Raw genomic sequence first — 57,671 nt, 5'->3', positions numbered from 1 at the left:
CTTTCTCCCGGGCCACGTCCAGCACGAACTGCGCATTGCGCGGCACGCTCTTGAGCTTGCCCAGGTGGCGGATCAGTCGCGCGTCCTGCATCAGCCGCTCCAGATGCTCGGCGCCCATCAGCACCACTTTCTCCGGGTCGAAGCCGAAGAACACCTCTTCGAAAGCCGGCCACTTGGCGTCCACCAGGCTGTGCTTGAGGCCCGCTCGAAACACCCGCAAGGCCATCAGCGACAGATAACGGTCGTCACTCAGCGCACGCAGTTCGCCTTCGCTGCTCGGTTGCGGCAGACGTGCTTCCAGGGCCTCGGCGGAGCCGAAGCGGTTCAGGCAGTACTCGTGGAGCCAACGGTAGTCGCGCATGCGGTGTCCTTTCGATGCGGAAACGATTCCCTGTAGGAGCCAGCTTGCTGGCGAGCCTTCGCGAGCAAGCTCGCGCCTACAAGGGCAAGTCAGATATTGACCACGTCGAGGGTACGCGGCGCCGCAGTTTCGTCGATGCGCAGGTTGGCGAAGTCGAACAGGTTGCGGTCGGCCAATTGCGAGGGCACCACGTTCTGCAGGGCGCGGAACATGATCTCGGTACGGCCCGGGGACTTGCGCTCCCAGTCGTTGAGCATTTCCTTGACCACCTGGCGCTGAAGGTTTTCCTGGGAGCCGCAGAGGTTGCACGGGATGATCGGGAACTCCTTGAGGATGGAGTACGCCTCGATGTCGGCCTCGTTGCAGTAGGCCAGCGGACGGATCACCACATTGCGGCCATCGTCGGCACGCAGCTTCGGTGGCATGGCCTTGAGGGTGCCACCGTAGAACATGTTGAGGAAGAAGGTTTCCAGGATGTCGTCGCGGTGATGGCCCAGAGCCATCTTGGTCGCACCAATTTCGTCGGCGAAGGTATAGAGGGTGCCGCGACGCAGGCGCGAGCAGAGCGAGCAGGTGGTCTTGCCTTCCGGGATTTTCTCCTTCACCACCGAGTAGGTGTCCTTCTCGATGATGTGGTACGGAACGCCAATGGATTCCAGGTAGGCCGGCAGGACGTGTTCCGGGAAGCCGGGCTGCTTCTGGTCCATGTTCACTGCGACGATCTCGAATTTGATCGGCGCAACCTTCTGCAGGTACAGCAGCACGTCCAGCATGGTGTAGCTGTCCTTGCCTTATACCCCAAGGTATCCACCGAAGAAAGCACATCCATAATAATAACCTATTGATTATAAAGGATTTACGTAGCACTAATGGTTTACAGAAAAAGTCGAAAATGTAAATTTATCGCCTTCCTGAGCCCCAAAACCCTCACAACCTCCTAAAAAAACCTTTTGAACCTTTACAAAATCCGAACGACATCAATCCGGCCTTCCACGCTGGATGATGAAACCTCGGCTGCTTCGAATTCGTATGGCGGCCGGGCATCCGACCTGTCAATGGATAGATCTACAAAATCGAATAGACCGCGATCAGCCAACTGGGAAGGGCTTACGTTTTGTAGACTGTGGAAGATATTTTCCACGCAACCAGGATTTACCGAGTCCCACTCCGCAATCATCGACTTGATTTTTTTCCTTTGTAGATTCTCTTGCGAGCCGCAGAGATTACACGGAATGATCGGATATGCGCTATCGGCAGCAACTTTTGCTATGTCTTTCTCGCGGCAGTATGCGAGCGGCCGGATCACTATATTCCTCTTGTCGTCGCTTAGAAGCTTAGGAGGCATACCCTTCATCTGCGCTTGGAAGAACATGTTCAGAAACAAAGTTTCAACCATATCATCCATATGATGACCGAGCGCCAATTTAGTAGCTCCAATTTCCTCGGCAAAACTATACAGCGTGCCCCTTCTGAGCCTCGAGCAAAGAGAACAAGTTGTTTTACCTTCCGGAATCTTGCTCTTGACAACAGAGTAAGTATCCTTATCAATTATGTAGTAATCAATCCCTCTACTCTCAAAGTAATCTGGTAATACATGATCCGGAAAACCAGGTTGCTTCTGGTCAAGATTCACTGCCACAACACTGAATTTTATTTGCGCAACTCGCTGCAGATGCAGCAAGGCATCAAGCATTACAAATGAATCCTTGCCACCACTTACACATGCCATAACTTTGTCGCCATCTTCGATCATCGCGTAATCGACAACAGCCTTACCCACATTGCCGCGCAGCTTTTTACGACGAAGCTCCGCAGCCTTGTTCATCTGTGATGCTTGTTCGCCCATCATCATGAAATCTAGTTTCCGGTTAGTAGCTTTACAAAGCCCATTCACTATAAATATTTGACCCACTTTGGAACACCCCACGCTACATGCGAAGACTTGAGACAGCTGAACACTATCAAAATCGGACGCTAAAAAAAACTGCAGCAAAGTGTAATGTTGAGGCCAAGCACTTAAAATCCGATAGACACCCTAAAATTAATCTTTACAGCAACATCACCTGCCGAGATTTGGCCTAGCTATATCATAACAAGATCGTGCCTGCGTTTTATAGAAGACTCTGACCAACGATTACGTTCCGCCTGACCGAGGCGCCACAGCGGAAGACGACAGCACGGACTTGGGCTAGCTAGGGGGTCCGCAGATGCCCCAGAGACGCCGATGGCGACAGGCCCGCATCAGCCATTTGGTAAGGCTCCAGTCCGTGGAGATCAAGCCTTCAGCGCAGCCTCGATCTCGGTAAGGTCGTTCATCGTCATACCCATCAGGACTTCGAACGCACTCTTTACTGCTGCTCGATCAGGGCTGGCTATAGCGGCAGCTAGGATGCGTGAGGTGGACTGGATGCGGTTGAGTTGTAGATGTAGATGTAGATGTAGATGTAGATCTTCAGCAGGACGGCAGGATGGTAAGCAAGCCGACCGGTTTCTGTGGGGACGCCCCGTCATAACCGAGTCGGCCGAGGTCGAGTTCATCGACGAATACATCGACCACGCGCACCGGATTGGTGTCCGCGACGTAGTCATCCAGGCTCTCGGGCAGCAGCGTGCTTTGGCCTCGATGTTCTCCCTGGATGAAACGCTTCATGGCTAGCCCTGCTGAGTTTGACTCCCTCAAATCTCAGCGAGGTCGATGCCAATGTTTTTTACACGGACTGGGCCAAAAGCAGCCTGTAGCCCCCGACTAGCACTAAAAATGGCTTCACAAACGAGACTACTGGGTCGCCATACATAGCAAAGGGGCTTGGTTTTTTAGGTGGCCTGATTGCGAACTGAATAATAGAAGCCCAGCGCTGTCTCGATGAGTGTTCCGGAAAACACCAGAACCTCACTAAAATATGGGCTTTGAAAAAATTTGCTTACAAATACGCCACGCATCAAGAGAAAAACGACCGTAAATCCTAATATGGCCGGCATCCGCTTATTAATGCGCTCAGTCCGTGGTTCTGCTTGTCCGATGCCGCCGCAGACGTGCGCCTGTAAAACGCAGAAGCCCAACCAAAAGTCAGGTTTCTGTGTTAATCGGAGGCAATTGTCGAATCGAGCAATCGTGTATAGCTATTGTTAGTCTGCGCTCGCTCGCGGTTTCCCTGAGCGCTACTCGGCGATGGATCGCCTTATCTTGGGAGCCCCATTTCGTTAGCAAATCTCTGCAAACCGATTTCCAGGCGTGACAGCAGCTCCTGAGTTTCGCTAGCCGAGATGACAAGGGGCGGGGCAAGGAGAGCCGCGTTGTTGAACGGCGCTATGCCGGCCGGGTAAGCAATGAGACCAGCATCGAAGCAGTGCTGCGTGAAGCGCAGGTTCGATTGCCGAGCCGCGTCAATCGGCTCCTTCGTAGTGGCGTCTTTGACGAACTCGAAGCCCCAAAGAAGGCCGCGCCCGCGCACGTCGGCCATCCAAGGATAACGAACCGAAAGACCCTTCAGTCCAGATTCAAGCTGGACCGACCGCGCTGCGACATTGTCAAGGATCGCGTGCTCCTTCATGTAGCGGATCACAGCCAGGCAAGTCGCGGCACTCAGCGGGTTGGCACTGAAAGTGTGGCCGAACAGCTTTACCCTCTCGCCCAGCACGTCCATGATGCCGTCGCGAATGATCACACCGCCCATTGGCGTGTAGCCGGAGCTCATACCCTTCCCGGTAGCGATGATGTCAGGAACAATCCCATCGTGCTCACACCCAAACCACTTGCCTGTGCGCCCCATACCTGTGATCACTTCGTCGGAGATGAGCAGGATACTGTGCCGATCGCAAATTTCACGTAGCGCTTTGAGGTATCCAATCGGTGGCGTCAATGCGCCCCCAGCCGCACCTACGATGGGCTCTACGATCACAGCTGCAATGGTGTCCGCACCTTGCTCCTGAATGATTCTCTCCCAGACCGACGCACCGAACGTGCCATCATCTGGCACTTCGTAGCGATAGGCATAGGGCGGCGGCGCAACGGCAAATTGATGGAGCAGGTTGGAGTAGTCCCCGCGGCGCGCAGCGTGTCCCGACATTGATAATGAGCCCATCGTCATGCCGTGATAGCTGATGGCTCGGCCCAGGATTTTCGTCTTTGTAGGTTGGCCCCGCTCCCGCCAGTATTGAATGGCAGTTCGCATGGAGAGCTCAGTGGCTTCGGATCCGCTATTAACAAAGAAGACCTTGTTCAAATCACCAGGCGCTAGCTCGACTATTTCTGCCGCCAGCTCTTCTGCAGCTACGCTCGTAAAATGTGTCCGATAGGTGAAACAAACTTGCTGCGCCTGGCGATTCATGGCTGTCAGAACTTCCGGCACACCATGGCCAATCGAAACTGTCATTGCCCCGCCTGATCCATCTATGTAGCCTTTGCCGGAGTTGTCATAGATGAAGACGCCGCGAGCGTGGTGGACGACCGGGAGTGTATGATTGGAGGAGGAGATCAGTGCTGTCATAGTTTATTGAGTACGCAATGAGATTGAACGACCATACTGACGATCAGCTGACGATCAGCTGACGATCAGCTGACGACATGCTGGAGCTGTTCACTCTTAGCGGCCTGTCATGCTATGGAAAACTGGCATAAGCTGATCGCCGCTCCGATCCAGACTGACTCCTACCTCAACCGCCTGACGCCCCCTACCCAATCAGCTTAATGGCTAATCGATGAGTAAGCACGCTCGGAAAATTGAAGCCATCAGATCCTTCCTAGTTCCAGTTCGTGCGTAGGGGCAGTCCCAACTACGTCAAGAGCCAGTCGCGTTATGCACTAAGCAGATTTAAAAACGATCAATGATCGCCACCCCTCGTTCCTGAAAGCTATCCATCTTGGGTAAAACGGTTGTGGCCTCTTCTAGAGTAATGGTCCGCCCAATCAATTTTTCCGGCTTCAACTTACCAGCCTCGATCATGGCCAGCATGTCACCGTATTTGTGTGGCTGCAGCCCATAGCTGCCCAGGAGCTGGAGCTCTTTGAGCACGACGCGTCCCATGGGAATGGCCGGCAGAGCCTGATCGCCGGCCAACAGACCGACCTGAAGATGTTTCCCCCTCTTCGCGAGGCTTTCAATAGAGTTTCTGCAAGTCACAACGCTACCCAGCGCATCGACCGAGACATGTGCGCCGCCGCCGGTCAAGTCAGCTATCGCACCTGGTACATTGTCGACCTGCCTGGCGTTGATTGTCCTGGCGGCGCCGAGAGCTCGAGCCAGCTCCAGCTTGTCATCCGCAATGTCGATAGCAATGGTATTGGCACCAAGCGCCTCTGCAATCATGATCGCAGATAGGCCAACACCGCCGCAGCCGTGCACGGCGACCCACTGGCCGGGCTCGATCCGTGCTTGGAAGGCTATGGCGCGGAAGGAAGTGGCGAAGCGGCAGCCTAGCCCCGCGGCAGTAGTGAAAGTGACTGCCTCCGGCAGCGCAACGAGATTTTGATCGGCCTTATCGATAGCAACATATTGCGCAAACGAGCCCCAGTGTTTAAAGCCAGGCTGGAACTGGTGATCGCACATTTGCTCGTTACCCGACGAGCATTCTCCGCATGATCCACATACGCCCATGAAGGGCATGGTGACGCGATCACCCACTTTCCACTTCGTTACGCCGCGCCCAACGGCAGCGACAATTCCCGCGAACTCATGGCCGGGAACATGCGGAAGTACGATGTCAGTGTCGTGCCCGACCCAACCGTGCCAATCGCTTCGGCAGACGCCGCTCGCCTTGACCTCAATGACGGCACCGAATTCATACACTTCCGGATCCGGCACGGTTTGAACGGTAATTTTGCCCTGGAATGTTTCATAGACGGCGGCGCGCATTGTTCTTATTCCTGATGCATGTCGGTTAGTTTGAGCTCAAGCTGGGTGTCGCTTTGGCGATTGGGACGCTCTATCCGCGCGACAGCAAAAGCGTTAGGTGGCTTTTGCTTTCTGATAGCTACGCACTGCATCTCCGAACGCTTCGAGCAGCTTCTGCGAGGAGCTGTCGGTTTCTGCCCAATATTCGGGATGCCACTGGACGCCCAAGGCAAAACCACGTGCGCCTTTGACTGAAACGGCCTCTATCGTGCCATCTTCGGCTCTAGCCTCGACAACAAGGCCAGGAGCCAGGTGCTCAATTGCCTGCCTATGCAGCGAATTGACCATGGCTTTATTGGCGCCTAGCACCCCGGCGATGCAACTGCCTTCCTCGATGGCAATTGAGTGGCGAATGGCGAATCGCTCATCGCGAGAACCTTCCGGCGACCTATGATCGAAAATGCCGCAATTTTCGTGGATGTCTCGGCCGAGCGTCCCGCCTAGTGCGACGTTCAGTTCCTGAATTCCCCGGCAGATCGCAAGCAGTGGGATCCCGCGTTCGATGGCAGTGCGAATAAGAGGGATGCTGGTTGCATCGCGTGCCTGATCAAATGGCCCATCGTTCTCTTCTGCTGCTTTGCCATAGAGCGACGGATGAACATTTGTTGCTGACCCGCTCACGATGAGTCCGTCGACGCGGTCGAGTAGGGCATCGGCATCATTGCCCTCGACGAGCGCGGGAACGATGAGCGTCATGAGGTTGGCGACCTTGGTTACTGCGCGAACATATTGAGTTTGCGCGCAGTGCCAAACCGTATTTTCCAACTCACGAGTACATGCGGGCATGGCAACAACAGGCCTTGGCATTTGGGGGGGCGCTCCCGTTTGTCGTTTGTATTTTTCGGCGTTCTGGCGGTCAGACCTAGCCGGAGAGGCAGGTTGATCGAACCCCATGCCTCGTTTCCATTTAATGCTCAGATTTCCATAATGGCAACAGGTTTTCCCAAAAGAAAACAGTCTTGGACCGGAACGTAACGGCATCCCGGAAGGCACGATGGTCAGAGTCTCCGCCGCTAGCGGAACCAACATGAATCGGCCTTCAGTGGCGATCGGAATGAGCCCCCGCTCCGCGCCTCGCGCAAACCCGTACGCGCGGAACGTTCGCATACCGCTCACCGGAGACCGTGCGATGGCTGGTGCCTGACGCGGGGTCGAGGCGTTTCGCCATGACATCTCTCGCAGGGACTGTCACCCTTCATCAACTGCCAGCTTGGCTGACGTACTAATCGCTCGATCGAAACCGCCCAGATCACCAGGCCATCACGCTCGTGCAGCGGCATAAACGTTTCACCCAGGAAATTCGTCCAGATCAGCGAACGATCAGTTCATCCGCTCCCGGACCCCAGAGAGATTGAGCATTTCGGAGTCCGCCTCCTTGGAGACGGCCTTACGCACCAGAAACGCCGGAAGGACTGAATCTCCCTCTATCACAAGGGCACGCAGAGACCGCGTTGCTACTAGCCCTGCATCTCGGCTGCTTGCGGGCATCGACTGCGACCGCTTATCGGAACCATTCAAGGAAATCTCACGGAAGCTAATCGTGTTGACATGAGATATTTTGCACACTATAAATGCACATGTTTCCTTTTTGGATACAAATTGCCTAAAGAGACAGCACGCACTACTTCAGGCGGACGAGTTCAAAACAACAAGCAAGCGGGAGTACACATGATCAAATATGACTTCACTGGTCGCGTAGCCGTCATCACCGGCGCCGGCGGCGGAATGGGCCTGGCGCTTTCCCTGAAAATGCTCGAAGCCGGTGCGTCCGTGCTAGCGATCGACGTGAAGGGAAAGCCGGCAGAACTGGAAGCAAGCGACAAGCTTATCTATGCACAGGGCGACCTGACTGACGTGCGCTTCGTGAACGAAGCGGTAGGTGCCGCCTTTAATAAGTTCGGCCGTATCGACTACCTGGCCAACATCGCCGGTGTACTCTGGTTCGGTAAGGACGTATCGTTGCTCGACATCGACCTTGACGTTTGGGATAAGGTCATGGATATCGACCTGAAGTCCCTGGTCCACACCATTCGCGCAGCAGTCCCCTACATGCGGAAATCGGGTGGCGGTTCGATGGTGCACTTCTCCACCGTCCAGTGCCTGCGAGGTGATACCGCTCCACAGGACGCCTATGCGGCATCGAAAGCTGGCATCCCCGCGATCTCCAAGTCGATCGCCATGCAACTTGCCGCTGAAGGCATCCGCTCCAACACCATTTATCCCGGTATCACCCAAACCCCCATGCAGGCGCGTTGGGATACCGCGGATAAGGTCAAGAATGCCGGTAACTACGTTCCGCTGGGGCGCGTAGGCGCTGCTGACGATATGGCAAACGCCGCCATGTTCCTGCTCTCCGATGCAGCCTCCTACATCACCGGTACCGACCTCATTGTCGACGGCGGTCTGATGCTCAAATATTGAGCAATCAAAAACCCCGGCGCTGCCCGCCGGGGTTTTCCCCTCAAAAAAATCGAGACTCACCAGCCTAGAGTTGCGGCACGCAACCGTTGATCGCCGAAAAAGCAACACATTGACGCCCTAGCTCATCTGCTGTGCGAAGCGCTGCAGCAAACCGCCTGAGTGAAACCGCCGCTGAACTCAAATCAGGCATCTTTGCAGCCTAGGAGCCACTCACTCTAGCTCTAGGCGAACGTCCTTCCCAACGTTCAGCATTGGAGCCAAAACGGAAAAAACGTCAACAATAGACAACAAGGTGTTCAGAATAGACACACTGTGCTATAAAGCCATACATAAGGGTACTCTTGCCTTTCGCTTTACACATCAAAAGGAAACACCTCAACGTGTCTATTCAGAACGAAATCAGAACTCAGCGCACCTTGAAGGGGATTAGCCTCAGGTCGCTTGCCCGTGATCTTGGCGTTTCAGCTTCACAGCTGTCCAAGGTTGAAACCGGAAAAGCCAAGCTCACTGTTTCGGTCGCCCTCAAGATCGCAGATATCTTGCAGGTACCAGCATCTACATTTCTTTCCACAGGAAGACCCCAAGCAACGGGGCGACGAACCATTACCCGGAAGCACTCCGGCGCCGCTCAGAATACGCCAGGCATGCACCTTGAGAGCCTGTGTTCAGACTTCAAAGAAGATCATAATTTGTACTGGAACGTGACAGTCACGGCATCGAGCCTCGACGAAGTTGGGGGATTGAGGCAGCACCCAGGACAAGAGTTCATCTTTGTAGTTTCGGGCAAGCTACAGCTGATTAGCGCTTATTACGACCCCGTAACGCTCGGTGCAGGCGACAGCATTTTGTTCGATTCAGAGCAGCCACATGCCTACGTAGCAGTAGACGGCCCAGTGAACGTCCTCATGGTTAACACAGTTATCTAGCAACCACAGGGTGTTCCCTCCCTTTGAGCTGAGGACGAGCATGCCTTCCTCAGGCCCTGTGCCCCTCAGAGGCGCAGCTTGCTGCTCACACACGTCCTGCACGTCTTGCCCCTACCCGCTCTGGCTGCGGATTCCACGCCATCCGGCCACCCAATCCACACTCATCCGGCCGGGCAGTCGAAGCACAGCGACGCAGGACTGGCATTGTTAATCTGATTGCTCAGGTGCCATCAATTCCCGGGTTCGATTACGCATCGATTCGCTCTTGAGCTGGATCCGATGACTGTGTTGGGTTCGTCCAGCGAAAAGAGTTGCCGGTGGCGCAGCGCCGCCAGAAACCAGCGCCCCACCACCTGGACACCAATCTCAACCTTGGCCTTGTCCCATGGCTTACGGGCTCTGGCTGGCACTATCGCCACCGCATGATGCTCGGCCAGATCACGATAGCTGGGGTTGATGTCTGGCTCATAGCGATGCGTATTGCTCACTGCAGTGCACTACGCTGCACAGGTTGTCCGGCACCACGATCTCCGACGCCTCACTGAAAAAAGCAAAGCAGCGGGCATGGGGACCGAGCCAGTCCAACAACGGCTGTGACCAGGTGGCCTCGGCAAAGGTGTAGCTGGAGAAGCCGAGCACTCCGACAAAGATCTGCGCCTGACGGATCTCGCCGGTACGCCGGTCGATGATCGGCACCGTCTGCCCGGTATAGTCGACAAACAAATTCTCGACGACCCGGTGCTCTTGGCGCACCACCACATCCACCTTGCCCTGCCAGGCGCGGTAGTGATCACAGAATAAGCTGAACTGGATCCCCCGTGGCTGGCTCAGTCGATATTCCTGCCAGAGCAGCGCCAGGGTGACCCCGGCATGACGCAGTTCGGCCTATACCCAAGTCCAATCAAGGATCGGGCATTGCTCACTGGAGACGGAGGGTGACGGCAGAAAAAGATGCCGTTCCAACTCGGTGTCGGTCAGGGCAAAGGGCCAGGTCAGTCCGCAGGCAGCAGAGCAATTGAGATAGTCACCGATGGTGGCGCGGCCAACTTGCAGGCTGACCGCGATCTGGTATGCAGATAGACCAACGTCAAATTTGAGACGTCGTACTTCGCGGATCTAACGCATTGATAGACGCTCCACGGCAACCTCTATGCTCCGAAAAAGAGGCCGATGGTAGTAAAGAAATCCTGCGTAGCTGCCGCCTGAGGGTGGCCGGTTCAGCTAGGAATCAGTAGCTAGATGTTCGTGGAATAGGTGGCCGGATGACTGCGGAATCCGCAACGATTTGAACCATAGGTGTTCGGCCCAAGCTAACCACAGATCGCGCAGGCCGCGGATCGCTCATCCCTACAACTTGATCCAGGTGGTCTTCAATTCGGTGTATTCATCAAGGGCATAAAGGGACTTATCCCTCCCATTACCCGATTGCTTGACTCCCCCGAAAGGAGTGGTGATGTCGCAGTCGTTGTAACAATTGACATACACAACACCCGCACGCAGTTCGCGGGAAATCTTATGCGCATCGGATAAACGGTCTGTCCATACACCCGCCCCGAGCCCATAAGGGCTGTCGTTGGCAACTGCAACCGCTTCGTCCACGTTGGCGACAGGAATCACCGACAGCACGGGACCGAAAACTTCGTCGCGAGCAATCTCCATCCCGTTGGAGACGTTGTCAAAGACCGTTGGCACAACATAGGAACCACCGGTTTCAGTCAGCGCACGCGCCCCGCCCGCTACGAGCGTCGCACCGTCCGCTTTTGCCCGTCCGATGAATCCCATCACACGATCAGCATGATTGGCATCCACCAGCGCCCCCATACGCGTGGCCGGATCAAGTGGGTCCGCAGGCTGACGCCGCTTTGCAACTTCGGCAACAATCTCTACAACCTGTTTATGGATTGAGCGTTCAACTATCAAGCGAGATGGAGCGATGCATACCTCGCCTTGGTTGTTAAACATGCTCTCGGCCGCGGTCACAGCCGCTTTTTCAATGTCGCCGTAGGAGGCGAGAATAATGTTTGGACTCTTACCCCCGAGCTCCAGACAAACCCGCTTGAGGTTACTCTTCGCGGCGTACTCAGTGAGAAGTCGTCCTGTCGCCGTGGATCCAGTGAAAAAAACACCATCAACATCCATGTGGCAGGCAAGCGCCTTACCGGCAGATCCGCCAAACCCGGGCACAACATTGAGTACCCCTTCGGGAATGCCCGCCTCCAGCGCCAGCTGGGCTAGACGAATGGCTGTCAGAGGTGATTGCTCAGCTGGTTTGAGGACCACAGAGTTTCCAGTTGCCAGTGCCGGCGCCGTCTTCCAGGCCGCAGTAAGCATAGGAAAATTCCACGGCACGATAGCGCCAACTACTCCTAATGGCTCACGGGTGATAAGCGCTAAATCAGTCTCCGCGGTTGGGGCAATCTGCTCATAAAGCTTATCGATGGTTTCTGCATACCATTCGAAACAACTCGCTACTGCCTCGACATCAACGCTCCGCGATGCAGCAATGGGCTTGCCCATGTCGAGCGTTTCCAAGAGCGCCAGTTCGTCTCGATGAAGGCGAATTAGCGCTGCGAACGCCTGGAGAGTACGTTTGCGGGAGACTGGAGATTGCCCCGACCAACGCCGATCGCGAAATGCAGAGCGCGCTGCAGCTACGGCGCTATTGACGTCTGCCTCGCCGCCTGCAGATACCTTTGTAAGCACACGCCCGTCTACCGGCGACACGCAATCAAAAGTATGCCCTGAGTACGCTTCAACCAGTTTTCCATCGATTAGGCATCGACCTTCGAACTGGATTTGCTCAGCACGACCACGCCAGTAGGCGGCTCCAACCAAGTTTGTTGTCGCTTGATCCATATCATCACCGGATATTTTCGATTCAGGCTAACGCCCAGAGCGGAAAATAATGGGCTGACCTGCCTCCCCGTTTAAAAGCAGGCCAGCAATCCTGTCAAAGTTTTAATTCATATGATTAAGAATGGCAGCAAAGCGCCGTGGTGCTTTAATTCTCATGATTACGGCGCCTCCGCTCCCTACCAAAAAAGCGGCGATGAGTAGAGCGACTATAGTTATATTTACCTTATTGTATCCTTCACTTCCGGTAAGTGCAGACAGATTATTGAACGCGATATAGAGGAAACCAATTAGACCAATCAACGCTAATGCAGGCGCGATTTTTGTTCTCCACGCATGCGCCAACTCTGGACGCCGGACAAAAAAGCAGATGATTGAGAGGCATGCCAGAGCAACGATAATCATGTAACCCAAGGTGCCAGCGGCGGCTCCCCACGCATATATTTCCGTAACAGGATCGAAACCCATAATGGCAGCCGCAAGCAGGAGACTTACCGAAACAAAAGTCTGAACTGCCGACGCAACATAAGGCGATGAATGGTCCGCATGCACCTTGGCGAGCTGGGCCATAAGAACCCCGCAACTACCAAGGACATACTTATAGCGAGCAACAATGTTGTGAATGGAAATCACGACGGCAAAAAGACTGGTGATTAGTAGCACTTGAGCTAGGTCGTGCATCACGTGCCCGAGGTAGCTCGTCACCAGAGATAAGTACATACCCTCAGCGTTTTCCGTCGAAACACGGACAGCATCATCTACACCTATCCCGACCACCACGCACCAAAAGGAAACGAAGTAGAGAAGCGTGATGAATATTACGGCAATGTATGTCGCGAGGGGGATCGAGCGCTCGGGATTACGCGCCTCTTCGCGATAGACCACAGTTGATTCAAATCCGATGAAACCGAAAATCGCAAAAAGAATACCTAAGCCGGGCGAACCTGACAGGAACTCGGATATCTCGAAGGGCTTAGTATCCATGCCCGCCGCCCCAACAGCCCCAATAATCGATATATTGAGAATTAGAATTACACCAATTTCCAATATAAGCGCAACACCAAGAACCTTGGCACTGACCTCAACGTTCCGATAGCCCAGAACGCCTACGAACGCAACAATACCGATAGTGTACAGCCACCAGGGAAGCGAAATACCCAACAGAGAAGATAACGCGTCACTCAACACGACCCCGATATAGGCTTCAAGCGCAATCAAGATCAGCGTATACGACATTACGGCGAGCGATGCAGCCCCTAAGCCCACTACGCGTCCCATACCCTTGAGTATGTATGCGTAAAACGCACCAGCATTCTCGATATATTTAGACATCGAGACAAAACCAATGGAAAAGAGAAGCATTACAACACCCACAGATACTGCATCCATGGGAGCCGCGACACCATTACCGAGACCGATGATCAGCGGACTTACACCAACCATCACAGTCAACGGTGCTGCGGTAGCAACCACCATCAAGGCTATCCCAATCGGCCCAAGGTTTCCCTTGAGTTGTGTTGATACAGGCGACGTCATGATTTTTATTCTCCCCTGCGGACAGTTAACACAACTTATTATAGAAGTGTTGTCTATTACTGATTCTGGCTCCACCCTCCACCCCAACCAAACTTCTTCTGGGCGATTGGGATAACGAGATAATTTAGCCAATTTAAGATTTCGAGTGGTCTAAACTCGAAAGAGCTCATGTCAATTTCTTCAAAATGAATCAGATCCTCCTCTGCAACTTCGGCACCAGCCTCAAATCTCGACATCGCTTGAGCTGCGTGCTCGACATGACTAAGAGACTTGTAACTACCATCCTCCACGAGTGATATTGCGCTCTCTCTAAGGAATCCTGCTTGATCCAATCCCGACAACTCTGGATGGTATTGCACCCCCCAGAACGTGGATTTTCCATGCTTAATCTCAACCGCCTGAATAAAACGTTGATTTCGAGCGGTCACAATTGCCCCAACAGGGAGTCGAGTTACCTCATCCGAATGAAAGGAAAAGACATCAAAACCAGTCGTCCTTGAACTGTGCATCGGGTGGTAACTTCCGTACTGGGTCAATTCAACTCCCGAAGCAAACGGGGTCTCACACGAACAATCGGCAGCACGGCTGGGAAGAACTTCCCCACCTGCCGCAACAATTGCCAACTGCAATCCCCAGCAGACACCAAACATAGGAGTCCCGGAAGCAAATGCTGCCTTGGCAAACTCAATCTGCCGTAAATTCCCTGGCTCTCGTTCATATATGTGAGAATTGGAGCCCGTAAAGAGGATTCCGTCATAAGCTCCTAAAGGAAGAATCCGAAGGGGGTCGGGATCCGCAGGAAATGCAATGTCGGTCTGTATTTGTGGATTGTAATGCTTCAGCAGACGCTCGAAATGCTTGCTCGGAGCGCACCCGAGAAACTTCTTGAAAGAAGCACGATCGGCCTCAGTATTACCATCACAAATAAGAATTCTTAGCTTTTCCATGGATCCTCCCCCTTGCGTTTAGATCATGAAATCTTGATTGCCAGTTCAGGGCAATTGGCACATGCTTTCTTCACGCTTTCCTGGAGTTCAACCGGAACAGTTTCGTAGCCGGCCTTCACTCTGGAATAACCTTCGTCATCGATTTCAAAGACTTCAGGAGCGAAATAGACACAACGTGCATGACCTTGGCAGCGGTCGTTATCAACAGTTACTTTCATGCTTCTTCTCCCGTTATCAAAAAGCGAGCTTCAAGGGCCCGACACCGTGCCATTTCTCGGACGGATCTGCGGGTTTGAACTGGGGAACAGCACGCAGGAACTCTTCAATTCCTACAACGAGTTCGCGACGCCCAAGGTTCGAGCCAAGGCACCGGTGAATACCACCACCAAATGCCAGGTGCCGGTTCTCTTGGCGCTCAATATCAATCTTGTCTGGATTCGGAAAAATTTCCTCGTCTCGGTTACCAGCACCGAAAACGAGCATTACTCGTTCACCTGACTTGATCTCCTGACCGCGAATAACGGTATCTTTCAGGCAAGTGCGCGCCATTACCTGAACAGGAGATAGAGTCCTCAGAAACTCTTCGCAAGCCAGCGGGATTAGTTCAGGGTTATCGCGTAGCTTCTGCTGATCTTCTGGATTATTTGCGAGATACCAAAGGCCTGCCCTGATAGACCAAGCAGTAGTATCCAGACCAGCAAGGAAGAGGAGATAGCAATAGCGCAGCAACTCATCTCTGGTAAGCGGGCGACCATTAATCTTGGCGCGACAGAGATAATCCATCAAATTTGCCGATTCGCCATCATCCTTCCAGTTATCAAGCAAGTCCGCAAAATAGCTAAACACATCGTCGCTGGCTTGTTTCGCGACTTCTGGCTTTTCTACTCGCTCATAAATGATGTCGTCGACCCATTTATCGAATTTCGGCCAATCCTTTTCAGGGTACCCCGCAAGGCGGCTAAAAATGATCGTTGGGAGAGGCCGAGAATAATGATAGGACGCATCGGCGCCGGAGCCTTCCTTTGCGAAATCCTCAGCCAACTTCCGCGCCGTATCGCGAATAGGCTGCTCGAGTTTCTTCAGTTCTTGCGGCGTGAACAGCGGCAGTAGGATACGACGGTAAGCGGTGTGCTCCGGCGGGTCGATATCAATCGGAGGAAGCTGAACTCCCTCCGAAACCGACGGAACCATCATAGAGGGATATACTGAGAAGGCCTCCGGATCTTGTTCCGCTGCGAAAATATCGTCGCTCTTAGTTAGGAACCAGAAACCACCGTAGTTATCACTGCGCCCCACCGGGCATCCGTTACGAAGCGTTGAATAAGTGTCGAAAATCTCATCAAGCGCCTCGCCATGGAAATCGAAATTCCTGGCCACTTCATTTACGTCTTTCATCTGTATATCCTTTTCTTTAATCTTTCACTAATCGCCTTCTATTTTTTGAAGGACAGGTACCTGGGCGCCCTATCAGATAATGTCTAGATAACGCGCCAATTCCCAATTATTCACGAATCCATTGGCCTGCTTGACCTCCCAAACTTTCATCTGGGCATAATGCTCGACGAATTCTTTAGGAAAGACCACCCGCGCCATTTCGCTCTCGCGGAAGATCTTGGTCGCCTCTTCCAATGAGGTAGCAAGCGGACGTGCGAGTTCCGGCGATACTTTGTATGCATTACCGAGGATGGGATCTTTAGGCTTGAGTTTGTTCTCGATGCCATAGAGACCCGACAATAGGCTTGCCGCAACAACCAGATAAGGGTTGGTATCGGCACCCGGTATACGATTTTCTACCCGGGCGGCCGCGCCGGCTGATGTGATCGCACGGTGCGACACAGTGCGGTTGTCGAATCCCCAGGACGAATTACCGCCCGCCCAAGATGCTCCAGCTGTCCGCTTGTAGGAGTTGATATTCGGCAAATAGATCGCCGACATTTCTCGGGCAAGAGCAACCATGCCAGCAAGGAAATTGTACCCAACCTCCGACAACGCAGACGGATTCTCGGGGTTAGCGAATACCGGAACACCTGCTAGATCCGTCAGGCTCATATGGACATGGCCGGAAGAACCGGACCACTCAGCATTAGGCTTCGCCATGAAGGTCGCTGTCATTCCATGCTTTGCAGCAATTTCCTTGATGCCGTTTTTGACAAAAATTGCATCATCCGCTGCTTTTAGCGCATCGTCATACTTGATGTTTATCTCGTACTGGCCCGGGCCGTGCTCACTGTTCGTCGCCTCTAGTACGATCCCCGCATCACGCATGTACTTGCGAACTTCACCCATGATGTCCGAAGAACTAGAGTGATGAATCATGCTGTAGCAGTGACCACTCTTCTCCACCGGATTAATGCTGCGCCACTGGTCTCCCGCAATACTTGAGATAGGGCCGTTCAGCAGGTAAAACTCAAACTCGTACGCTGCGTAGCACTTGTAACCAAGCTGCTCTGCTTTCTCGGTTGCTTTGCGTAGAAGATTCCTGGGCGAAAGGTTTAGAGGCTCGCCACTGAGATGCTGAATATCGCAAAGGACGGATGCAGTTTTTTCCTGCCAAGGGACTAGCGAGAGAGTCGAAAGATCAGGGATTAAGGCGATATCCGGATAACCAGAATCCCAGCCAGTAAATGCCAAGCCATCGACCAACTGATCAGCGACATCCCATCCAAACAAAATATTCGAGATATTGGTACCATCGATGGCTGCTTTGTTCAGGAAGTAATCCGCACCAACTTGCTTTCCTCGCCAAACCCCATCTGTATCGACCGCACCCAGCCTAATCGTGTCGATGTCGTGTTTCTCAATGAATTCTCGGACTTTCAGGATCTGCTTCTTGTTTTCTTCGTTCATTTTTATCACCTGTTACTGTCAAGGCTTCGCGTCATCTTCGGCTGGGCAAGAACTAACTAGATCTAATCCAGTCCTTTAATTACTTGTAGAATTCTTGGGTGATCGCTTTTGATCTGGCCAATTTTTTGAGCACCTCTGGGACTACCAATCGGGCCGTCGCATCCAGGCAACACTGTGCTAAAGAACTCGCGTGCTTCTCGCAAGTCCTGGTCATCACTTTCTGCGTCGACATAGCAAATGGCTGTTACCGGACAGACCGACTCGCATGCACCACACTCAGTACATTCATCGGGCTGAATCCATAGACGCCCTTCAGCTTCATAAATGCAGTCCACTGGGCAAACATCTACACATGCCTGGTCTCTGCTTTGTATGCACGGGTCAGATATGACGTAAGGCATTATTTCACCTCATTTGTACTATGACTGGGCAGCACCGAGAGTTCGGGCGAAATTACGGCAGCAGCGTGATTGACTGCGATTGCCGCCTCGCCAAAACCGACCGCAATCAGACGCACTTTTCCTGGATACTCGCTCACATCGCCGATGGCGAAAACGCGAGACATATTGGTTTCCATATTAGGCTTAACCGGAATTCTGAAGCCTTCGATTCCGAGCCCCCAACTCTCCATCGGTCCCAAATCAGAGTGAAAACCCAGCGCCATGACAAAACTGTCAAAGTTCAGGATTTCTTTTTTATCCCCACTCCAAAGCTCAAGAAACTCCTGCCCATTTTCTTCGTGGTACGCGACAACCTCGCCTGGAGCGACAACACGCACACCACTTTCATACATTTCGTTCACACTTGCTTCGTGGGCTCGAAAACGTGCACGACGGTGAATGACAGTGACCGATTTAGCGCGGGGCGCCGCGGCTATTGCCCAGTCGACGGCACTGTCGCCACCACCAGCAATGACGACATCGTTGCCATCGAGCACCGACAGATCAGGTACGAAATGCATGATGTTGGGAGAGTCAACTTCTTCCAGAGCAGGAAGTGAACGAGGTGTGCACTTCCCCAGACCAGCAGCGATAACCACAGCCTTTGCGGTGTAATTGTTTCCACGGTCGGTCGTGATGCTGAAGGTGTCGTCCGAGAGGATTTCCAGACCGACAATCAGCTCAGAGAGATAGAGGTCGTAATCCTGGCGCTGCGACTGCTCCAGGAGGTTTTTTACGAAGTCGCCTCCCTTGATGCCGGGAAACCCCGCAACATCGTGGATCAGCTTCTCCGGATACATCGTCGCCACCTGCCCGCCGACTTGCGGCAACCCGTCAAACAGGGCCGTTTTGAGCCCCCTAAAACCAGCGTAGTAGGCCGCGTACAGACCGATCGGGCCCGCACCCACAATTACCAAGTCATATTCTTTGGTGTTGCTCATGTCCAGCCACCTTTGTTGTTGCTTTGGTGTATCCTAAAACGAAACATGTTGCTCATCAAGAACTTTTGGAGACATTCGTAAACATAGGAAGCTATTGCTTTAAAATCAATGAGTTAAGCCAGGAAATGCGGGGTATTTTCGGGGTTCGGCGGCGAAGAGAAGCCCGTTCTAACCATGTGAAACACCTGGAAGGGAGGCTCCAATGACCAAGAAATTTGGTCCTAATAGCTGTGAACCTCCGCCGCTTGCGCTCAGCTCAATGGGGACATCAAGGTGCGGATTGGGATGAAGCGCTCGGCATCAGCCCACCGGCCGGCACCTCCCTTGAGCAAGAAGCAGCGGCCTGCCTCTCTCGGGTAGAGGTCCCGTATATGCTCATCCGGTGATTAGGTATCTGAGGAGAGGAAGAGATAGGTCACCGGCTAATCAATCCGTCCAGCACAGTGGGCCTGCAGCTGCCGGAAGATCTGCAGCGATTTGCAAGTCACCGGAGCGTGCTGGGGCCCACATAGGCCAGGCACCACTACGCCAATGCCGCTTGGCAGTCATTCGCGGGCTTGGTTTCCGCGAAGCAGGAGATGGGGCGACCGCATACTGCGGCATCTTCTGAATCCTGTGCTCCGGCGCAAGCCTGGCGCCACCTGCCGGAGCGCGTCGGAGCTTTGTCGACAGTCTATCGGCGTTTCCGTGGCTGGCGAGACGAGAGCACCTTTGACCAAGCACTCAAGCGTTTGCATGCTCGGCCAAATCAGGAAGGGCTGATTGAAGTGAACTCCTAGATGATCAAATCCATGGCGGTGCCCGTAACTCGTGCTTCGTATGGCGCCGGAATAAAGGAGGCAGTAAGTACCGCTAGACCAAGCATGTGGACGAAACCAAAGCAGCCTGACCACCAAGATTCAAAGGGGCCGCGATGCCCACTGCGTACCTCTGCGCCGTCCGTTGCTGCCGAAACAAGCCAGCGACGTTGCTTAGGCTCAACCTCTGCTGGAGCAAGGTCACATTCCCTGCAGGCCGAAACGCACCATGAAGCATTTGCCAGAGCCGGAGTTACCACGGCTGTTTGATCATCGGAAGTAACGGCAGCAGAGCGTCATCAAGTGGATGCTTGGCCAACTGATGGACAACCAGGGATTCGACACCCGCTACGAGCAGTTAGCCAGAAGCTTCGCTGCGATGGTCACGCTGACTTACACACCGCGATGCCTATGGCAGAACTTTTCGTACAGAGCTTAGGCATCAGAATCCGGGAGGACCTCGCGATATCGCTGGCATGTTGCGGTGCAGTGGACCATCAAGGAAATCGAAGCCTCTCCCCTGATCCGACTAGAAAAGCATGCGTCATAGGAGCGATTTCGATCTCTGAGGCTAGGCAAAATCAGTGATACGGAACACTCAGCTCATGTACTGCATCAACGAATATCTTGACGACCTCCGGGTCGGCATATTGGTGTATGCCATGTCCCAGATTGAACACATGCCCGCTGCCGCTGCCGAAGCGGGCGAGAGTATCGGCCACCTCCGCTCGGATCCGCGTCGCCGGAGCATAAAGGACACTGGGGTCCAGGTTCCCTTGCAGTGCCACCCGATCACCAATACGACGACGCGCATCAGCAATGTCGGAGGTCCAGTCTAGCCCCAGCGCATCAGCCCCGGCTTCCACCATAGCCTCCAGCCATTGGCCACCGTTCTTGGTGAATAGGATCACTGGCACCCGCCGCCCTTCCCTTTCACGAATCAGACCATCGACGATCTGCTTCATGTACCGTAGCGAGAACTCCAGATACAGCGGGCCACTAAGGACGCCGCCCCAGGTATCAAAGATTTGCACAGCCTGAGCTCCGCTACGGATTTGCTCATTCAGATAGCCGATTACGGCCTGCGCAAGCTTATCCAAAAGCGCATGCATTACCTCCGGCGTGGCATACATCATTTTTTTGATATGCCGGAAATCTCTGCTGGAGCCCCCCTCAACCATGTAGGTCGCCAGGGTCCACGGACTGCCGGAAAAACCAATTAGCGGCACTCTACCTGCTAGAGCACTGCGGATCTCCTTCACCGCCGCCAAAACATAGTCAAGATCAGTGGTCGCATCCGGCACCGCGAGCTCAGCCACGTCCGCTTCTGTCCGGATAGTTTTCTTGAACCGCGGCCCCTCCCCCTCTTCGAAGTAGAGACCAAGGCCCATTGCATCCGGGATGGTCAAGATATCGGAAAAAAGGATCGCCGCATCAAGGTCGTAGCGCTCCAGCGGCTGGAGCGTTACCTCACACGCCAGCTCTCGATTTTTGCACAAGCTTAGAAAGTCACCAGCTTTTGCCCGCGTATCACGGTACTCCGGCAAATAGCGGCCCGCCTGGCGCATCATCCACACCGGCGTCACATCCACCGGCTCACGCAGCAGCGCCCGAAGCAAGCGGTCGTTCTTCAGCTCAGCCATTGCAATTTCTCCGCTCAATTAGTTGCACATTGCCACCCTATCCACCATCAGGCTTCAGGTTCCCAAATCAGCGGGCTTACCCGCCGTCTATTTTTCATTATAGAAACATGTTGCGCATTTGGAAACGCTCATGCTACGGTTCATCCAGCCTGGGATGACTTCTGCCATTCCCCGCACAGACAAGGATCAGGGTAGGAATGCGCCTGGCCGCTCATGAGTAGCTCAGAGGGTATTCGCGCTGCGATGTATTACGGATAGCGGTAATTGCCACAACGCTCAGTGCAGCGGGTCCAGACGTCCAAGGATCCAGAATTTTTGGACCAGTCCATTAACGGACCCAAAAACGATTAGTGCCAGCTGAAGGTATTAACTGCTTGGTGAGGCAACGTTATGAAACAGAGACAAGAGTGCAGCGACAAGCAAGCTCATCGTCTTCGCCAGCTCTGGCTAGTGCTTACGTGGATCAGTATCGCTTTAGCCGTGCTGGGTGCCCTCTTGCCAGGGTTGCCCACCACTGTATTTGTTCTGACCGCGGCATGGAGTGCTTCCCTTTGTTCGCCCCGGCTACGCCACTGGCTGGTGCAGCACCCGCAGTTCGGTGAGCGCTTACGTAACTGGGAACAGGGTGGAGTGATCGACCGCAACTCAAAGTGGACGGCCAGCGTTGGCATGCTGTCGTCTATGGCGATTGTGTTGCTTAGTGTTCATCAGCCGCTCCTATTGGCGACAATCATTGCAACTATTATTACGGGCGCGGTTGTAGTTTGGTCACGGCCCGAGCGCTTACCGGCGAGCAACTGTCCATTAATAAAGAGGCTTGGCAATGAAACAAGCCACCGCGCCAACTAGAAATTACCTCAATTAATCGTGCTCCTTCATCGGGCCAGCACAGACCAGCCGACCCAATCATTCGAGAGCATCTGAATTAATCACAAACTCCATCTGAAACCCAAACAAGACCAAGCAAAGGAGATTAGAAATGCACAACATAATTGGAAGTTTTGAAATAGGGGTTATGATTGATGATAGAATTCTACCACAGAAGCAGGAAACTCCAACCCCTCACACTTCCATCCTAGATTATCTAATCCAGATTTTCGCCGACTTTAGCATTAACTACTAACCCCACGCAATACAAAAAAACTAATTCTGTTGAGGAAGGAATATGCTTTTTAGCAGAAAAGTCAAAAAACTTTCTGACGAGATTACAAGCCATCTATGCACACTACTTAGTGGGCAGCCACGCCACGTTAATGCAAACAGCTTAATTAACAAATACCCAAACCTCATTGAAAGCCTGGAGAAGCTCCAAACAAAACTGATCGACATCCAATCAAGTAGTGCATTGAGCGTGCCGGAGTCCACGAGCGACAATTTGATCGCCGACCTCAAGAACTGCTTGCTTAACGCCCAAACTGAAATCTCTGATCTCCGTCATGATCTATCATCAGCCAAGTCACTAGCTGATGAAATCGGCCATGAGCTTGAGATTTATAAAGTAGAAGAGAGAATCTGGGACCTCACAAAGCAAACACTTACCGAAGGGTGCTGGGAGCTTATCGTAACAGATGGAGACCTAGATAACCCAGCCAACGAGCTGCGATTTTCCAAACAATTCAGAGAGCTTATTGGCTATTCGATAAACGATTTTTTTGACGGCTGGGACAGCTACGTTTCGATCGTTCATCCAGAGGACCTTCGAAGAGTCATAAAAGCTCTAGAGGACTACGCCAAAATTGGAGACTTTGAGTCATCCTACGTAGTTGAGTACCGGATGCGGCACAAAGTAAAAGGTGACACTTGGTATCGCGAAACAGGTCGAGGAGTTAAAGATCTAGATGGTCATCTTTGGCGCATCATTGGAGCACTGCGAGACATCTCAGATGAGAAGCTCGCCGAAGCTATGCACGCAAGAGAGCTAGAGAACATTCAGGCGACCTATGGGCAGATCTCAAATGTCGTAGGAGTAATCAAAGGCATTGCAGACCAGACCAATATGTTGGCACTGAATGCAGCAATTGAAGCGGCTCGTGCTGGTGATGTGGGGCGAGGCTTTTCGGTCGTAGCGGATGAAGTGAAGAAGCTGGCCGGGCGCACTCGAGAAGCCACCCAGAAGATCCAGGAAATGCTGTCAGACTCTAAGCCTTCGTAGCAGCAGCCCCTCAACGAGGCCAGTTTTTAACATACCCCAAGCACTTTTAAGTCATACGACTTTTACGGCTTTGCCTAAGCCGGGCTCAGTGGAAGCTAAGCTTCCACTCCTGAAAATCACCTCCACGTATAGGCTTGCTGATCCAATATCCTTGGACCTCCTCACACCCCCACTCTGCAAGCATCCCCATCGCAACCTCCGATTCAACCCCCTCAGCCACGACCTCAAATCCTAGATTATGAGCAAGCTCGATCGTTGATCGAACAATTGCGGCAGAGTCATCATCATTACCTAGACTCATCACAAACGATTGATCAATCTTCACATAGTCGACAGGCAACTTTCTAAGGTACGAAAGAGAAGAATAACCCGTGCCAAAATCATCAATAAAAAGTTTAAAACCTAGATCACGAAGCCTTTTAAGAACCAATTGCGAGTATTCTATATCCTCCATGAGGCAGCTCTCGGTTAATTCGAACTGTATCCAATCAGGGTGTGCTCCCCACGTCTCCAACGACTCCGAAATGTGCGACATCAGGTTAGGATCACGGAGGTCATGCGATGACAGATTAACTGCGATCGGAACAGCCTCTCCTGAACCATGCCACACATAGCCCTCACGCAAAGCCGCCCCTATAGCCCAGTAGGTCAGTTGCGTTATAAGACCTGATCTCTCCGCGAAATAAATAAATTGACCAGGGCTCATTATCCCATGAGCGGGATGTTTCCATCGAGTCAGAGCCTCTGCGCCACAAATTCTCCGCGTCCCCATTTCCATCTTTGGCTGAAATACCAGGAACAGCTCGTCGAAATTGATCGCACGCCGTAGTTCTGTCATCAATGTGAGACGATGGGCGTTATCACTATCAACCGACCCTGCGTATATTGATGTTTTGCTGCCTGCTTGGCGTGCCCCGTAATGCGCGACATTGGCTCGCCTAAGCAGTGTATCAGGGTCACTTCCATGACCAGGAAACAAGGCAATCCCGATGCTGCAGTCAACTTCTAAAAGCAGATCGGAGAGTTCTATGGGCTCGCCTAGTACCTGAAGAATATTGCGTGCAACTTTCGTAGCTCGACCGGCATCCGCCTTAGTCAATAAGACAGAAAACGATGACTCCGCAATATGGGCAACCAACTGCCCTTCCCCAAGCCCCCCTGTCAATCTGGTAGCGACATCCTGCAGCAATCGGTCGCCTTCTCGATACCCTAATGTTTCAGTAATCTCTCGAAAATTATCGACCTCAATGTGCAACAAAGCGACAGGATCATGTTCCTTGCTTGCGATGGCGATCGCTGATCCTAATGCTTCCCTAAGAGACAGACGGTTTGGCAAGCTAGTTAGACCATCAAAGTACGCCATTCGGCGAATGCGCTCCTCTGCTTGCTTATGCTCAGTGATGTCGGTTATGAACCCCTCCAAGGCGAGCACCTTCCCTTCTTCCGAATACACCCCACACCCCTGCTCCCAGACCCATTTGATGCCACCTCCAGCCATGTTGAGCCGGTAGATGAATTGATAAGGGGTTTTCCTACGCAGCGCTCCTGGAACCTGACGCTTTTGAACAGGAACATCATCGGGGTGGATGATGTCCACCATGCGAACCTTACCTTCAATAAATTCGGAGGCTGAATACCCTGTGAGCTCTAAACATCCCTCACTAATTAGCTCAACGCTCCAGCCTGCATCATTTCGACATCGGTATACCACGCCCGGTAAATTTCCGATCAATGTCTCCAATGCACGCCGACTCTCGCGCAACCCCTCATTCGCCAAATACTCAGAGGAAATTGCCTCCTTCAACTTGTTAAGGCGCAAGCGAAGGGTCAATAAACTCTCAACTTGATGGACCAACATTCGCAGTGCTTCAACCTGGGAATCACTTAAGTCCCGCATCTCGGTGTCAGCCACTGAAAGCACACCAATAACGTGGCCTCCATCAGCGGAAATTGGCAGACCCGCATAAAAATCAATATATGGGGGGGTGGAGACGAGAGCACACTGACTGAGGAGGGGATCGGCACAGACCCTCTGGATTGTTACCAACTCATTCCTTGACACGACGATGTTGCCCAATGATTGGCTGCGGGGAACTTCTCCTGTTTCAAATCCTAGCTTTGATTTGAACCACTCTCGATCAGAATCGAAAAAGCTAAGCATGGCGATCGGTGTTTGGCAGACAATTGCTGCAAGCCTTGTTAACTCGTCAAACGCAAGCTCAGGTGGGTGATCAAATACCCCGCAAACGTGAAGCGCCTGGACGAGATCTACCGCTCCGTCAAGCGGCAGCAATGATTCCGTCGTCATCAGAAGGCACCTCCATCGCATTACCCTTGAGGAGAGGGCTGGAAGGCTTACTCAGACTGCCTTGGTGGCTGTCCCTGCTACCTTAGAGGGGCGGTCGCTACAGCACTAAGTGTAGCCACTTAGGCCAGAAGCCCCTGCGTTGGCCAAGCCATGCGTTCAGGCAGACAGGCTTCGAAAAACGTCGCTCGTTCCGGGGCACGCACTGTTGCGAAGGGCATTCCACGGGATGTCAGTGTCCACCCGCATAGGACGAGCCGACCATGGGAAATCATGTCTCGCCATCCCAGTGTATGGATGCCGCCGCGATAGCCAAAAATAATAATGGCGGACGCACGTCCGGCCAAGTCATGTCTTATCGAATTGGCCAGACCAAAGCCATGGCCAGCGTCGACCATAGCCTCACCATTGCGCGCTTACTCCTGCGCTGCCTCTACAGCATCCGTCCAGGTTCGCGAATACCTGAAACAGTGAGAACAGACACTTAGGGTGAAGAAATTACTTGGCCGAATGGCCCGCGTGCACAATGCTGTGCTGTTTATTAGGAAGTCCAGATGATTCATTGGGTGGACTGTGGGGTTAGAAATCGAACTGCATCGCTTCCTATCCAGCTCGGATTTCTAACCCCATAGTTCCAACCTACAACTGCTCCGTCAGACACCTAGACAAGCCCGCTCAATCGCCCTCGCCAGCACATCCGACATTTTGTCGATCAATGCATCACTCTGGAGGAGATTATTTCTCACCTCAATGTAAGCGTTGGGGACTCCGACCGAAATGCCATGGCGGTCTAAAGTGAACCAGTCGTTTTCCTTGAAGCTATAAGGCTCATTATCATCCACACGGAACACATCCTGCTGCCCTATGGCGTTAATGAGCCGGAGCGGCAACCCGTCATCCCCTCTCCACATCACACCGATCTCGCAACTGCGGAACGTGTTGTCCCACAGTGGCGAAAACGAATGAATGGAGATGATTGCCTTGGCCCTTGAAAGCTCGCCTTCAACCCAGTCAGCGACGGCCTTTTCCACCGGATGCCTGGCGACTCTTTCCCGAGTGCCACGTTCAGCTTCACTCAAATTGATATTTCCGGGGATCGGAATACCCCCCATATCCATCCGAATACAGCCAGGATCGTGCTTTTTCCGGTTGTAATCGAGAAAAAGCCGCGAGTAATTAGAGACTATCGCAGTTGCGCCGAGCTTTCTTGCAACCGACAACGTCAATTCCCTGGATCCGAGATCCTGACAAAAATGGGTCTCGAGAAAGGCATCCGGCAGCCCAAGGTTGTTCCAGGCTTCCGGTATACGCCCCCCACCATGCTCGCACAGCAGAACGATATCCGCGTTCTCGCCGCCCGGCGTGACCGAGACCGCGTCACCTGCGTAGCGCGCGATCTCATCCGCTTCTATCGTCACAGACGGATTCATTAAAGAGTTCTCAGGTGGAACGACTTAACGTCCATAACCCCCAGAAGCCCCTCCTTACCGTTGCCGCGGCCTAGGCCAGAGAGTTTCTGCCCTCCCCAAGGCAGGTAAAGGTCCGCATGGTCACAACGATTCACGAACACCGTGCCCGCATCAAGCTGATCGACCAAACCGAGTCCAGCGTCCAGATCGCTCGTCCAGACGCTTGCAGTCAGGCCAAACTTGCTGTCGTTCATCAAACGAATGGCTTCTGAATCGTCTCGCACCGTTTGAACGCAGGCGACCGGACCAAAAGTCTCCTCCTGCATGATGTGCATGTCAGCAGTCACGCCAGTCAAAAGAGTCGGAGCCAAATAGCAGGAGGCGTTCTCCACCGAGAACTCCAGCGCGGGTTCAATATACGCCTGAGCCCCCATGGCAATGGCACCTCGGATTTGGTTGCGGATGAACTCTGCAGCCGAAGCCTTGACGACGGGGCCCACTGTGGTTGCTGGGTCCATCGGGTGCCCCAACTTGTACTTCAGCATCTCATTGCGGAAGCATTCCAGGAACGGATCCCGAATCGATTCGTGCAGATAAATACGCTCGACCGAACAGCAGGATTGACCGGCATTTGAGAAGCAACCGTCGGCGATCTCGGCTGCTGCCGTTGCAATATCCGCATCGGGTCGGACATAGGCCGGATCCTTGCCCCCAAGCTCCAGATGGACATGAGTCAAAGTGCCTGCTGCCGCTGCGTGGACGGCAAGACCACCACCGACAGATCCGATGAAATTCACCCCTTTGACAAAGCCGGACTTGATAGCGCTTGTAACCTGGTCATGACCAAGCTCAAGGACTTGGAGCACCCCGGCAGGCCCCCCGATTGCCTCATACGCCTCTTTGACAATCCGCCCAATGAGGGTCGTCTGAGCCGCGTGCTTCAAGATCACTGTGTTACCCCCAAGGATCGGGGTGACAATCAGCCAGGGCAGCAGACCAACCGGGTAGTTCCAAGGTGCGATCGAAAGATGTACGCCTTGGCCGCTCCGACGCACAAAACGCGTTACCTGCGCATCCGACGGATATCGTTCGTCACCAAGCTCTTCGAGCGCCTCGATCTGCGCCAGGGTTACGGCCTTGAACCGCTGAGCCTCATTTGCCTGCGCAGCAGGCCGCCCAATCGACAGAGAAACTGCCCGGGACAAATCATCAGCACGCTTCAGCAGTTCATCCGCAAGAGCTTCAACCAACTGAGCGCGCTCTAGTTTGGACGACAGCTTCCAGGTTTTGAATGCAGTCTCAGCAGCATTAAGCGCAGCGGCCACTTCTGCATCGCTGGAAGTGTTTCCCACCAGCAATTTTTGACCATCGATCGGGGAAATGACATTAAAAGTGGTCACGTTTGTCTCCTTGCGGATTGTTTTTATAACGAGAATTAACTTTCTTGGATTGTGTGCCGTAACCCAAGAAGACACTGAGCTGGGGTATGGCCATCCCTGGCCAGCTTGGTCGTGCCCCTCGTCGACGACGCGTACCCTCCGGCGTGCTCACCGTACGCGCCATCTCATAGCGGCTTTTGAAACGTCGCCAAGGACAGTCCCTCAGTAGCAGGGCTGCATGACCAAGATCCCGCTCCTTAGGCCAGCCCTGGCCGCATCTCCCCCTGACTCCCCAAAGAGACTATCAGACGATTTTCTCATCATGCAACATGTTTCGTTATCAGACACACTAAATCCAATTCAGAAATGAGCAAACAGAAAGACAACGAACGCAGCCTTGGCGTAGACAGGCAGTACCTGCTGCGATAAGGCTCTGACGATCGAGCTAGCGCCTGCCGGAGATCCCGCGATAGGTGTGCGGCGCCCGGATGTTGAGGATTTCGTCCAGGGAGATCGTGCGCTCCAGGTGGTCCTGCGCCGGTGATGAAGAGCCGGCGGGCACCCGAAAGGAGAAAAATGGCAGCTGGCGACCGTAAGTCACCAGGCGTGCAACCACATCAGGAATCATGGGAAACACCTGCAAATAACTGTATATAAATACAGCAATAGACGATGAACGCTTCCTACAATGGGAACGTTGACGAGTGGGAGAAGCAGCGATGTACGGACGTTACGTCACCCCATCCGATCGGGCGATAGAAGACTATTGGCATATCAGGGCGCGAAACTCCGGAGGCTGGGTGCAGAGCTTCAACGGTGCCCCTACCACCCAGGTGCCCATCCTGCGGCTGGACCAGCAGGGCGAGTTGCAACTGATGGCTATGTCCCTGTTAGCTGTTGCTAGGGAGTCCCGGTCAGGCCTCGGGGCCTTGTAGGGTGGGCTTTAGCCCACCCTGACATCCGGTGGTGGGCTGAAGCCCACCCTACGGGCCTTTGCGCCACATCCCAACACTTAACGCAGACATAGCCCAACTGATCGCTGCGCGCATTTAAGCTGAAGGTCGGTAGTTATCTCGTGCGCTTTGATCACCAAGGAGGCCGCCCCTTCGGTCGCCTTCGTGCACCACCGAATGCAGGTGATTCTGGCTCCGCAGCAGTTCGACCTGTGGCTGACACCTGACGCTCAGAGCGAACAAATCCAGAGGTGCCATGCTGTTCAGGCAAGAGGATTTCGTCGCCCACCCGGTCTCGACCGACGTCGGCAACAACCGTAACGATTACCCCGAACTGCTGGAGCCGGTGGAAGTGATGTCAGCTGACTAGGACCGACCGCCGTCCGTCCAAGCGAATTGGGGGGCGGTGACCCAGGCATGGCCATCGTGGTCTTCCGGGAGAGGGCGGCCGAGGGCAGCAGCGCAAGGGTAAGGCAGGAATCAGGGACCTTCAATGGCCCAAAGGGCTGTCAGATATACACCCCGTACTCTAGTCGTAGGAGGAACTCCTCCAAAAGCCTGACGCCCTCCGCACTGGCGAGCATGTCGACCGGCCGCGCACCGTCGAGTCCCAGGGCGGGCTTGTAAATCCACCGTTCAGCTGACTGTCGACTCCCCAGCAGGCTCTCTACACGCTTTAGCAGTCCCTCGTAACTCGCATCGAAACTTTCACTCATCGCGACCTCCGCCATCGAATGGCTGCTGTGCTGAGAGGGTGAGAAACGCTGCTTCGAAGCCCCCCTGTCCATAGGTGCTAGGACCGCAGATGCTGCGACGCCGAGAAGATCACCTCGGTCGTTTCAAGATCTCGCGTCCCGAAGCGAGCTCCTGATTCAGTCAAGCACGTCTACCGCCACCTGAGCGTTGATCTCCTTAGCTTGCTAGCCAATGAAGCAGTCGATCCTGTCCGCTTTCGAACGCGGACACGGCTCCCATTGAGCCATGGCAGCGCAGAATTAAAAGCAAGCTAGCAACTGCTGCCTGTAATGCTGGGAAAAACTCACCTGATAACTGGGATCGGTTGTAACGCCCCCAAGCGAAATCATACTGGTAGCGACTGCTGCAATCGTCTGATCCGTGTTACTTCCAGGATTGAAATCCAGCCCATTGAGATTGCCGACAGGATCAACCAAACCAGGCCTCGCATCTGGAGTGAAGGCTGATGCCTGTATCGCGTTTAGCACCGCCAGATCATTCGGCAGGTCATCCGCAATGCGCTCGGCAAAACCCTGTAAGGTCAGTTCCGCCAGCATAAACAACCATGCCTGCTCATCGGATTCGCCGGTGCGCCGAAGCACTCGTCCCAGCACTTGCCGGTAATGCAACTCAGTGCGGATGCGGCTGAGATAGCAGCACACTTGCAGCCGGGGGATGTCCGTACCTTCGCTGATCATTCCGACCGCCACAATCCACCGGCAGGTGCCCTGTCTGAACGTATTGATCATCTGCTGCGCATCCGGGGTTTTGTTGGTCACAATGCGACAACTTTCCCCCTTGGCGCCCAGGGCGTGAGCAATCTGCTGGGCGTGCTCAATGTCGGTGGCAACCACCAAACCTGCGGCATCAGGTTTGATCTGGCGAAGCTCATCCAGTTTGCTGCAGCCGAGGTCGAGCAGTTGCTCGATCACCTCGTCATGCCGCAGCAATTCTTCGTAGGTGACGGGTGATTCCCCCAACAGCTTCGCGATGCTGGGAAACATCGTCACTGTGCTATCAGTGCCCAGCTCCTCGGTGAGTTTCACCTTCTGATTGTCGAGCAGGACAATGCGAGGAGAACGGCACACGCCGTCGGTGATGGCTTCTTTCAGGCTGTAGCGGTAGTCGCAGATGAGGTACCCCTCGGGCGTCGAATAACGTGCCAGAGCAATAGCCCTGTCGTCCGAACGCCAAGGTGTGCCGGAGAGAGCCAAGGTGAAGGCAGCACGGTTTTGTATCCGGTGCAGTATCTGTTGACCCCAGGCGTTGCTGAGCAGTGGGTCATGACCAGCACAGTGGTGAATCTCATCGAAGACCACGAGCACTCGATAGTCATCAAGAAGCTGCCAAAACCCCTCATCTCGGTATTCCATGGCCTGGTAGGTGAACGCCGCACCCACCGCGCCAATCTGGCCATCAAGACGCCTGCCGAGCACCGCCGCAAAGGTAGAGCGAAAGCCCTCAACAACCTGGCAGGATGGTGCAAAACACAACACCAGATCGATCTTGCCCTGCTCAAGCAGTCTGCTGGCCAGCTCTGCCGCCATACGCGTCTTGCCGGCACCCGGCGTTGCCTGACAGAAGAAGTGCGGCGTGACGGCAAAGTGCTCCAGCGCCTTTTTGATGCAGCTGAATTGCCAGTCTCGTAGCGTTCTAGTCATCGTGAGCGGCTAGCGTTTTGAGTGTCTTCTCGATAGCGCGGAGATGTCCCAGCAGGCGTGAACTGCGGTCTCTAGCCTCCAGATACTCGGCTTCGACTTTGTCACGCAGATGCGGCAGATCATCCAGGAGCAGCTTGTATCGCTCCGCCTCGCCCATTGACGACAGGAAGTCCAACCGGACCTCGTTATGGAGCGCTTCCAAGTGCTGCTCCGCATCGGATGAAGGTTCAAGCGGTACAGCCGCATCATCCAGCACTGAAGGCTCCCGCTTTGGCTCCGATGCAATTTTGAAACTGTTCTCGAACCCGTTATCGATGAGCTCCAGCTGCAGATGGGCCGGCGTGGGTTGCAGGCGGTAGACCTGTCCCCGCGAACGTCGCTCGTCATCGAGTACAACCCACCCCATGCGCACCATTCGGCGAATCTGGTCATACACGTAGCGACGCACATCGCCGATACGGAAAGTCATGCCTTCCAGGCGCTTGGCATAGGCATCACGCAGTTCACGAGTCGTGAACCGTGCGCGCCCTTCCTCCTGAAGCAGCTCATACAGACGCCTGTCGAAGATAAACGAGGCCGATTTCATTGCGGCACCAGAAGAGTTAACGCGGAAGAAATGCGGATTATAATCCGTGGCCCGTGCGTCCGCAAACGCACGATAGTGCCGCCTCAAGTGAAATTGAGACGGTCATGGATAACTTGGCGAAGGCGTTAGGGGAACGCATCCGGGCGCAGAGGAAGGCCTGCCGGATTTCTCAAGATGCTCTAGCGCTGGCCTGCAGTATCGACCGCAGCTATATGGGGCGGATCGAGCGTGGTGAAGTAAACATCACCGTCGAGAAGCTATATCGGATCGCAAGCGAACTCGCCTGCGAACCGTCCTGTCTTCTGCCTCTGATGTCAGAGCTGTAGCCCAGCATCTGATCGACAGCGGCGCTCAAGAAGGCCTGCTTTGTGAATAGCTCACCCCCCTTTTTCATGGCTCCCTTTATCTGCTAGACAGATTGAAGGCAAAATGCCACTCGTAAGGTGTATTAATTGGTGTGCGTAGGACTACGCCAGGGAGGAGGCAGGTGACGATTATTCAGGAAATCTACGCGTGGTCTAAGGGGCTTCCTGCCTGGCAGCAAGACGCGGTTGCTCGACTCTACCAAGACCGTAGGCTCAGTGCCGCTGATCTGGACGACCTCTATGCATTGGCCAAAGTTGAGGTGGGGATCTTGGATCCTGATGGCCGGAAGCCGAAGAGGCTTGAGGATGCGCAGATTGCTCCGCCCGCCGATCCAGCCCGGATTGTTCAGTTAGCTGCGATCAAGGAACTTGCGAATGTCAATGCCTTGGCGAACGGTGGAAGCGTCCCGATCGCATTGGCGGGCCTGACCGTCATCTACGGAGAGAACGGGGCTGGGAAGTCGGGTTACTCAAGGGTATTCAAGCATGCGTGCCGCGCGCGAGATCGGCGCGAGCCCATACTTCCCAACGCCAACCTGGATCCCAAGACTGCCGGTGTCGCCCAAGCTGTGTTCGAGGCTGTAATCGACGGCGTGGCTACCGACCTGCCCTGGCAATACGGTGTGGCTGCACCTGAGCCGCTTTCGGACATCTCCATCTTCGATACCCATTGCGCCCGTGCCTACATCGACAACCATGGTGACTTCGCTTACGCCCCATACGGGCTGGATATCTTGGAGGGATTGGCCGGCGCCTGTAACAAGCTCAAGGCGCGTGCCACACAAGAGAAGGCGGCGGATGCTCCGAGTGACGCAGCGTATGCCGCACTTGCGAAAGAGCGAACAGCAGTCGCCACAACACTCCTCGGCATCCCGACCGAGACCAAACCTGAGCACATTGAGGCTTTGGCCACGCTCAGCCAGATCGAGCAGGATCGACTTACCCTGTTGACCAGAACCCTCACCGAAGCTGATCCGAAGCAAAAAGCCCAGGCAATTCGCCAGAAGGCGACGCGCCTATCGGGGTTGAAGGATCGCATTGCGGCGGCGATTGCGCTGATCGACGATGAAAAGGTCAATCAGCTCAAATTGCTCATTGATAAGTCGAAAGCGGCCAAAGCTGCAGCAGAGCTGGCTGCTACCGAGTTCAAACAGACTCCGGGACAACTTACTGGCACCGGAAGTGAAGAATGGAAGGTGCTGTTTGAAGCGGCCCGTGCTTTCGCCCAGGTGAGCCACCCTGACCATGAGTTCCCGAAGCTTCCTGAAGACGCTGCCTGCCCCCTCTGCCAGAACAGACTTGGCGAGGAAGGCGGTGCACGTCTGATTCGGTTTGACACCTTCATCAAGCACGCTGCCGAGAAGGCTGCGAAGGAAGCACGCGAAACTGCAGCCGCGGCCTACAGGACAGTTAAAAAGGCCGCCTTGGATGTAATGTTCCGCGATGGCCTGGTGGAAGAGTTGACGGAGATTGATCCGGTTCTCGCGGCCGAATGTTCGACGATGCAGGAGTGCCTGAACACCCGTCAGACTTCGGTGTTGCAGGCAGCTGCGGCCGAACTCCAGTGGGAGGGACTAGTGGCGTTGCCGGCCGACCCACGGCCGGATTTGGTACGCATCATTGAAGGTCTACAGGTTCAGGCCACGGCGTTGGAGGCAACGGCCGATGAGAAAGTCCGCTCTGAAATGACGGCGGAGAAGCGAGAGCTTGATGCGCGGATACGTCTGGGCGAGGCCAAGGCCGCTGTCTTGGAGGCAATTGCCAAGCATGAGGTCTGTCGCAAGCTTCAGGCATGCATTGATGGTTTGGACACCCGAGCCATTTCCAAAAAATCCACCGAGCTTTCGCGGACGATGGCCAGCCAGGAACTGGCGGACGCTCTCAACGAAGAACTCAAACGCCTCAAGGTGCACCAGCTTCAGGTGGTGATGAAACCAGAGTCTCCAGGGGGCAAGACCCAATTCAAGCTGGTCTTGCAACTGCCTGGTGGCGGAGTACCTGCAGCCATCCTCAGTGAGGGGGAGCAGCGAGCAATCTCCATTGCATCCTTCCTTGCGGAGATCAAGCTTGGCAGGGGGCGTGGCGGGATTGTGTTGGACGACCCAGTTTCATCGCTCGATCACCGGCGCCGTTGGGAAGTGGCCGAGCGTTTGGCTCATGAGTCGCTCACCCGACAGGTGATTGTCTTCACCCACGACATTTACTTCCTTTGCATCCTAGAGCAGAAAGTCGAGGAGTTTGGAGCCACGCTGACCAAGAACTACATCCGCAGAACTGCGCAGGGGTATGGTGTGCACTCGCAGGATCTGCCATTCGACGTTGTGGGCACCAAGGACCGTCTGGCCAGGCTCCGACAAGAACTAGTAGAGGTTCGCAGAGCACAAAAGGACGGGGATGATGACGAGCATCGTCGCCTAACTGCTGCTTGCTACGGTCGGCTACGCCTAGCTTGGGAGCGGTGTGTCGAGGAGGTGCTGTTGAACGGAGCGGTCCAGCGGTTCGGCGAGGGGGTGTCGACACAGCGACTCAAGTCCGTCGTTGTGACCGACGACGACTACCGGGAAGTCGAGACCGGCATGTCCAAGAGTTCCAAGTTCGAGCATGACGCGGCGACGGCCGTTGGAAGGCTCCCCATGCCAGAACCTGACGAACTGGAGCAGGACATCGAGAAACTGTCGGCATGGAGGATTGCTTTGGACAAGCGCTTGAAAGAAACAGCCAAAGCCAGGGGCTGAGTTCCGCACGCAATCGACGCGGCTCGGCCTACAGATCTTCTTCTTCCTGCCACTATTCGTGGGGCGTGCTATAGGGCTTGGTCCAAGTATACAGGTTGCTCGCCGACATGCCCAACCGAGATGCCACCTCGGCAACGGGGAGGCCGCGTTCGGTCACTTGCTTGGCCGGTTCTATCTTAAATTCGTCGGGGTTACGCAGGTTGCTAGTGGTACCTGCTATTGGGCCTCATTATGAGGCTTTGAGGTGTCTACGAAGCCAGAGGCGATTCATTGTATCTCTTCAGGTCTTTTTTTAACCAAGGCATAACAGTGCAAGGCGAATACACGCAGTGACTCCTACAATCGACGGGGCCGCAGCGGCCCCAGAGACCTCTATGGCGACAGCTAGCCACCTGCCATTTTGGACCAGTGGAGATCATGCTTTCAGCACACCTTGATCTCAGCAGTGTCGATCCTCGTCATGCCCCATAGCGACCACGAACGCACGATTAGCTGCTGCTCGAACAGGGCTGGCTACGGCAGCCGTCAGGATGTGGGGGCGATCTGCCCCGAAACTCCCCGCCTGTTCTTGCCTCGGCCACACGCGCACACCGGCGCGATTGACGATAATCGCGCTACACCAGCGGTCTGTCTCAGTCTGATTATCAGGCGCAACCTGGAACGAGAACGCCTTGTTGCGCTTGAACACCGGGCCGCCGTTCAGGCCGACGCAGGGGATGTCCGTTACCCTGAAATTCGATCATCAGTAGATCGACGCACTTGTCGGTGAGGTAGTCGCCGGGGGCGAAATGAACGACCACCCCGCACTTTCCGGGAATGCCTCTGCATTGAAGGGCGCAGACTCCAACGTGGCGTTGTCATACCAGAGGTAGATCGTGTTCTTGCGGGCCTTATTGCGCCTCCACGATCGTGCTGACCTCGGGAGTCTCGCCAGGCATCGGTTGGAGCGGAGGCAGAGTACCGCTTGATGCCGGCGTCCGCCCCAAACCAGTTGGTCGCGAAAAGCAACAACCAATCCAAAGCTGCCTGTCACCACCGCCCGCTTGCGCCGCCACTATCGGTGGGCGGCCCTTGAACCTATCGTTGCGCTAACTCTGCATGGGGCAATCCTGCCACTGGCATCCGAACCGCCCAAGGGAAGCGTTTGGGATCGCTCTGCTCATACTGGCTAACTTCCACACGAGGAAGATTACGCTTGTCGTAGAGCGTACCCAGCCGCATCGTGAGACTCGCGGGTGCCGCCAGAAAGAGGGAGATTTCGGTGACACCTTGTCGAGCCAGGGACATCACAGCATCGAGAAACTGCTGCGCGAGCTGCTGCTGCTTCGTCTCGGACCAGTGCGAACTGGTACTGCGCCCTTCCAGTTCCATTTTGATGATCGGAACACCAGCTTCGACAATGCGTACATCGGCCTCAAGGACATCGTACGAAGCAGACACGCAGAGCGCCACGCGCTTTATATCCGCGTTGACAGCGTCCAACCCTGTAACCATGAAACGCTTGCCGTCATCTTCCTCAGCAAGCTCGCGCCACGCATGCTTCTTCCTTTCCCAGTCCATGATGAGCGTTCGGGACTCATCGTCGACAATCACGCCGAGTAGGAAAAGAAATGGTACCGGAGCGAGCCCGCCGAGCACGAAGGAGATATCCGACCTGTCCAGCCCATCACATCGTCGAGCAATATCGTCGGGCAGGCTAGCAAGGCGGCGTAGTGCCGCATCAGGACTGACGATTTGACCGTCTACGACCCCTTGCCTTAGATCAACGATCACCTGCTCGGGCCGCCCCGGTATTGAGGAAGGAACTGCCGATGCCAATGGCTGCCCCTGCCAATCTCGCAAACCTCTCGCCTCAATGACGATGACTTTCTTGCGACTCTCCTGAAGGATGTCGCGGATGATCATGAATGCCCCCAACAAGACGATGAAACTCGCGATGATGAAGACCGCCCAACTTATCGCGCCGGTACTGCCAGACGAGTCCCAACTGAAAAAATAGGGCCCCTGGGTTGTGGGGATCGTTACACCAACTGTGAGCCCTACGAGAACAACAGCAAGGAGCGGCGCCCCAATTTTTACCAGTGTCACACCCACCGATCGTCGCCTGAAGATCCAGTCGATGAATGACCGCACGAAGTACTTGATCAACGTTCTTTCTCCAAAATATCGACTGACGAAGGCTTAGCGTTTCGGCAAAACAAAGTGCAGGAGCAGGAAATCCTGCGCCACCAGTGCAACCTGACGATCAGCAATACAGCGAACTCGATTCCCCGCTCCCCCTCAACCAAATCGAGCATTGAGGCAACATCCTGAGTGCTCGGCATTACCGAAAACCGAGGATGGGAGTGCCACTCTCCCAAGTAGTTGAATCGGTCATATTGATGACCCGTCTCGCGGAAGAATGCGCCCAGAGCCTCGGAATGGGCCTCTGAACTACGGACAAAATGAGCCCGGCCACCAGTCTGACTATCAATCGACAAATCGACGACCCGAAAATGACCTGGCGTGATCTGCTCACCCATCAGCACCCCACCAATTTCGCGGCTACCAGCGGCTCTGAGCGCCTTCCGAAGCTTGTCCCTGACGTGATCCGCGATCTCAACCTGCATCGCTGACTCCGGGTAACAGGTCGGCTAGCAATTGATTCAAAGCCTCGGGATCACCTACCTGCGCTTCTGTGTCCCACCCATCGCTTGCCCCGAGATCGATTGGTCTCACATCGAAGGGGGCGGTGAATAACCACCTCTCAGCCATTCCAATGAGGTAGGCGGAATAAGGGAAAATCGTCGAGCCGGGGCGGGCAAGAAGGTCAATGGCAATACGAGACAAATGTGCTGAAACAACGGAAACATCTGCGTCATCCGCAATCAAAGGCTCCCCCGAACCGCCAACCTCCGAGTATGGCTGTGAAGCACCGTCTTCAGGCCACGCTACACCCTGCCCCTCATACCAAGCCTCTATCCGCTGCCGTGCTGCGAGAGGAGTCGGATCTATTCCTGGCCGTAGACGAGCGACAATGCCGCCAGCGCCGCCACCGAATACCTGTGCCCAGCACATCGGTTTCTTTGCCCTGCGTGCAATGGACGCACATAAATTGAAAACCGTCGGATCGGCAGTGGCATCTATGATCAAATCACAGTCCGCGATGTACCCCATCGTCGCAGAAGTTGCCCCGCCACTTTCCTGCCCACCCAAGACTGTAGTGCGACTGAGAATTTCGCAATCAGCGCTGACTTCCTGAAGCCGGGACGCCAGGGCTTGCGACTTATGCATTCCAACCGCCCGCCAGTCGAGTTCGTTACGGACCAGGTTGCCAGACGCAAGCACGTCTCCATCTACGAGTACAAACCGCCCGACACCCGACCGAGCCAAGTGCACCGCGACTTTAGAGCCCACTGAACCACAGCCGACCACTGCGACTTTCGCTGCTTTGAGCCGAACGTACTCAGGGTCGAGACGCATGCCATCAAGCTCTGCAAAGACCCTGTCGTAGTTGACCAACTTCCGTGATCCAACTTCACCGAGCACCATCGGAGCCAGGATGCTGGATCCATCAAAGATGATGACTCCTATAGAGTCGCGCGATTGCAATAGCTCGGAGGCCAAAGCGCCGAAGCCATGGTGTTCAAGGAGCGCGACCAAGGTCTCAAGTGTCTGACACGGGACGGACGCACCTTCAGGCAATCGAACTACCTTGCCCGCTAGCGAGCTAGCTCCGTAACCCCGCCTATTGGGCTCGACCCAAATGGGCGCGTCTGCCGGGCCGATGCGGGAAAGTTGCGCTGCATAGACGCCGGCGAAATAGTGCTCTTGAACTTCAGCGTCAACCACATGGCCTTCCTCGACCATCAACAAGCCGGCCCACACATTCCGCGAGTAGAGGAAGCGAAGCACCGAATTTCGCGCACGCTGAGCCGGAAGCGTTCGGTGCTCTGACATGGCAGGTTCACCGGATTCCTGCTCGGATGACAGCAAGCGATAAGCGCTTTCAATCATCAAGGCGCCCATGATTTCTGGCGTCCAGTTATCGGGACGGTACTGCAAACAGAGTTCACCGGCTGCACCGTATTGATGGCCCGACAAACGAACACCATCACGTGGAACCACCGAAGGAGCCACATCCGGAAAAAACTCGGGGTAGGTGAGTGTCAGCGGGATGATCCGCTCGCCGACTTGCAGATCGAAGTCAGCGGTGATTTGTAAGTTGGCCGCAAGTCGCCATGTTACGGCCATAAGCCATGGATTCTGATCTGACAAGTCCGAGACTGCGGAGCGTTCGGACTGGGCACGGCCCGGCTGCTCCGCCCACCAAATCAAGCAAACCCCCTGGGCGAAGTTGGCTCCCGTCGAGTGTTCGGAAATGCTGGAGCACTAGCGGCGGCGGCACCCACTGCGGCCGCGGCCGTGGCGGGCTGTAACATGGTTCCGGGAGGTGGCCCGAGACGTGTGGCAGCTCTGTCCGCCACTGCTCCCATACGGGGCTGGATACTTTCGATCAAGCGGCGCTTTTCGACTTGGCCCGCAAGCGTTTGGAAGTCCTGGCGGGCTTGCCCCAGCCACTCGAAGAACGCAGCTTCCCGTTCGGGGTGCGCCGGCCATTTATCTGCAAAATTTTCGAGCGGGTCGGAAGGGTTACGAATGATGCAATGCTGCCCATCATGCTCGATGAACTGGTCCATTCGCGAAAGGATCGAGTAGAGAGCATCGGCGATAGTTCCTTCGCCGTTGTATGCATGGGCGGCAAGTGTGGTGATGATGATCGAAATGGGGCGCTCGTCAAATCGCCCTTCAAACATACCGTCCCGGTGACGCTTCAAGATCATGATGGCAGCCTGGAGAGGCGTCCGGATTCTGTAGTCCGGAATGTCCTCGACGCTGGCTTTGATAGATTCCGCAAGCACCCGCCGGCGCCGTTCGAACAGTTCGCCCATCCGCAGCCTGAACCACTCGGCATACCCCTTAGGGTTCGAACGCTGCCAATCATCCGAGAGCACCTTATAAACAGGCGACTCAATGTCGGTGATAACCATTGCCGTCTCAGACCATTTCAAGTCCAACCCACGAGCCTCAAGCAGCTGGCGCTGGCGGGCTGCGTTGGGGACAGAGGGAACGACATCCATATGGAACTGAGCCCCATCTGCATAGTCCAGTACCCAGCAGCGACGCCCTTCGCGAACGGGCTTAATCATGCTCTGAGCTTTGCGGTAGGCTTTTATCTCGTTGCCAACCAAAGCTTTCAAGTCGCTCTGCGTAAGATCCTTCGTTCCTAGGCTGCGAAGCAGGCAGACAGAATCGACGTCGTACTCTTCCTCGTCGCTCAAAGGGCGAATCGCCGTACCCAGGCGAAAGGACCCCTGCACGTAAACCTGCGGATCGTACTTGACTACGGTGGACTCTGGACGGTGAAGCCATTCACCAAGTGACGCATAGCTGCGGCTCGCCTGCTCGTATCGTGATTCACTGATTGCAAGCTCGTCCGCTAGCGCGGCGAGAAAATCTTCGGCGGTCTTCGTCGCCATCTTCCTATCCTCCCTGATTCGGTCAGTGCTATACCATTAAAATGCCACCATCGATTAGAAGCGCGATGGCGCATTGTTGTCCAGCCTAACGAAATCCCCGTTTAAGATTGAATGGCCTCAAGAATGCTGAGGCCTCCCCGCAAGCACCCTTGACCTATTCGCGGCAGCGGTTCTCTATCGCGAAGTTTGCCGGAGGCCCTGCAGTGGGCTGCTCTATCCGCCCACCACCGCTCTTACTCGGCCGGGAACTCGGCGCAGAGGGCGCGTACGCCTTCGCGAATGGCATTCATTTCTTCGTTGTTTCGGATGGGAGCTACCGACCAAAAGCACTTGTTCATCAGCGGTAGTCTTTGCCCTATTTTCAGGCCTAGCAGAATCTGTACCCTCACTAGAGGGAAAGGTGCATAGCTCGCAAAAGAGTAGCACTTTGCCATTGAAATCACATTTTCCGACCTTATGTAGAAGGAGGCTCAATTCATAATCGGTCAAGGACAGAGCGAGAAATGCCTCAAACCTCTGATGTGCTTCTGAACGACACCACCTCCCCTGGCAATTTTGACGATCAGAACCTGGCTGAATGGCTGACGGACTGCCTAGCCAAAAGACATCGTGTGGCATATGTCCATGCCGGGTATCTATGCAAGGTGGTTGACCTTGATGACCCAAACCTAATTCTTCACCTCGCTGATCCGGAATCAAAGGCCAAGGCCTGCCTTAAGAAGCTTGTCGGCAAGAAGCTGCTCTCAGGCCTTGAGGTTTCGCTTGAAGCCCTAAATGACGCTCGAAATGCCGACAGCGGGTGGGCTTACTCCCCAGTGGAAAAAAACTCTGTAGTCACCTCGCTTATTGCCGCGCGAGATGGCCTGCTGGGCAAGACCAATGGCAGAGGGCAAGAGATTTCCGAGAAAACAGCCCAGAAGGTGTGGGCTGACGCCGGTGCGCGGTGCATGTTCCATGGTTGCAGTAAGAATCTGTCAGAAATCCCTCTTTGGACAAAAGCGGCCCGGGTTGGGTATCTGGCCCACATAGTGGCATCAGATCCGGCAGGCCCCAGGGGAAACCAGGCGGACTCTCACAGGCTCTCAGACTGCCCTGACAACATCATGCTGATGTGCGATGAGCACCACCGCCTGATCGACTCATTTGCACCTCAGTACTACACCGCCGACGTTCTCAATGAGATGCGCCAGTCCCATAGGGATACGGTTCGATACTATCTAGACTCATTGGCATTTCCCCATACCAAAGCCGTCACCCTGCACGCCAATCTGGCAAACGTTCCAACCTACTTCCACGACTCGGAGCTGATTGAAGCTATCGTCGCGACGAGACGAGCGATGTTACCTAGGGTGATCCATCACATCCGGCGGAAATCTCAGCGCGATGATCGTCATCTTCCGGGATTCTGGCACCAGTATCTAAGAGAGCATGAGAGCCATATCAGGCAACTCATTGCAGGGTTTGACTCTAGCAGCGGTTCGGTTACCGAAAGCTTGGCCGTCTTCCCACTGCACCACGTCCCAACACTTGTTTTGGCTGGGCGTGTGATGGGGGAGGCACAGGCCATACAAGTATTTCAGTACGACAAGGTGCGGAAAACATGGGCCTGGAATTCACAGGTAGACGCCCACCCGCAAGGCACCTTCAGCGTCGAGTCACTCCCGCAGAGTCGTGCTTCAGAGGTTCTTATTACTCTGGAGCTAACAGCTCAAGTTGATGAAGAGGCATTACCCGCCAACCTCAAGGCGGCTTTGCATTCAGGCGATCTTCCATGGATTCGCGTAGAGACCTCCAAGACAGGGTTCGATTGCATCGCACACCCTGCAGATCTTGATCAGTTCGCAGAGGTGGCCCGCAAAGCAATCGTTCATGCTCAGGATGTGATGAGGGTCCAGAAGGTGCACCTCATTGCTTTATGTCCCGCGAGCACATTGTTCCGCTTCGGCCAGATGCTGCAGGCGGGGCACCATCCCGAGTACCTCGTCTACGACCGAGCAGGCCGTGACTACGACTTTTCTCCTGCCATGTCGATTACTGGCCACCACGTTTCGGCCACTGATGGACAGCAAACCTTCACCATTTCCCTCCGATAAGCCGCCTGAACGAGCCTAATACCATGAGCACTACCAAAAGCGCAGACTTGGTGAACTATGCCGAGCTGGCACGCCCAACTCGACTAACGAAGTCTCTCGAATCGTTTACAGCCCTAAGAGAAGGCTTCATAACGAACGATCGCGACAGACGCCTCAAATACAGCCACTGGGCCCAGGCGCTCAATGAGGCGAATTTGCACATCACCGTGCGCGAAGAAGAAATTGGTGCTGCAGCAAATGCGTACCAAGAGGTAGCTGAGCATTTGGCTGCCAACCTTTCGTGGCCACCGGAAGCAGTATCGATCCTGACCCAAGGCTCAGTAAGCACTAAGACCCTGATTCGCTCACCCAATGGCGGCGAAAAATTCGACATTGATGCGGTCTGCCAAGTGGACATTTCTCGCATTGAGGCCACCAACCCAATGGGATTCTTCGAATCTATTGGCCGAGCCTTGGAGGATCTGAAAGCTCAAGCCAAGAGACGCTGCTGGAACATCCCCTTTACCGGGCGGCCGTTTTACCTGGAGTTCACCCCATCGGTACCACTAGATAGCGTACCAACGCAGATCCTGAATTCCATGGCGCCGCGCTATCGTGCATCGCGATACGAAAGAACTGCACTCGCCGTAGTAGATACGCCTACCAGCAGCTGGAAAACCTCTAACCCGGCCGGTATGAGCAAGTGGGTTGATGACACAGCCCAGCGATCCCTCATACTGGTGGCTACTCTGGAGGCATACGCAGCTGATCGGGCAAAAGCCAGCGTTGCGCCGGTACCGGATCAAACCGTTGTAATCACGGACACTCTTAGGGTTGCCATCCGGTTGTTCAAGCGCCATCGAGACATTTGTGTGAGGCGCGGCATCATCGAGGCGGCCAGCAAACCAATCTCCATCATCATTGTGACCTTACTTACCACTTGCTATGAAGGTTTGGCCGATCTAAATCGATCCTTTGAGCATCCAGTAGAGCTTCTGGATGAGCTTGCCGCCCTCATGCCTCACCTCATCCTAAAACTCGATGGTAAGTACCGAGTTGATAACCCAACAGTAGAAGGAGAAAACTTCGCCGAGAAGTGGAACGATGATGATGGTGAGCGTTACCGATCGTTCATGATTTGGTGCGAGACGCTTTCTGCAGATCTTAAAACCATTCTTGCCCTCACTGACCCGCAGGAAATTTCTAAGCGCGTCCGAGAGGTTTTCGGAATTCCTGCCCCATCAGGCGGTGGCAACGGTCTCCCTACTATCCAGCCCCCAGCGCCTAGAGCCACTCCAGCGAGCAGCGGTTTGGCCTGAGTAGCGAGGGACTAATGGAGCTAGATCTAACCTTCTTGCGTGAACGATTCCCAGCCCTGCAGCCCTCAACTGTAAGCCGGGAGGCCGGCGCCACTGCCTACCCGATAGAGTTGCCTCCTCTCCCGCAAGAAAGGGCATTCAACTGGGCGGAACTGCGTTTGCCCAAGGGATTTCCTGAGCATGGAAAAGCCTTCATCCAGCTGTCTCCCGATGCCGTTTTACATGTCCCGCATCTCGATAGCGCTGGAGTACTTTGCATCGAAGGAGATCCAGGCCCTGGCCCTGGCTACTCCGCAGAAGAGCGGATTTTATTCCTCCTGCATGACTATCTGGAGCAGTTCCTAAAACCTTGGCTGAATGGGGATCTAGATGGAGATTTTGAGGCTGAAGCACTCGACTATTGGGCGATAGAGGTGTCTAGGGTACGTTCAGACACGGACCCAGTGAGAGCTGTGTGGATGGTTGACCCACCTCCAGCGAAGGCAAGAATCAGGAACGGACTGCTGTTAATGCCGAACCGGATCGTCATCGCTGCAGATGAACAGCTGCGCATCACCAACCGTGTGGTGCAATCCATGGGGCCATCAGCAACACAGCGTGTTGGAGTGCTGGTGGCGGATATCCCCATCTCACACGCTCTCACTCCCTCAACTTGGCCCCGCTCCATGTCGGACTTGGAGCGCATCCTCAAGGGGCGGCTTACCTCTGCTGACTACTCGAGGCTCCAGCCGTGCCACAGCCGTCGGGGGCGAGGCATGCACCGTGTAGCTCTTTTGAGGAGTGCTGATGTTGCCTTTGCCTATTTGCTTCCAGGTGGTCCGCCAACCGTTCTCAACGTAGACCGGGGAAAGAAAACGTTTCCGCCTCTGCGTAAACCTCTACCGCTCATTACATCGCGCGTAGATCCAGACTGGACGGTAGGGCGAGATCAGCATCCAGAAGTCAGTGGGCGTCAGGCGAAACACGTCCTAATTTTGGGAGCTGGAGCTCTGGGAAGTCCTTCCATTGACCATCTTGCCAAGGCAGGAGTCGGGCGGATATCTGTGGTGGATGCTGACTATATGTCATCTGCAAATATTGGACGGCACCTGCTTGGAGCTGAATCAATCGGCCGAAAGAAAGTGGATGCCATCGCTCAACGGATCAATTCGGGCTACCCAGCAACAGAAGTGATTCCTCATACGATGACCACAGCAGAATGGTTAAAGAAGAACACCCTGGCAGATGTCGACGCCGTGTTAGATCTCACTGGCGAGCCCGATGTACGAGTGCAGGTCGAGCAAGCCCGATTGAACCACCCATGCCCCTTACTGGTTGGCTGGATGGAGCCTTATGTGGCTGCCGCCCATGTCTGCGTATTACCTGCAGCTCAGAGGTGGTTACAGGCAGGACAGGACCCATTGTCCGATCTAGAAGCAGTGGTGTGGCCCAGTGAAGTGATTCGACAGGAGCCTGGGTGTAGTAGCCGCTTCCAAAGCTATACCGCTTCAGCGGCAGCGCACGCGGTGGCATTGGTAGCTGAGTGCGCTCTGGAGATGATTGACAGCACTACAGGCACGCTTCATCCATCGGTGCGGAGTTGGGTGCGTGGGCAACGCTTTTTGGACAAACACTGGCCTGGGCTAACGCTTAAAGAGTGGGCGAAATCTGCCCGCGAGCACGATGGGCTGACATTGATCCGGGATTTCCATGACTAGGATTTTCTTCTACCCGGACAACACCCGTTACGTACTATTTACTGATCAAGCCTTGTCTTACATGTACGCCCATGCTCAAAGGAGGCCATGGCAAAAGGAAGCTGGCGGAGAAATATTCAGTTCAGAGCCGCACTCCAGCGGCCTGGTCATCAATACCGCCACAGGACCAAATCCATCGGACTATCGTCGGAGAGGCGCCTGGAACCCTGATACAAAAGCATCCGATCGGAATAGACAGATCGAATTCACGCACAACCGACATGTGGTTGGTTTGTGGCATACACACCCAGAGCGTTTTCCGTCACCGTCAGGTCGTGACCAGAAGACCACATGGGAATACCTTGACTCATTTCAGGGTGATAGATCTCGCTATCTAATGGTGATCATCGGCAACCAGGGCCGTATCCCAAGCATGGCTGTGTGGGTTGCATCGTATCAACCGAGAGGTGAGTGGGCGCAACTTAGTGAAGCTTCGAGTGCTAAGGCCGGGCGAGTATCTAGCCGGTGAAACCGGCGCGATTACCGGATACCTGCAGCGCGCGGGATAGTGCTCAGCTAGGTTGTTTCGGAGTGATCGCTCTAATCAAGCGAAACAGCTCGGCTTGGTATTGAGCGTCATGCAGTGCCTGATGATCCCCTTTGAGCTTGGGGTGAAGTCGAGCAGCCATTTGGCTAGAGCGTGTGTCTCGCCAGCTTGACCCTGTGGCCCCCATGTAGAGCGCCTTGATGTCCAGCGCACTAAAGCCAAAGGGATTCGACCCAAGGTAGCGGTTGAAATAGTAATTGACGAAGGACCAGTCAAATGGCGCATTGAGCCCTACGAAAACGGGCAGGTTGCCCGTGCCAGTGACCTTCTCGATCCACGCCTGGAACTGCTTCATCGCAACGTCAGGTGGTAACCCTTCAATGGCGAGCCTTTCTAGAGAAAGCCCCGTCACCTTCAGTGCCTCAGGGTCTGCATTAGTAGATATTGGCTTAAGCTCGCACGTGAACACCTGATCAGGCTCGTCGACTCTGCATGCGCCAATCGTAAGCATGCTGTACTCACCGGGAATCGGGCCTGACGTTTCGACATCGACTGATAGATAGACTTCGTTTATCTGCGTCATGGGGTACGTTGACCTTCAATCGCTGAGTTTTATTTAGGCTGATCAAACTAGAGCGCATATTCGCTAGTACTTTTGCCAAAGATCTCCCTCTAGACCTGCAAGGACAGCAAGCTCTTGAAGCTCGCTGATACCATTATCCAGCAAGGTCTCTGTCCGGTCAGGTTGATCCCAGCCTGCGCCACCGCTTTTCCCACCATGGAATACATTGTTCCGTAAAGTCTTAAGCATTCTCACCACTTTGCATAGTTCAGTCCGGCAATTTCCAGTGTCTACCGGGCGCCATGCGAGTTTTTTACCCACGCCGACGATCTGACGCTCAGGAGCCAACTCGAGCAGCTTCTTGCCCGACTCTGTAGGCGTATATTTGGCAGCGTATGCGTGTACGAATTTCTCCCAGCTCGGTTCGGCGACAGCACCTTCAACATCGCTCTTTAGAAAACCGGACTCCTTAAGTGCAGCCTCAAAACGAGAAAACCAGAAGAAAAACTCAAAAGCCTTCTGCGTCAGCGATCCTGAAACGGTCTCGAATTGCATGGTTCCATCCTGATTCCTAACCACTAAGCGTTGCTTTTATCCTCCAGCAGCAAAGCACGAATTCGCTACTGGTTTTGTGATCACTCGACGATCACTTTATCCGGAATCGCCTCGAACACTTAGGCGCCACACCCTTTGACTCCCAACTACAGTGGCCGAAAAACTTGGCGAATGTCTTGGACCGGACTGTCACGACGGAGTGCATCAAAAGCTGCGTCCAACTCACTGGATCTGAGGTGGGGAAAGTCGCCGGCGAAGGAATGCTCAGGTTCACACCATTCAGCCGTAGGCGCTAGCGAATGGAATCGGCGGCAAACAAAGGGGCGAGCGAGGTAGATGCTACAGGCGTTGTTCTTGAGGAAGGGACACGCGTCGCCATGGTAGTCTCGTTTGGGAAGCGCTTGCTTCAACCGCTTGTGCCTTGTGTGGGCCTCAATAAATTGTACCTCGACCTCAGAGACCGTCACCGCATAGTGACAGCACGACGAGCAACCCTTTCTGCAAGGCGATGATGGCGCCACATATGAGCCTAACTCGTCGAGAAGCTCGTAGACCGCTTCGAGCTTCTTCAAGGGAGACAACTTTGCCTGCGCTAGGCGGGATGCAATCAATGACTCTTTCTTTATGAGCTTGGCAGGGAGCCCTTCTACCAAGCGCTCACAGGCGGCGCGGGCGAACTCCTGATCTTCCTTAAGTCCCATGTTGTCCTTCCTGTTGGCAATACTGAGCCAATCTTAGCGACCATCCATTATGGTGTGCACTCGCAGGATCTGCCATTCGACGTCGTGGGCACCAAAGACCATCTGGCCAGGCTCCGACAAGGACTGGTAGAGGTTCGCAGGGCACAAAAGGATGGGGATGATGACGAGCATCGTCGCCTAACTGCTGCTTGCTACGGTCGACTACGCCTAGCCTGGGAGCGGTGTGTCGAGGAGGTACTGTTGAACGGAGCGGCCCAGCGGTTCGGCGAGGGGGTGTCGACACAGCGACTCAAGTCCGTCGTTGTGACCGACGACGACTACCGGGAAGTGGAGACAGGCATGTCCAAGAGTTCCAAGTTCGAGCATGATGCGGCAACCGCCGTTGGAAGGCTCCCCATGCCAGAACCTGACGAACTGGAACAGGACATCGAGAAACTATCGGCATGGAGGATTGCTTTGGACAAGCGCTTAAAAGAAACAGCCAAAACTAGAGGCTGAGCTCCGGACGCAGAGGATACAGTTTGGCCTGCAGATCCTCTTCTTCCTGCCGCGGTTCCTGGAACTTGCTATAGCGCTTCGTCCGGGCTACACGCTTTGCACCGACTTACCATACCGACCCGCCAACTCGGCAACGGGCAGGCCGTGCCCGGTCACTTGCTTGACCGCTTCAGTCTTAAATTCGTCGAGGTAACGCAGGTTGCTGATGGCGCCTGCTATTGAGCCCCATTCTGAGACTTGGAGCTGTCTACGAAACTAGAGGCGATCATTGTATCTCTTCAGGCCTTCTTTTAACTAAGGCCTCTAAATCCAGATTGGGGATTGCATTCGCATTCAAAAGCATTCTCTCAATCATGCGAAGTTGCTCAGCGTTATTCCTTTTTAGCACCGCAACCTCAGCCTTCAAGTGCTCTATCTGCTCAACCAGTTTAACTTCAGATGCAGTTATCTTTGTGTAAAGGAAGGGGGTGGCTCCCCGCAGTTGCGCTTTTTTGTTTTTGTACGATGTGTGAATACCCACATAAGTACAGAGAGTCTGCCTGGTTGTTTTTATGCCTAGTTCAATTTCGACCTTTTTCACCAGAGCCTCCCAAGTTAGCTTACCTATCCACTTGGTTAGCATAATCTCTATCTTGCGTTGCTGCTGTGCAGATATTTTTGGTACTACCACGTCATGCCTCCCCTTCAGATAGGCCGAAAGAAGATAAAAGAGAGCGCAACTGAGGATTGGTGTCCGACGTCGCGTTCGTAGTCTTCGCTTCAATGATACCTTTGAGACGCCCCTCAAAGTCTGGGAGTGCACACGCATTTTTTTTGATCAACATTGTATTTAAATCGGTCAAGCTGAATTCAGCATCAGTGCTCGAGTAGCGAATTATCGTTCCAACGGAACTGCTTTTCATCAAGTCAATCAATAAAGAAAGAATGTGGGTATTTCGAGAATGAATGACATACCACTGCTTCATTGCCTGGGAGGTTGGTAAGCGTAAATCGCACACCACCGACTCAAGTCTCACGGTTTGGAACGATAAATCTTTCTCGAGAAAATCGATGGCCTTCTCATCACCAGCAACGTGACAAGTCTCTGGGCACATAAAGCACTGCGAGACGAAGTCGTTTAAATAATTGCATGGGGTCACATTCAGATTTTGAGTGCAAACGCCCGTTGAGGTGACAGTTGCCGGTAGGTTAGTGGTTTGTGTAAGTTTCTCTTGAGACACGACCCGAATAGCCCGCCTGTCGATATCTGGCGGGTTCATTATCGCACTCACTCGACTCGCCTTCTCATCGTGACTCGTGTGAATATAAGTATGAGTTTGTTCAGAATTCTTTCTGCCCGACCAAGCAGTATTAATTTCTACTGAAATTTTGCTTAGATCAGCAAAGGTGTTCGACAAATGACGAAGACTATGCGGCCGAAGAATTAACTCTGACGAGAATCCGTAACTCTCAAAAATCGATGGCTTGTAGCGACCCTGGCCAGTTAGCCTAGTAATAACTGAGGGACCTAGTGATGTTAATGGCACCACCGCATAATTTGACCTTTGAAATGCTTTCCCCCCACTTCTGACACCGCTATAAAGCCAACTCCCCAAGAAACAGAACATTGCGTCCTTTAGTCTAATACTTGACTCTCCACTTGAAAATGAGAGCGGAAATTCCGGCAGAATGGATTTTTTATAAAAATAAATCCACCACTCCTGTACTTCTCCGACTGAAACAGCAAATTTATCGGTAAATACTTTTGGTATATTGGCGTACCCGAATAAGTAGGGTAATCCCGATAAAGTTGAACTCCCAGTTTGCGATACGGATAACTGATCCTGAGGCCGCAACGAATAAATCGGCTTCTTGTCAAAAAAACGACCTCTTTGACTAAAATAGGCGGAAGACAGATCAGCACCCTCCTTAAGAACAGGAACACAATCATTAACACCATAGAACCCTAATGCATAACCCAATGTGAAGAGGTTAGGCTGCTGGGTTAAATGTAAATGTTTCTTTAGTTCCGGCGCCAACTTGTATCCACCAAGCAACGCTTTTAAGCTCTGGTTCGGGTTCTCGTAAAATCGACATAGAATTCTTGCCGGTTCGCATGCCTCGTAGAAGAAATTCATGGCTTTCTTGAGCGGCTCAGCCAGCACCGCAAGTACATGATTTTTGTTGTTCCCGTATCCTTTGCTTCCAATCCAGTCGAGATAATAAACTGGTTCTCCATTGCTTTCAGAGTAAGAATGTAGTCGTTGCTTAGGAAGAACTGGTATTTCCGCAGAAGTCCGATTAGGCGATGCCAGAGACAGCGTTGCAAAAGTCACAACTAAGGCATCATGGATTATTATCTCTTCACCAGGGCTCAGCGAGCCATGTTCATCCACATACTCAAACACACTAGAGAAGATGTCAGCTATAGCAAGCACTGCTTGGATATCTGGAAGTTTTTCCAGCTTGTTGTCAAACGCAGCATGCCCCGTCCTGTCTCGGTTGTCGTTGCTCTTTAGGTGGACCTTTCGCATCACCCCCTTTTCTACGCAGAACGCGAGAAACGGCCGTAAGCGGTCAGTTGAACTTTCCCCCAAATTAAGGCTGTGGATTGTGGATTCTGATTGGTCATAGAGATCACCATCCATGAGTGACAACAATTTCCTAGCCATCGACGTCCGGGATTGTTTCTCGTTGGCGGAAAATGGTGCGTTTGTTGTTTCTATGATCCACACCTTTATCAGGTAATTATAGGGGTAAGGAAGGGCGTCAATGGGCCGGTTGCCGGCGCTGCCTTTACCCTTACGCCCATGCACACCGCACAGGTATCTAGTTCGGCGCCCAGTATTGGGGTCAATGTGGAACCAAATCAGATCATCAAAATCCGCCTTCTTACCGCCAGGCCCTTCAAACTGTTCTAACTCGGCTTTTCGATATTCGCCGACGAGCAGTTCTAATCGATCCAAGTATTTATTAAGCATCGATAGCGCGCTGCCTAGCGAGTTCTTCATCGCAAACCGCAATAGTCAGCTTCACCCAAGTGATCTGCCTCTCCAATTTTTCAATACTGCGGACGAAAAGAGGATTGATTAAGGAGTTACGGTTTACCGCAAGCTTGTCCTCCGCGCCTGCCAATACCGATCGGTGATCGGCTTCAAGTATCGGACGAAAGTTTGGGCACCCATAGCACCCCAATGGCCTCCCCAACACCGTTGAACAAGTAGCGCAGGTACGCCGGTTGCGTGCCCCCCCAACTGGATTAAACTTATTGTCGACGATGACCTCATCGCTTTCCGGAACGACAGTTAAGGTACTGCTAAAAGCCTTTTTCAGAAACTCATTGCCGATATACTTTGAGTCAATCTGCCGTCGGGATATGTAATCCAAATCTACATAGTGCCTTGCAGCAGGCACAGTAACACCGGTAATTTTGGCCAATTGAACGGCGGGCAGACCATCTTGAGCGCCGCGTGTTAATACGGTATGACGAATCCTATTTGAAGTAGCCATGCAGTCGGCGGTTCGATCAGAAGCGACATGAACCCACCTCATTGCATTTGTAATTGCCCCCTCCGACATATGGAAAGAAGTAGAAGTTGGCGCAAACAGTGCCTTGAACAGATCTAATGAATCAAATCGCGCCTCAAAAAAAGAGACATCTGGAAACATAGGAATATTACGCATCAAGCTCAATAGCTCAACTTCATTAACTTCAATATCAGCCGACTTCATGAGCAGCACGAGCCCTCTAAAGACTAATTTTTTATAGTCAATGAGAACCTTAGAGATATATTCGGAAAGATGTATTGGATAGCGCTCAGGACAGTCTCTTGAGGATTTCACACCCTTTGACTTAGCGATGAACACTCTAAGCTGTAATGTCTGCCCGCCCACTGTCCCAATTTCGTCTGCAGCGCGAATGTTTGCATCGTTAAAACTTGCACCCGACGGGATCAGATCAGACCATTTCAAGGCAGCGACCTGAATGGGCCTCCTCACAATAGATAGCAATAGTTTGTTTGTGACTAAATTTCTTAGACGACTATAGAGCCTGGGTGACTGAAAAAATAGAAGCAGTGGATCTACCATCCAATCAAAATCCTGTATATTGCTATTTATCTGCTTAGCTAATGAATCAAGCTCAATATCGCTCAGCGCCCCGCCAGCTGGATCAAGCGTATTAACTTTCTTCTTATCTAAATGCGAGCTTGTAAATTTATGATACTCATCAAATCGTGTATTCCCTTGCCTGGATAGCGTCCCAAAGAATTGATTGAGGCCTTTCTTGTTATTTGTTTGCAGCCCACTCCACATCGTTTTAAGTGTGACTAACGATGGAATACCACTCATCATAAATGGTTTTACATTGGTGACTATGCCTGATGCCGTGCTTGCTGCCATTGTTCGAACGTAATAAATAATTACGTCAAACATTAATTCTCGATCATCACTTGATATATTCGTGGAACGTACCCAGTCAACGCACAGCCCCCATCCTTTTCCCTTATACGGAAGTATTACCCACAGATCATCTGCGGTATTCACGGTCAAGCCAGACTTAGCTGTAATAAATGATCCTTCTTTTTGTTCAGAGGGGACTACTTTCCGTTTTTTATTTCGGTTCATTTTTGCTGATCCACTCTAAGTTGATGCGCTCTTGATATCTCCCTTGCCTTCAGAGCGAGTCGTTTTTCATTATAAATTTCGTCCATTTTAGAATTATGCGACCAACCCATCGCATATCTTCTAGCATCTTTAAGTAAATCTGGACTGGTGCCACTCAACTCTCCCTTTTCATCAAATATTTCATTCCATTTATGTCGCAGGACATGGGGATGAAGATGAAAGCCCAGCGCTTTGGAAAGCTTTTGAAAAAGGGCATTAATTGCTTTCAAGGAAAGAGGTTGACCCACAGTGCCTTTAGAGTCATTTTCGCTGACAAATACGAAGTCATGAAATTGCGCACGAGGAAAAACAGCACGAATGTGGTCAATATAGAACTTAGCCTTCTCCAATAAATCTGGATTCACCGTGGCCAAGTGTGCTTTTGTCTTTTGATCAGGTTTTTCAGCACGCGGATCTGTTGGATCATTTCCAGACCGATAGATAGCTAACTGATCGTAAGTACCATAGAATAAAAAATCTGAAATCTTCAGCTTTGCTAAAGCGCCTCTTCTGATACCACCTTGAATAAGCAAATTTACGATCAAATAATTTCTTACCCTGGATCTTTTGAAGGGATTATTAGGAGATGACGGCATAACCATCTCCAACAATTTTACGAAAACGTCATCCGGAATCACCGACTTCTCAGGATCGCCGACTTGTTGACTCCCATTCTTGCCAAGGGCATCTTCATCTAACTTAATTTTTGAGATCAGCTTTTTAAATTTTTTACTGGTTTTATTGTCAACATCCTGCTCTTCATGAAACTTGTCGAATAGCCATAAAAGAAACAACCGCAGCCGCCTGATGCGACCTTGCAAGGTTTCGTTAGCTACCTTTGCCATGCCTTTCTGGTTGGCAACAACAATATTTCTGAGGCTTTTGTCAGTTATCGCTATAAACTTAAATTTTAAAGCCTCATCAGTAGAACCCTTACTCAAGCAGCATTTGTCATAGAACTGCATGTACTCCTTCTGCGAGATGAACTGTCCCGCTGCAACCCGGGTGGGCAAGTAAATATTCTTTTCCAAAAAATACTGCAGCACGAACAACAATTCATTTGCGTACCTGAATCTCGTATTGACCGCCTTAGCGGACAAGTGACCATTGAGATAGCAGGAAACATACGGATCGATAGGGCAGTCCATTTCGTCCACGATCGAGACGAAGGACAACGAATTGTATTGGTATCGTTTGACTTTCATGATTGACAAAATAGCTAGTCCAATAACCAATTCAGTTACAAACTAGCCCCCAAACGGGCTTTGTCAAACGAGAGGGAGGTAAGAGTGACGAAAGGCGGGGCTTACAGACAATGCCTACACGTATATAGGCTTTACAAATAATTTGTTGCTTATACCTTGCCGCCGGACAGGCAGACCATGACCTTGTCGCCATCCTCGATCATGTTGAAGTCGGCGATGGCTTCGCCGGCCAGGCGGCGGATGCGTTTCTGCAGTTTGTTCTGGTTGACCGAAAGGGTGCCCATGGTGCTCTGAAATCCGGGGGAGATGCGAAAAGCTGGCTATTTTACGCACAAAGCGCGCGCGGCCCCAGCCCCATTATCAGCCTGTGCTAGGCTCCCGCCGATGAGCCACGACCTCGACCCCAACCAAGACCTGAGCGATCAGCTCCACGAACTATTGCGCGGGGCGCCCGAGGGCCTGAGCGAGTATCAGCTGATCCAGGCACTCAAGGCCCACCACTCCACCCACATTCCCCATCTGGAACTCACCGACAGGCTGGTGCTGTTCCGCACCCACTTCCTGGTCTTCAACGCCCTCTACCGACTGCGCGACCACCTCAACGCTGCAGGCCAGGCGCAGCTTGCCATCAGCCCTTTGTGCGTGCAGTTGCTGCCATATGAGCCCGGCACCGCTTCCGCCCTCAGCGAACTGGACCCGCTGCGCGACTATTACCTGGACCTGAAGAACCTGCGGAGCACGACCGAAGAAGACGTGGAACGCCTGCTGGCCAGTTTCTGGACCCGCATGCAGGGCAGCGAGGAAAAGCTCGCGGCGCTGGAATTGTTCGGCCTGCACAACGGCAGTCAGCCGCTCAGCCTGGCCGTGATCAAGCAGCGCTACCGGCAACTGGTGAGCCAGCACCACCCTGATCGCGGTGGCAGCACGTCGCGCCTGCAATCGATCAACAAGGCCATGGAAATACTTCAACGCTATTACAGTTGAGGCTGAATCTTCGATTCGCTCTAAGGCGACGCCGATCAGCCTGCCTATACTGCGACATAAGGTCGCATAGGTCGGCCGGGCACCGGGTGGCGCTGGCTACGCACCCCCGGCGCTTGTCTGGGGGGCGACCTCATAATAATGAGGAGGTGTTCAGCATGATCCACCACGTTTGGGGGCTCTTCACCCATCCCGATCAAGAGTGGCAAGAGATCCGTGGCGAAGAGGAAAGCGTCAGCCACATGTACCTCACCCACGTCCTGATCCTTGCTGCAATTCCCGTGATTTCTGCCTATATCGGCACCACCCAGGTCGGCTGGGTACTGGGCAAGGGCGATCCCGTGATGCTCACCCAGGCCAGCGCCCTGCAAATGTCCATCATGTCCTACTTGGCGATGCTCGCGGGGGTGGCAGTGATGGGCGGATTCATCCACTGGATGGCGCGCACCTACGACGCCAATCCGAGCGTTACCGAGTGCATCGTGTTTGCCGCTTACTGCGCGACCCCCCTGTTCATCGGCGGTCTCGCGGCGCTCTACCCGCACCTCTGGTTCGGCGCAACGGTAGGCACATTAGCCATCTGCTACACGGTCTACCTGCTTTATGTGGGCATACCGACTTTCATGAACATTCCGAAGGACGAAGGCTTCCTTTTCTCCAGCTCGGTGCTGGCAGTGGGCCTGGTGGTGCTGGTGGCGATGATTGCCTCCGCCGTGATCCTCTGGGGCTTCGGCCTGGGGCCGGTGTATACCAGCTGAAAACTTTCGCTGACCAGAAGGCCGCCTGCGGGCGGCCTTTTCTTTTGGCCGAGAATGACCGCTCGGCGTCACCAGCTTTGGGCAGCAACCGCTTTGCGGCATAATTCCGCGCCAACGGAGTGCCCTATGCCCGAGCAGCTACTTGCCCGCGTCGAGGCCTGCTATCAACAGGCCGAAGCCTTTTTCAAATGCCGGTTCCCCCGCCCCGAAGTGAGTTTCAAGCTACGCGGGCAAAAGGCCGGCGTCGCCCATCTGGACGAGAACAAGCTGCGTTTCAACCCGCAGCTCTACCGCGAAAACCAGGAAGACTTCCTGCGCCAAACGGTGGCGCACGAAGTCGCGCACCTGGTGGCCCACCAGTTGTTCGGCCCACGTATCCAGCCCCATGGCGAGGAGTGGCAGCTGATCATGCGCGGGGTCTACGAACTGCCGCCCAATCGCTGCCACACCTACGAGGTGAAACGGCGGCGGGTGACACGCTACCTCTACCGCTGCGCCTGTCCCGACGGTCACCCCTTCTCGGCTCAGCGCCACGCCCTGGTCGCACGCGGCCGCCGCTACTACTGCCGGCGTTGCCGGGTAACGCTGGTGTTCAGCGGCGAGCAAAGCCAGGTTTGAAGCATAGCGACGTAGGTTGGTGCCGAGCGAAGCGAGGCCCAACAATACGCGGCTTGCACTGGATCGTTGGGCTTCGCAGGCTCAGCACCAACCTACGGGACTGCTGCGCGGTCCTTGGCGAATGAATTGGCTA

The 57,671-nt window shown here is 53.8% G+C and carries 45 protein-coding genes and 8 pseudogenes (1 of these 53 running past the window's edge); 15 read left to right on the top strand and 38 right to left on the bottom strand.

What is annotated here, in order from left to right; genetic code table 11:
- From AAHM40_RS09230 to AAHM40_RS09200, 7 genes and pseudogenes are all read right to left on the bottom strand, one after another.
- On the bottom strand, positions 1 to 361 hold the 5' portion of the coding sequence (locus tag AAHM40_RS09230) for a DNA-3-methyladenine glycosylase I (protein ID WP_342244358.1). Its footprint begins 311 nt before the window's first position; only the first 361 of its 672 coding nucleotides appear in the window; its start codon is at positions 359 to 361; the stop codon falls past the left edge of the window.
- 89 nt (positions 362 to 450) lie between these two features.
- Positions 451 to 1,152 (bottom strand): annotated as a pseudogene (gene ttcA, locus AAHM40_RS09225) (tRNA 2-thiocytidine(32) synthetase TtcA); the annotation flags it as partial.
- Between the two features lie 167 nt (positions 1,153 to 1,319).
- Positions 1,320 to 2,207 carry a tRNA 2-thiocytidine(32) synthetase TtcA gene (gene ttcA / locus AAHM40_RS09220; protein ID WP_372240418.1) on the bottom strand — a complete coding sequence of 296 codons (888 nt, stop codon included), beginning with the start codon at positions 2,205 to 2,207 and terminating at the stop codon, positions 1,320 to 1,322.
- Positions 2,208 to 2,790: 583 nt separating this feature from the next.
- Positions 2,791 to 3,011 (bottom strand): annotated as a pseudogene (locus AAHM40_RS09215) (transposase); the annotation flags it as partial.
- A gap of 529 nt (positions 3,012 to 3,540) precedes the next feature.
- Positions 3,541 to 4,848, bottom strand: a complete 1,308-nt coding sequence (locus tag AAHM40_RS09210) for an aminotransferase family protein (RefSeq protein WP_342244357.1) — start codon at positions 4,846 to 4,848, stop codon at positions 3,541 to 3,543.
- Positions 4,849 to 5,172: 324 nt separating this feature from the next.
- Positions 5,173 to 6,213 carry a zinc-dependent alcohol dehydrogenase family protein gene (locus tag AAHM40_RS09205; protein ID WP_153917930.1) on the bottom strand — a complete coding sequence of 347 codons (1,041 nt, stop codon included), beginning with the start codon at positions 6,211 to 6,213 and terminating at the stop codon, positions 5,173 to 5,175.
- Between the two features lie 93 nt (positions 6,214 to 6,306).
- Positions 6,307 to 7,146, bottom strand: a complete 840-nt coding sequence (locus AAHM40_RS09200) for a gamma-glutamyl-gamma-aminobutyrate hydrolase family protein (RefSeq protein WP_342244356.1) — start codon at positions 7,144 to 7,146, stop codon at positions 6,307 to 6,309.
- 774 nt (positions 7,147 to 7,920) lie between these two features.
- Between AAHM40_RS09200 and AAHM40_RS09195 the strand changes: the two genes are divergently transcribed.
- Both AAHM40_RS09195 and AAHM40_RS09190 read left to right on the top strand, forming a co-directional pair.
- Complete coding sequence (locus AAHM40_RS09195) at positions 7,921 to 8,673, top strand: SDR family NAD(P)-dependent oxidoreductase (protein ID WP_153917928.1); 753 nt, start codon at positions 7,921 to 7,923, stop codon at positions 8,671 to 8,673.
- 380 nt (positions 8,674 to 9,053) lie between these two features.
- Positions 9,054 to 9,599, top strand: coding sequence for a helix-turn-helix domain-containing protein (locus tag AAHM40_RS09190; RefSeq protein WP_178123447.1), 546 nt, complete (start codon positions 9,054 to 9,056; stop codon positions 9,597 to 9,599).
- Positions 9,600 to 9,877: 278 nt separating this feature from the next.
- Here the strand turns inward: AAHM40_RS09190 and istA are convergent.
- The 10 genes and pseudogenes from istA to hemE all read right to left on the bottom strand — a co-directional run.
- Positions 9,878 to 10,715: pseudogene (gene istA, locus AAHM40_RS09185) on the bottom strand (IS21 family transposase); the annotation flags it as partial.
- A gap of 231 nt (positions 10,716 to 10,946) precedes the next feature.
- Positions 10,947 to 12,455 carry an aldehyde dehydrogenase gene (locus AAHM40_RS09180; RefSeq protein ID WP_153917924.1) on the bottom strand — a complete coding sequence of 503 codons (1,509 nt, stop codon included), beginning with the start codon at positions 12,453 to 12,455 and terminating at the stop codon, positions 10,947 to 10,949.
- Positions 12,456 to 12,557: 102 nt separating this feature from the next.
- Complete coding sequence (locus tag AAHM40_RS09175) at positions 12,558 to 13,988, bottom strand: APC family permease (protein WP_153917922.1); 1,431 nt, start codon at positions 13,986 to 13,988, stop codon at positions 12,558 to 12,560.
- Between the two features lie 56 nt (positions 13,989 to 14,044).
- The gene (locus AAHM40_RS09170) at positions 14,045 to 14,935 is read right to left on the bottom strand and encodes a type 1 glutamine amidotransferase (RefSeq protein WP_342244355.1); all 891 of its coding nucleotides are present in this window, start codon (positions 14,933 to 14,935) and stop codon (positions 14,045 to 14,047) included.
- Between the two features lie 23 nt (positions 14,936 to 14,958).
- Positions 14,959 to 15,153: a ferredoxin gene (locus AAHM40_RS09165; RefSeq protein ID WP_342244354.1), complete on the bottom strand. Its 195-nt coding sequence runs from the start codon at positions 15,151 to 15,153 to the stop codon at positions 14,959 to 14,961.
- Positions 15,154 to 15,169: 16 nt separating this feature from the next.
- A complete protein-coding gene (locus AAHM40_RS09160; RefSeq protein WP_342244353.1) occupies positions 15,170 to 16,330 on the bottom strand; it encodes a cytochrome P450 in 1,161 nt (386 codons plus the stop codon).
- A 72-nt stretch (positions 16,331 to 16,402) separates the two neighbouring features.
- Positions 16,403 to 17,782 carry a glutamine synthetase family protein gene (locus AAHM40_RS09155; protein WP_153917914.1) on the bottom strand — a complete coding sequence of 460 codons (1,380 nt, stop codon included), beginning with the start codon at positions 17,780 to 17,782 and terminating at the stop codon, positions 16,403 to 16,405.
- 62 nt (positions 17,783 to 17,844) lie between these two features.
- Positions 17,845 to 18,183, bottom strand: a complete 339-nt coding sequence (locus tag AAHM40_RS09150; protein WP_153917912.1) for a DUF362 domain-containing protein — start codon at positions 18,181 to 18,183, stop codon at positions 17,845 to 17,847.
- Positions 18,183 to 19,163, bottom strand: coding sequence for an NAD(P)/FAD-dependent oxidoreductase (locus tag AAHM40_RS09145; protein ID WP_153917911.1), 981 nt, complete (start codon positions 19,161 to 19,163; stop codon positions 18,183 to 18,185). The genes AAHM40_RS09150 and AAHM40_RS09145 overlap by 1 nt, the downstream gene beginning before the upstream one ends.
- A gap of 1,378 nt (positions 19,164 to 20,541) precedes the next feature.
- Positions 20,542 to 21,603 carry a uroporphyrinogen decarboxylase gene (gene hemE / locus AAHM40_RS09135; RefSeq protein WP_342244352.1) on the bottom strand — a complete coding sequence of 354 codons (1,062 nt, stop codon included), beginning with the start codon at positions 21,601 to 21,603 and terminating at the stop codon, positions 20,542 to 20,544.
- Between the two features lie 390 nt (positions 21,604 to 21,993).
- On the opposite strand from hemE, the gene AAHM40_RS09130 reads away from it, so the two are divergent.
- From AAHM40_RS09130 to AAHM40_RS27235, 3 genes and pseudogenes are all read left to right on the top strand, one after another.
- A complete protein-coding gene (locus AAHM40_RS09130; RefSeq protein WP_342244351.1) occupies positions 21,994 to 22,452 on the top strand; it encodes a YbaN family protein in 459 nt (152 codons plus the stop codon).
- A gap of 316 nt (positions 22,453 to 22,768) precedes the next feature.
- Positions 22,769 to 23,458 (top strand): annotated as a pseudogene (locus AAHM40_RS09125) (PAS domain-containing protein); the annotation flags it as partial.
- Positions 23,459 to 23,512: 54 nt separating this feature from the next.
- A pseudogene (locus AAHM40_RS27235) lies at positions 23,513 to 23,734 on the top strand (methyl-accepting chemotaxis protein); the annotation flags it as partial.
- Positions 23,735 to 23,840: 106 nt separating this feature from the next.
- On the opposite strand, the gene AAHM40_RS09120 reads toward AAHM40_RS27235, so the two are convergent.
- The 7 genes and pseudogenes from AAHM40_RS09120 to AAHM40_RS09090 form a co-directional block, all read right to left on the bottom strand.
- Entirely contained in the window at positions 23,841 to 26,063 is a 2,223-nt protein-coding gene (locus AAHM40_RS09120) for a putative bifunctional diguanylate cyclase/phosphodiesterase (RefSeq protein ID WP_178123444.1), read from the bottom strand.
- Between the two features lie 650 nt (positions 26,064 to 26,713).
- Positions 26,714 to 27,490, bottom strand: a complete 777-nt coding sequence (locus AAHM40_RS09115; RefSeq protein ID WP_153917900.1) for an N-formylglutamate amidohydrolase — start codon at positions 27,488 to 27,490, stop codon at positions 26,714 to 26,716.
- Positions 27,490 to 28,869 carry an aldehyde dehydrogenase family protein gene (locus AAHM40_RS09110; RefSeq protein WP_342244350.1) on the bottom strand — a complete coding sequence of 460 codons (1,380 nt, stop codon included), beginning with the start codon at positions 28,867 to 28,869 and terminating at the stop codon, positions 27,490 to 27,492. Before AAHM40_RS09110 ends, AAHM40_RS09115 begins: the two co-directional genes overlap by 1 nt.
- A gap of 448 nt (positions 28,870 to 29,317) precedes the next feature.
- Positions 29,318 to 29,476: pseudogene (locus AAHM40_RS09105) on the bottom strand (peptidase S24); the annotation flags it as partial.
- 834 nt (positions 29,477 to 30,310) lie between these two features.
- Positions 30,311 to 30,517: an antitoxin Xre/MbcA/ParS toxin-binding domain-containing protein gene (locus tag AAHM40_RS09100; RefSeq protein WP_342244349.1), complete on the bottom strand. Its 207-nt coding sequence runs from the start codon at positions 30,515 to 30,517 to the stop codon at positions 30,311 to 30,313.
- Between the two features lie 279 nt (positions 30,518 to 30,796).
- On the bottom strand, positions 30,797 to 32,197 hold the full coding sequence (locus tag AAHM40_RS09095) for a DEAD/DEAH box helicase (protein ID WP_342244348.1): 1,401 nt from the start codon (positions 32,195 to 32,197) through the stop codon (positions 30,797 to 30,799).
- Positions 32,190 to 32,783 (bottom strand): hypothetical protein, encoded by a 594-nt coding sequence (locus tag AAHM40_RS09090; protein ID WP_342244347.1) that lies wholly within the window; start codon positions 32,781 to 32,783, stop codon positions 32,190 to 32,192. The genes AAHM40_RS09095 and AAHM40_RS09090 overlap by 8 nt, the downstream gene beginning before the upstream one ends.
- Positions 32,784 to 32,887: 104 nt before the next feature.
- Between AAHM40_RS09090 and AAHM40_RS09085 the strand changes: the two genes are divergently transcribed.
- A complete protein-coding gene (locus tag AAHM40_RS09085; RefSeq protein WP_342244346.1) occupies positions 32,888 to 33,109 on the top strand; it encodes a helix-turn-helix domain-containing protein in 222 nt (73 codons plus the stop codon).
- A gap of 161 nt (positions 33,110 to 33,270) precedes the next feature.
- Positions 33,271 to 35,883, top strand: coding sequence for an AAA family ATPase (locus tag AAHM40_RS09080; RefSeq protein ID WP_342244345.1), 2,613 nt, complete (start codon positions 33,271 to 33,273; stop codon positions 35,881 to 35,883).
- A gap of 61 nt (positions 35,884 to 35,944) precedes the next feature.
- On the opposite strand, the pseudogene AAHM40_RS09075 reads toward AAHM40_RS09080, so the two are convergent.
- The 6 genes and pseudogenes from AAHM40_RS09075 to AAHM40_RS09050 form a co-directional block, all read right to left on the bottom strand.
- Positions 35,945 to 36,103: pseudogene (locus tag AAHM40_RS09075) on the bottom strand (transposase); the annotation flags it as partial.
- Positions 36,104 to 36,322: 219 nt separating this feature from the next.
- Positions 36,323 to 36,571, bottom strand: coding sequence for a hypothetical protein (locus AAHM40_RS09070; RefSeq protein WP_342244344.1), 249 nt, complete (start codon positions 36,569 to 36,571; stop codon positions 36,323 to 36,325).
- Positions 36,572 to 36,960: 389 nt separating this feature from the next.
- On the bottom strand, positions 36,961 to 38,031 hold the full coding sequence (locus AAHM40_RS09065) for an SAVED domain-containing protein (RefSeq protein ID WP_342244343.1): 1,071 nt from the start codon (positions 38,029 to 38,031) through the stop codon (positions 36,961 to 36,963).
- Complete coding sequence (locus tag AAHM40_RS09060; RefSeq protein ID WP_342244342.1) at positions 38,028 to 38,492, bottom strand: Mov34/MPN/PAD-1 family protein; 465 nt, start codon at positions 38,490 to 38,492, stop codon at positions 38,028 to 38,030. Before AAHM40_RS09060 ends, AAHM40_RS09065 begins: the two co-directional genes overlap by 4 nt.
- Positions 38,482 to 40,116 carry a ThiF family adenylyltransferase gene (locus tag AAHM40_RS09055; RefSeq protein WP_342244341.1) on the bottom strand — a complete coding sequence of 545 codons (1,635 nt, stop codon included), beginning with the start codon at positions 40,114 to 40,116 and terminating at the stop codon, positions 38,482 to 38,484. Before AAHM40_RS09055 ends, AAHM40_RS09060 begins: the two co-directional genes overlap by 11 nt.
- 80 nt (positions 40,117 to 40,196) lie before the next feature.
- Positions 40,197 to 41,402 carry a nucleotidyltransferase domain-containing protein gene (locus tag AAHM40_RS09050; RefSeq protein ID WP_342244340.1) on the bottom strand — a complete coding sequence of 402 codons (1,206 nt, stop codon included), beginning with the start codon at positions 41,400 to 41,402 and terminating at the stop codon, positions 40,197 to 40,199.
- A 503-nt stretch (positions 41,403 to 41,905) separates the two neighbouring features.
- Between AAHM40_RS09050 and AAHM40_RS09045 the strand changes: the two genes are divergently transcribed.
- The 4 genes from AAHM40_RS09045 to AAHM40_RS27230 all read left to right on the top strand — a co-directional run bounded on the left by AAHM40_RS09045 (position 41,906) and on the right by AAHM40_RS27230 (position 46,998).
- Entirely contained in the window at positions 41,906 to 43,495 is a 1,590-nt protein-coding gene (locus AAHM40_RS09045; RefSeq protein ID WP_342244339.1) for an SAVED domain-containing protein, read from the top strand.
- Positions 43,496 to 43,518: 23 nt separating this feature from the next.
- On the top strand, positions 43,519 to 44,793 hold the full coding sequence (locus AAHM40_RS09040) for a nucleotidyltransferase domain-containing protein (RefSeq protein ID WP_342244338.1): 1,275 nt from the start codon (positions 43,519 to 43,521) through the stop codon (positions 44,791 to 44,793).
- Positions 44,794 to 44,951: 158 nt separating this feature from the next.
- The gene (locus AAHM40_RS09035) at positions 44,952 to 46,490 is read left to right on the top strand and encodes a HesA/MoeB/ThiF family protein (protein ID WP_342244337.1); all 1,539 of its coding nucleotides are present in this window, start codon (positions 44,952 to 44,954) and stop codon (positions 46,488 to 46,490) included.
- Complete coding sequence (locus AAHM40_RS27230; protein ID WP_446731554.1) at positions 46,483 to 46,998, top strand: Mov34/MPN/PAD-1 family protein; 516 nt, start codon at positions 46,483 to 46,485, stop codon at positions 46,996 to 46,998. Before AAHM40_RS09035 ends, AAHM40_RS27230 begins: the two co-directional genes overlap by 8 nt.
- Before the next feature lie 43 nt (positions 46,999 to 47,041).
- On the opposite strand, the gene AAHM40_RS09030 is transcribed toward AAHM40_RS27230, so the two are convergent.
- The 3 genes from AAHM40_RS09030 to AAHM40_RS27225 all read right to left on the bottom strand — a co-directional run bounded on the left by AAHM40_RS09030 (position 47,042) and on the right by AAHM40_RS27225 (position 48,834).
- Positions 47,042 to 47,599 carry a 3'-5' exonuclease gene (locus tag AAHM40_RS09030; RefSeq protein WP_342244336.1) on the bottom strand — a complete coding sequence of 186 codons (558 nt, stop codon included), beginning with the start codon at positions 47,597 to 47,599 and terminating at the stop codon, positions 47,042 to 47,044.
- A 63-nt stretch (positions 47,600 to 47,662) separates the two neighbouring features.
- Entirely contained in the window at positions 47,663 to 48,133 is a 471-nt protein-coding gene (locus AAHM40_RS09025) for a hypothetical protein (RefSeq protein WP_342244335.1), read from the bottom strand.
- A gap of 146 nt (positions 48,134 to 48,279) precedes the next feature.
- Positions 48,280 to 48,834, bottom strand: a complete 555-nt coding sequence (locus AAHM40_RS27225; RefSeq protein ID WP_446731553.1) for a YkgJ family cysteine cluster protein — start codon at positions 48,832 to 48,834, stop codon at positions 48,280 to 48,282.
- A 339-nt stretch (positions 48,835 to 49,173) separates the two neighbouring features.
- Between AAHM40_RS27225 and AAHM40_RS09020 the strand changes: the two genes are divergently transcribed.
- Positions 49,174 to 49,332 (top strand): hypothetical protein, encoded by a 159-nt coding sequence (locus AAHM40_RS09020; protein ID WP_342244334.1) that lies wholly within the window; start codon positions 49,174 to 49,176, stop codon positions 49,330 to 49,332.
- A 265-nt stretch (positions 49,333 to 49,597) separates the two neighbouring features.
- Here AAHM40_RS09020 and AAHM40_RS09010 read toward each other — a convergent pair whose 3' ends face one another.
- The 5 genes and pseudogenes from AAHM40_RS09010 to AAHM40_RS08990 all read right to left on the bottom strand — a co-directional run.
- Positions 49,598 to 50,002, bottom strand: coding sequence for a hypothetical protein (locus AAHM40_RS09010; RefSeq protein ID WP_342244333.1), 405 nt, complete (start codon positions 50,000 to 50,002; stop codon positions 49,598 to 49,600).
- Position 50,003: 1 nt separating this feature from the next.
- Positions 50,004 to 52,322, bottom strand: a complete 2,319-nt coding sequence (locus tag AAHM40_RS09005; RefSeq protein WP_342244332.1) for a hypothetical protein — start codon at positions 52,320 to 52,322, stop codon at positions 50,004 to 50,006.
- On the bottom strand, positions 52,285 to 53,937 hold the full coding sequence (locus AAHM40_RS09000) for a hypothetical protein (protein WP_342244331.1): 1,653 nt from the start codon (positions 53,935 to 53,937) through the stop codon (positions 52,285 to 52,287). Before AAHM40_RS09000 ends, AAHM40_RS09005 begins: the two co-directional genes overlap by 38 nt.
- Entirely contained in the window at positions 53,934 to 54,941 is a 1,008-nt protein-coding gene (locus AAHM40_RS08995) for a site-specific integrase (protein WP_342244330.1), read from the bottom strand. Before AAHM40_RS08995 ends, AAHM40_RS09000 begins: the two co-directional genes overlap by 4 nt.
- A 395-nt stretch (positions 54,942 to 55,336) precedes the next feature.
- Positions 55,337 to 55,465: pseudogene (locus tag AAHM40_RS08990) on the bottom strand (tRNA 2-thiocytidine(32) synthetase TtcA); the annotation flags it as partial.
- 100 nt (positions 55,466 to 55,565) lie between these two features.
- Here AAHM40_RS08990 and AAHM40_RS08985 point away from each other — a divergent pair.
- The 3 genes from AAHM40_RS08985 (at position 55,566) to AAHM40_RS08975 (ending at position 57,538) form a co-directional block, all read left to right on the top strand.
- Positions 55,566 to 56,165: a DNA-J related domain-containing protein gene (locus AAHM40_RS08985; RefSeq protein WP_342244329.1), complete on the top strand. Its 600-nt coding sequence runs from the start codon at positions 55,566 to 55,568 to the stop codon at positions 56,163 to 56,165.
- A gap of 155 nt (positions 56,166 to 56,320) precedes the next feature.
- The gene (locus AAHM40_RS08980; protein ID WP_028628964.1) at positions 56,321 to 56,920 is read left to right on the top strand and encodes a Yip1 family protein; all 600 of its coding nucleotides are present in this window, start codon (positions 56,321 to 56,323) and stop codon (positions 56,918 to 56,920) included.
- Positions 56,921 to 57,046: 126 nt separating this feature from the next.
- On the top strand, positions 57,047 to 57,538 hold the full coding sequence (locus AAHM40_RS08975; RefSeq protein ID WP_342244328.1) for a SprT family zinc-dependent metalloprotease: 492 nt from the start codon (positions 57,047 to 57,049) through the stop codon (positions 57,536 to 57,538).
- Positions 57,539 to 57,671 lie beyond the last annotated feature (133 nt).

This window comes from Pseudomonas sp. OTU5201 (assembly GCF_038440135.1).
Lineage (GTDB): Bacteria > Pseudomonadota > Gammaproteobacteria > Pseudomonadales > Pseudomonadaceae > Metapseudomonas > Metapseudomonas resinovorans.
This window is presented reverse-complemented; position numbering and strand designations above follow the sequence as displayed.

Excerpts from the sequence above, each read along its gene's own strand:
- AAHM40_RS08995 (WP_342244330.1), bottom strand. The coding sequence starts at position 54,941 with ATGCAGTTCTATGACAAATGCTGCTTGAGTAAGGGTTCTACTGATGAG.
- AAHM40_RS09055 (WP_342244341.1), bottom strand. The coding sequence starts at position 40,116 with ATGGCCGTAACATGGCGACTTGCGGCCAACTTACAAATCACCGCTGAC.
- AAHM40_RS09000 (WP_342244331.1), bottom strand. The coding sequence starts at position 53,937 with ATGAACCGAAATAAAAAACGGAAAGTAGTCCCCTCTGAACAAAAAGAA.
- AAHM40_RS09205 (WP_153917930.1), bottom strand. The coding sequence starts at position 6,213 with ATGCGCGCCGCCGTCTATGAAACATTCCAGGGCAAAATTACCGTTCAA.
- AAHM40_RS09005 (WP_342244332.1), bottom strand. The coding sequence starts at position 52,322 with ATGAAGAACTCGCTAGGCAGCGCGCTATCGATGCTTAATAAATACTTG.
- AAHM40_RS09160 (WP_342244353.1), bottom strand. The coding sequence starts at position 16,330 with ATGAAAGACGTAAATGAAGTGGCCAGGAATTTCGATTTCCATGGCGAG.
- AAHM40_RS09145 (WP_153917911.1), bottom strand. The coding sequence starts at position 19,163 with ATGAGCAACACCAAAGAATATGACTTGGTAATTGTGGGTGCGGGCCCG.
- AAHM40_RS09025 (WP_342244335.1), bottom strand. The coding sequence starts at position 48,133 with ATGCAATTCGAGACCGTTTCAGGATCGCTGACGCAGAAGGCTTTTGAG.
- AAHM40_RS09030 (WP_342244336.1), bottom strand. The coding sequence starts at position 47,599 with ATGACGCAGATAAACGAAGTCTATCTATCAGTCGATGTCGAAACGTCA.
- AAHM40_RS09180 (WP_153917924.1), bottom strand. The coding sequence starts at position 12,455 with ATGGATCAAGCGACAACAAACTTGGTTGGAGCCGCCTACTGGCGTGGT.
- AAHM40_RS09210 (WP_342244357.1), bottom strand. The coding sequence starts at position 4,848 with ATGACAGCACTGATCTCCTCCTCCAATCATACACTCCCGGTCGTCCAC.
- AAHM40_RS09045 (WP_342244339.1), top strand. The coding sequence starts at position 41,906 with ATGCCTCAAACCTCTGATGTGCTTCTGAACGACACCACCTCCCCTGGC.
- AAHM40_RS09200 (WP_342244356.1), bottom strand. The coding sequence starts at position 7,146 with ATGGGGTTCGATCAACCTGCCTCTCCGGCTAGGTCTGACCGCCAGAAC.
- AAHM40_RS09120 (WP_178123444.1), bottom strand. The coding sequence starts at position 26,063 with ATGACGACGGAATCATTGCTGCCGCTTGACGGAGCGGTAGATCTCGTC.
- AAHM40_RS09170 (WP_342244355.1), bottom strand. The coding sequence starts at position 14,935 with ATGGAAAAGCTAAGAATTCTTATTTGTGATGGTAATACTGAGGCCGAT.
- AAHM40_RS09050 (WP_342244340.1), bottom strand. The coding sequence starts at position 41,402 with ATGGCGACGAAGACCGCCGAAGATTTTCTCGCCGCGCTAGCGGACGAG.
- AAHM40_RS27230 (WP_446731554.1), top strand. The coding sequence starts at position 46,483 with ATGACTAGGATTTTCTTCTACCCGGACAACACCCGTTACGTACTATTT.
- AAHM40_RS09095 (WP_342244348.1), bottom strand. The coding sequence starts at position 32,197 with ATGACTAGAACGCTACGAGACTGGCAATTCAGCTGCATCAAAAAGGCG.
- AAHM40_RS09040 (WP_342244338.1), top strand. The coding sequence starts at position 43,519 with ATGAGCACTACCAAAAGCGCAGACTTGGTGAACTATGCCGAGCTGGCA.
- hemE (WP_342244352.1), bottom strand. The coding sequence starts at position 21,603 with ATGGCTGAGCTGAAGAACGACCGCTTGCTTCGGGCGCTGCTGCGTGAG.
- ttcA (WP_372240418.1), bottom strand. The coding sequence starts at position 2,207 with ATGGGCGAACAAGCATCACAGATGAACAAGGCTGCGGAGCTTCGTCGT.
- AAHM40_RS09020 (WP_342244334.1), top strand. The coding sequence starts at position 49,174 with ATGTCCAAGAGTTCCAAGTTCGAGCATGATGCGGCAACCGCCGTTGGA.
- AAHM40_RS08975 (WP_342244328.1), top strand. The coding sequence starts at position 57,047 with ATGCCCGAGCAGCTACTTGCCCGCGTCGAGGCCTGCTATCAACAGGCC.
- AAHM40_RS08980 (WP_028628964.1), top strand. The coding sequence starts at position 56,321 with ATGATCCACCACGTTTGGGGGCTCTTCACCCATCCCGATCAAGAGTGG.
- AAHM40_RS09115 (WP_153917900.1), bottom strand. The coding sequence starts at position 27,490 with ATGAATCCGTCTGTGACGATAGAAGCGGATGAGATCGCGCGCTACGCA.
- AAHM40_RS09155 (WP_153917914.1), bottom strand. The coding sequence starts at position 17,782 with ATGAACGAAGAAAACAAGAAGCAGATCCTGAAAGTCCGAGAATTCATT.
- AAHM40_RS27225 (WP_446731553.1), bottom strand. The coding sequence starts at position 48,834 with ATGGGACTTAAGGAAGATCAGGAGTTCGCCCGCGCCGCCTGTGAGCGC.
- AAHM40_RS09060 (WP_342244342.1), bottom strand. The coding sequence starts at position 38,492 with ATGCAGGTTGAGATCGCGGATCACGTCAGGGACAAGCTTCGGAAGGCG.
- AAHM40_RS09090 (WP_342244347.1), bottom strand. The coding sequence starts at position 32,783 with ATGAAATCGGCCTCGTTTATCTTCGACAGGCGTCTGTATGAGCTGCTT.
- AAHM40_RS09195 (WP_153917928.1), top strand. The coding sequence starts at position 7,921 with ATGATCAAATATGACTTCACTGGTCGCGTAGCCGTCATCACCGGCGCC.
- AAHM40_RS09100 (WP_342244349.1), bottom strand. The coding sequence starts at position 30,517 with ATGAGTGAAAGTTTCGATGCGAGTTACGAGGGACTGCTAAAGCGTGTA.
- AAHM40_RS09085 (WP_342244346.1), top strand. The coding sequence starts at position 32,888 with ATGGATAACTTGGCGAAGGCGTTAGGGGAACGCATCCGGGCGCAGAGG.
- AAHM40_RS09165 (WP_342244354.1), bottom strand. The coding sequence starts at position 15,153 with ATGAAAGTAACTGTTGATAACGACCGCTGCCAAGGTCATGCACGTTGT.
- AAHM40_RS09130 (WP_342244351.1), top strand. The coding sequence starts at position 21,994 with ATGAAACAGAGACAAGAGTGCAGCGACAAGCAAGCTCATCGTCTTCGC.
- AAHM40_RS09150 (WP_153917912.1), bottom strand. The coding sequence starts at position 18,183 with ATGCCTTACGTCATATCTGACCCGTGCATACAAAGCAGAGACCAGGCA.
- AAHM40_RS09175 (WP_153917922.1), bottom strand. The coding sequence starts at position 13,988 with ATGACGTCGCCTGTATCAACACAACTCAAGGGAAACCTTGGGCCGATT.
- AAHM40_RS08985 (WP_342244329.1), top strand. The coding sequence starts at position 55,566 with ATGAGCCACGACCTCGACCCCAACCAAGACCTGAGCGATCAGCTCCAC.